The sequence below is a fragment of the Streptomyces sichuanensis genome, from assembly GCF_020328095.1.
Taxonomy (GTDB): Bacteria; Actinomycetota; Actinomycetes; order Streptomycetales; family Streptomycetaceae; genus Streptomyces; species Streptomyces cinnamoneus.
The window spans coordinates 1-56,004 of record NZ_JAIXMK010000026.1 but is presented as its reverse complement, the minus strand read 5'-3'; the positions used below and the strand labels follow the sequence as shown (position 1 = coordinate 56,004).

Sequence of the window (56,004 nt, the reverse complement as noted above, 5' to 3'; positions counted from 1 at the left end):
GTCCAGCGACCGCCCGCGCGCCGCCTCCCGCGCCGCGTCGATCTCCGCCTGCCACACGGCGAACGCGCCCTCCCACGAGTCCCCCTCGGAGACGCGGAAATCCCCGTCGAGGTCGTCGTCGCTGTAGTGGATCGGCCCGGCATCCGTCTCACCGGCGAGCATCCGCCGGAACCAGTGCCGTTCCACGTCGGCCATGTGCCGCACGAGACCCAGCAGCGTCAACGACGAAGGCGGCGCGGACGCCTCCCGCAGCCGGACGTCGTCGAGCCCCGCGCACTTCAGCGCAAGGGTGGCACGGTGATAGTCGAGAAAGCCCTCCAGCGCGGTGCGCTCGTCGGCGACGGTGGGCGGATCGATGCGTTCGGGAGAGATCATGGCCGCCATCCTGACGGCCGTCCCGGCCTCCGCCAAGGGATTATCCGCCGAGCATGCCGCGCAGCAACTCGGTGAAGCCGGCGCGGAACTGCGCCCGGTCCGGCACCTCGGCGTGGAACGACCCCGCCGTGCAGGAGAACATCAGCCCCTCGCTCCAGGCGAGGAGGGTCAGCGCGTGCCGCTCCGGCTCGGTGGAGCCCGCCGCGGCCATGAGCGCGACCAGGGGTTCGCGGAAGGCGCGGCCCTCGGCGTCGTAGATCTTCCGCAGCTCCGGCCGCCGCGTCGCTTCCAGGGCCAGCTCGTAGCGGGCGAGGAGCAGTTCGCGGTGGTCGGTGAGGATGCGGTGCAGGGCCAGGGCGACCGCATCGGCGAGGGCGTCCGCGCCGTCCGTGAGGGCGGGCATCTCCTCCAGCGTCAGTACCCGGGCCTCGCGGGCCGCATGCCGCCGCATGGCCAGTTCCAGCAGCGCCGCCCGCGTACGGGCGTGGTTGGAGGTCGAGCCGGGCGGCAGCCCTGCCGCCTCGTCCACCGCGCGGTGCGTCAGGCCGCGCATACCGCGCTCCGCGAGCAGCGTGATGGCGGTGTCGGCGATCAGTTCGGCGCGGGAGGCGGGGGCCGGGCGGGTGCTGCGTTCGGTGCTCATGGTGCCCAACCTAGCGATGCGGTGCCCGTCCCGGCCCGTACCGCCCTGGCACTTCCACTACGGGCGTAGTAGCCTCGGACTACAGATGTAGTGAGCGTAGGGCAGTGGTGGATGCAACGACGAGGAGAAGTCATGGAAGAGCCCCGTGCCGTCGTCATCGGTGCCGGAATCGGCGGCCTCACCGCAGCAGTCGCGCTGCGGCGCACCGGCTGGCGGGTCACCGTGCTCGAACGGGCCGCCTCCCTCGAACCCGTCGGCGCCGGAATCTCCCTCGCACCCAACGCCCAGCGCGCCCTCGACGTCATCGGCCTCGGCGACGACGTCCGGGCACTCGCCGCCTGGCAGGGCGACGGCGGACTGCGCACCCCGAGCGGCCGCTGGCTCTCCCGCACCGACAGCGCGACGGCAGTCCGGCGCTTCGGCGGCCCCCTCGTCCTCCTGCACCGCGCCACCCTCGCCGAACTGCTCGCCGCGCGGCTTCCCGACGACGCCGTGCGCACCGGAGCCGCCGGCACCCTCGCCGACCCGGGCGCCGCCACCCGGCCGGCCACGGTCACCACCCCCGACGGGGACATCGAGGCCGACCTCGTCGTGGGCGCCGACGGCATCAACTCCGCCGTGCGCCGCACGCTCTTCCCCACCCACCCCGGGCCCGTCTACACCGGCTTCACCACCTGGCGCTTGGTGGTACCGGGCCCGTCCCGGCCCTTCGCCCCCCACGAGACCTGGGGCACCGCACGCCTGTGGGGCACCCACCCGCTCAAGGACGGGCGGGTCTACGCCTACGCCTCGGCCGCCGCACCCGCCGGCAGCCGCGCCCCCGACGACGAGAAGGCCGAACTGCTGCGCCGGTTCGGCGACTGGCACCACCCCGTCCCCGCCGTGCTCGCCGCCGCCGAACCCACGGCGATCCTCCGCCACGACGTGCGCCACATGGCCCAGCCGCTGCCCGCCTACCACCGCGGCCGCACCGCGCTCCTGGGCGACGCCGCCCACGCGATGTCCCCCAACCTCGGCCAGGGCGGCAACCAGGCCATCGAGGACGCCATCGTCCTCGCCCACCACCTGGCCGCCCCCGGCGCGACCGCCGACCTCACGCCGGCCCTGGCCGCCTACACCCGCGAGCGGCTGCCCCGCACCACGGACGTCGTCCGCCGCTCCGCCCGGACGGCGAGGATGGCCCTGATCGCCGGCACACCCGCCGCCGCCCTCCGCGACGGCGCCCTCGCCGCCGTCAGCCGCCTGGCCCCCGGCCTCCTGCTGCGCAGCTGGGAGGGCATCGCCGACTGGCAGCCACCGCACCGCACGTATGCTGCCTAGGCGGAAAGCTGCAGAGTGCATCAGGGGAGATGGCGGAATGAAGATCGGCTGCATCGGTCTGGGGGACATCGCGCAGAAGGCGTACCTGCCCGTACTCACCACCGAGCCCGGGACCGAACTCCACCTGCAGACCCGCACCCCGGACACCCTGCACCGCGTCGCCGACGTCCACCGCATCCCGGACGACCGGCGCCACACCACCCTCGACTCCCTGCTCGCGGCCGGCATCGAAGCGGCGTTCGTGCACGCGTCCACCGCCGCGCACCCCGGCATCGTCACCCGGCTGCTGGAGGCCGGCGTCCCGGTCTACGTCGACAAGCCGCTCGCCTACGACCTGGCCGAGAGCGAGCGGCTCGTCCGCCTGGCACGCGAGCGGGGCGTCTCCCTCATGGTCGGTTTCAACCGCCGCCACGCCCCCGGGTACGCCCAGTGCGCGGACCATCCGCGCGACCTGATCCTGCTGCAGAAGAACCGCGTGGGCCTGCCCGAGGACGCCCGCACGCTCGTTCTCGACGACTTCATACACGTCGTCGACACCCTGCGCTTCCTGGTGCCCGGCACGGTCGGTCACGTCGACGTCCGGGCCCGGGTCCGTGACGGCCTGGTGCACCACGTCGTACTGCAGCTCTCCGGTGACGGCTTCACCGCCATCGGCACCATGAACCGGATGAGCGGCTCCGCCGAGGAGATCCTGGAGGTCTCCGGCCAGGACACCAAGCGCCAGGTCCTCAACCTCGCCGAGGTGACCGACCACAAGGGTCAGCCGACCGTCCGGCGCCGCGGCGACTGGGTGTCCGTTGCCCGGCAGCGCGGCATCGAGCAGATCGTCCACGCCTTCCTCGACGCCGTGCGCGCGGGCCGGACGCTGGACGCGCAGGACGCCCTGCTCACCCATGAGCTGTGCGAGCGCATCGTCATCGCGATCGGGCAGCAGACCTCCTGACGGCTCGTACGGCCGGTCGGATCGCCTCGACGGCGCACAAGAGGACCACGATCGCCACGGACCCGTACAGGGCCCAGTCGCCGGTCCGGACGTAGGGGCTGGTGCCGCGCGCCAGCGGGACGTCGTAGACGGCCGCGGCGCTGCGGTCCCTGCCGAGCGGTTCGCCGACCGTGCGGCCGCGCGGGTCGGCCACCGTACTCACGCCGGTCAGCGTCGCGTGCACCATCGGCCGCCAGGTCTCGGCCGCCCGCAGCGCGGCCAGCGAGGCGTGCTGCTGCGGCGCCCAGCTGTGCTGGAAGGTCGAGGTCGCCGACTGGGCCACGAGCAGCTGGGCGCCGTCCCGTGTCAGCCGTCGGCTCATGTCGGGGAACGCCGACTCGAAGCAGACCAACGGCCCGACCCGCAGGCCGCGGCCGCGGGCGTCCGGCAGCCGCATGACCACCGGCTCGTCGCCACGGCGCCGGTCCTCGACGGCCGCCTTCCCCACGGACGTGGCCCAGCCGAGCACCGAACGGAACGGGACGTACTCGCCGAACGGCACCAGCCGCATCTTGTCGTAACGGTCCCCGGTCGGCCCGTCCGGGCCGATGAGCACGGAGCTCTTGAAGATCCCCGGCCGGTCCGAGCGCCGCGCGTCCACGTTGACCAGCAGATCCGCGCCGACGGCCCGGGAGAGCGCGACGAGCCGGTCGCGCAGGTCGGGGCGGCTCCCCAGATCCTGGCCGATGCTGCTCTCGCCCCACACCACGAGATCCACCCGCTGCCCGGCCAGCTGCCGGGTGAGCTCGGCCTGCCGGTCGAAGCGCCGCTGCACACTGCCCGCGCCGTCGACGACCCCCGGCTGTACGACGGCGACCCGCACCGTACCGGCGTACTCCGGCACGGGCGCCCACCCCCACACGCCGCCGATCACCGCTGCACAGACCAGCACACCGACGAGCGCGGCCGCCCGGGCCGCCCGGGGCACCGAAACCAAGGCGGCAAGCCCGGTGTTGACGGCAACGATCAGAAACCCGACCAGCCACACGCCACCGACCGAGGCGACCCGCAGCGCGGGGGAGACCTGCCACTGACTGGCCCCGAGCAGCCCCCAGGGCCCGCCCAAGTACTCCCAGGACCGCACGAGTTCGACGACCAGCCACCCGGCCGGCACGACGAACAACGCGACCACCACCCGCCCGGCCCCGGGCGCTCCCCCCAGCAGCCGGTGCACCAACAGCCCCCAGGGCGCCCACAACAGCCCGAGCAGGGCAGCCAGCACGAGGATGAAGACGTGCAGACTAGGCAGCAGCCAGTGATGCACAACGAGCAAGAACCCCGTCCCACCCAGCCACCCCTCAACCGCCGCCCGCCGCCCCGTACGCGCCGACCGGACAAGCACCAGCCACGGCACGAGGGCCACCCAGGCGAGCCACCAGAGCGAGGGCGCGGGAAACGCGAGAGCAGGCACGGCCCCGGCGACCAGGGCCGCACAGGCCCGCGGCCAAGGTGAGGCGAGGAGCGCCCCCCGGGCTTGCTGCGGGATGAGCGTCATGAGGTGTCCTCCCAAGGCTCCGGGGCGCAGGTTCTCTATCTGGCGAAGGTAGACGCAAAACGACCGCTCATGACTGGCATTTGCCTTGCTCCTATCTCAGGGCGTCCTCTTATACCTCCTCTTGCGACCATGTGGCCAGGTTGAAGACAATAGGCTTCGCCTGCGCCTTTCATCCTTCACTGCTACGAATGGGGAGTCGTGGCTTGGGGTGAGCTGGGATCGGTCGAGAGTTCGTGCACAGGGTCAAGGTAAATTTTCGACAGTCACCGCCGAGTGCAGGCGCTGGGGAGAAGGGGGAGCAGCACGTCCTCTGACGACGAACGGGAAGTCGCGGCAAGTGGCCGTGGGGGCCGTACCGGTGGACAGATGATACGAGGATGGTGGACGGGCATGGCTTCGACGCAGATGCTCCACCCCTTCGCGGCTGGGGTGAGCCCGGACGTGGAGCGGGCGCGGATCCACGGTCTGCAGTGGGCCAGGGATACCGGGATGACCGGAAGTGACAGGGCGGTGGAGTACTACCGGTCCGTGCGACTCGCAGAGTTCGGAGCGATGTTCTACCCGTATGCGGAAGGCGAGGACATCGAGCTGGCCAGCGATGCGATGACCTTTTACTTCTTGTTCGATGACCAATTCGATGGCGAGGTCGGTAAGAGTCCTCGCAACGTCGCACGAGTCATCGATGATCTGGCTGGCATCATCGCGGGCCGGCACAGGAGGCAGGAGGGAGCCGCCACCTCCTACCCGGTTTATCGTGCTTTCCTTGATCTGTGGCGCCGCATGTGCGAGGGCATGGACGCGGACTGGTGTGCCCGCTCGGCGCAGAACTGGCTCGACTACCTCTACGGGCACGTGGCCGAGGCGGTGGACCGGGAGAACGGCAACACTCTTACCTTCGACGAGTACCTGGTGCGACGCCGGGCGACGATCGGCGCCTACTCGTCGATGGACCTGATCGAGAGGCTGGGGCACTTCACCGTTCCCCGATGCGCGTTCGAGTCCACCCACGTGAGGACGATGCGCTTGCTGTGTTGCGAGTTCATGCTGGGCTGCAACGACATTCACTCCTTCGAGAAGGAGAAGGCACACGGTGAACGGAACAATCTCGTCATCGACTTGGCACGCCAGTACGCCTTGACCGATGCTCAGGCACTGGAGAGGGCCCGCTCGTGGGTACGCTATCGGGCCGATGCGTTCGTGCGGTGTGAAGCGCGAATCCCCGAGCTGTGCCGGGCCCTGGGTTTCTCCGGCGAGGAAACGCAGGCGGTGGATCAGTATGTGTTGGCCCTGGAGTACGCCATGAGCGGGTACAACGACTGGGGCAATACCACTCCCCGCTACACGGGTGATCCTTCGCCCGGCGCTGCTCTGGCTTACCTGGAGGATCTGGCACCTGTTCCCGCACACAGCTGAGTTCGCCTGGTAGTGCCGTCGGCCCGGACGGTAGCTCTGGCCGCCGAGCCGACGATGCAGCTGCCTATGAGCGCCGGAACCAGTTCCTGAACGACGTCCACCAAGGGCGGCGGAGAGCTGTGACCTGCCCGGAGGGTGCCGAGGGCGTCGTGCGCGGCACAGCGCTGTGCGGGCTGTCATCCTGGCCTTCTTCGGCCGTCGGCTCGGAGTGTGAGGGTTGGTGCGGGGTGAATGCCACGGGAAGCGAGGTGAGATGACGGCACATCAGCGTCGACCGGTAATCCAACTCTGACTCCTCGATGGCAAGCTTGATATCGGGAAGCCGCAACAGCAGGGCGTCGATACCTGTGCCTGCGATGGCACGGCCCACGTCCTGGCCCGGGCACTCGTGTGCACCGCCACTGAAGGCGAGATGCGCGCGATTTCCGTGGATCGGGGCGTCCAGATCAGGCCGGACAGCAGTGTCGACGTTCGCCGCGGCGAGACCCATCACCAGTGCATCGCCGGCCTTGATCTGCCGTCCCGCAAGCTCCGTGTCCTGGGTGGCCCAGCGGCCGAGGATGTTCATGAAAGGCGGCTCGTCCCACAAGACCTGTTCCACGGCGTCCGGCAGCGTCATGTGGCCACCGGCCAGGGATGCCCGGAAGCGGACGTCGGTCAATACCATTTTGAGGGTGTTCGCCATGAGGTTGGCCGTCGTCTCGAACGCGGCAATCAGGACGAGTCGCAGGTGCTGCTGCACCTCATCGTCCGAGAGGCCGGAGGGGTGCTCAAGCAGCCAGCTGGTGAAGTCGGCACCGGGACGCGCGTGTTTCCGGGCCACGAGTTTACGCAGTGTCTCCTGGACGAACTCGTTGCTCTGGACCGCGGTTGCCGACCCCTTGATCATGTCACGGCCGGCGCTGACGAGCTCGGGGCTGAATTCCTCGGGCATTCCGAGCAACTCGGTCATAGCCATCATCGGGAGGGGCTCGGCGAACTGGCTCACCAGATCTGCCTTGCCGGATGCACAGAACCGGTCCACCAGCTGGTTTGCGCACTGTGTCACATGGCGGCGGATCCCCCGCCGGTCGAAGCGCGCGATGGCATCGTTGACGGCCCCACGCCAGCGCTCGTGCTGTTCACCATCCGTGAACACGCAGATCGGCTGCCAGGTGACAATCGGGCAGAGCGGGTGGTCTGGTGGCACCCGCCCCTCACGCATCTCGGTCCAGAGCCGGGAGTCGCGCGAGAACCGTGACGGCGTGCGCGCGACGTCCAGGTTCTCTCGATATCCGAGTACTAGCCAGGCGGGGAGGTCGTCGTGGAGCAGGACGGGGGCCACTGGACCGTGCTCGGCGCGCAGCCGTTCGTAGAGCCCATAGAGGTCCGACTCCGCCTCCGGGCCGTACAGCCGGGTCCTGCCGCCCGGGCCCGGGCCCAGTTTGCTCGCCGGGCACTGGGGCGGCGGCGTGGGGAGGGCTTCGGGGCGGGAGTGTTCAGACGTGTCGGTCACTGGGGCTCCGTGGGGACGGTGGTGAGGGTGTACAGATAGCGCATCAGCGCCATCAGGGTGTCGCGGCAGGACGAGCGGTCGCGGGCGTCGCAGTCGACCATGGGGACGGAGTCGTCCAGGTCCATTGCGGTCCGCAGTTCCGACATGGGGTACTTCGGGGCGCCGGGGAACGCGTTGACGCCCACGACGAACGGCACGCCGCGCTCCTCCAGGCGGCCGATCACGTCGTAGCTGACCTCCATCCGGCGGGTGTCGAGGAGGACGACGGCGCCCAGGGCGCCCTCGAAGAGGCCGTTCCACAGGAACCAGAAGCGCTGCTGGCCGGGCGTTCCGAACAGGTACAGCACCAGTTGGTCGTTGATGCTGATCCGGCCGAAGTCCATGGCGACCGTGGTCTCGGTCTTCTGCTCGATGCCGGCCAGGTCGTCCACGCCGACGCCGGCCTGGGTCATCGTCTCCTCGGTCGTCAGTGGACGGATCTCGCTCACCGAGCCGACCAGGGTCGTCTTGCCGACCCCGAATCCTCCGACGATCACAACCTTGACGGCCGCGGTGGCGGAAGCGGGGAGGGTGTCCTCGCTGCGCGGCCCGGCGTAGCCGTCAGAGCTTTTGTAGTCCATGCATCACCGCCTCAAGCAGTCGAACGTCGGGCAGTGCGGCCGTCGGCACCGGCGGGCGGGCCTCGACCTGGCCGCCGGTGAGGAGCTCGGTCAGAAGCGGGGTGAGGGTGCTGACCGGAAGCTCCAGGTATGCGGATACCTCGGCCACCGACAGCGGGTAGTCGCACATCCTGACGACGGCCGCGTGCTCCGGTTGCAGTCCGGGGTCGGGCTCGGTCCGGGACACGATCAGTGTCACCAGGTCGAGCCCCCTCTTCGCCTCCGCGTGGCCTTCGCCGCCGTTGAGGATGTACAGCCGGTCCGGATTGCCCGCGGGCTCCGGACCGGACGCGGGACCGGGTGCGGCTTCGTTCATGTCACCGCCCCGCCGACCCGTGGCGGGCTGGTGAGGTGGGAGCCGATGCGGGCCACGAGGTCCCGCATCTTCATGCCCATCAGCCCGGCGTCCACGTCGTCGTCGGCCAGCACCGCCAGATACGCTCCGTCGCCGGCGGCCATCAGGTAGAAGAATCCGCCGTCGACCTCGATCACGACCAGGCGCATCTGTCCGTCCCCGTGCGGGAACTCGGACGCGATGGCCGTGGACAGGCTCTGCAGTCCGGCACAGGCGGCGGCGAGGCGGTCGGCGACCTCCGTGTCGGTGCCGTGCTGGGCCATGCGCAGGCCGTCCGAGGACAGCACGATCACGTGGCGGGTCTGAGGGACGCTGGTTGCCAGGTCCTTGAGCATCCAGTCCATGTTGAACCGCGGCTGCTGCGTCACTTGGCTACTCTTCCTTGTCTGACGGGATATCAGTGGTGGGCCGCCGGGTCCCGTCCTGCTGCGGCAGCTCCCCGTTGATGCCGCTGGTGAAGGCGGCCAGCCACAGGCCGGGCTGAACGGGTTGCTCCTCGGGAGCCGACGGGGCCGGGGCACTGCGGTCGGTGATGGTCCGGCTGTGATCCGCCGGACCGCGGCGGTCCGCCGCACCCCGGCGTTCGGCACCGCCCCGGCCGCGCTCGGCGGCCGCGCCCCGCCCGAACGGAAGGGGCGCGGGGCCGCGCCGGCGGCGGCGCTGGGGGAGCCCGCTGTCGCCCAGCGGCGGGGGCACGGGGCTGTCCATGATGGGCGCCGCGGAGGGCTGGACCGGGATCGAGCCGGGGCGCCGCTTCTTCTTGAACGGGGGAAGCTTGGGGGCTCGGGCGATGTCGCCGCCGGGGAACCTGCTCGCGGTGATCAGGTTCGGCGGGATGACCAGCACCGCACGGACGCCGCCGTACGCGGAGGGCCGCAGCGAGACGATGAAGTCGTGGGCGTTCGCGAGGCGGCTGACCACGGCCAGACCCAGCCGGGGCGACTCGCCCAGGTCGTCCAGGTCGAGGCCGCCCTCCTTGGACAGCACCCGGTCGGTGCGGCGGCGGGCTTCGTCGGTCAGGCCGACGCCGGCGTCCTCGATCTCGACCGCGATGCCGGACTGGATGTCCACCGCGGTCAGGTGCACCCGCGTCTGGGGCGGCGAGTAACGGGTGGCGTTGTCCAGTAGCTCGGCCAGGGCGTGGATCACCGGCTCGACGGCGGGACCGACCACGGCGACGTCCGCCACCGAGTGCAGGTCCACGCGACGGTATTCGAGGATGCGCGACATCGCGCCGCGCAGCACGTTGTAGAGCGGGATCTCGGAGCGCCACTGGCGGCCCGGGCGCGAGCCGCCCAGCACCGCGATGCTGTCGGCGAGCCGGCCGGTCAGGGCGTTGCCGTGGTCCAGGTGGAGCAGGTCGCCGAAGACGTCCGGGTTGTTGCCGTGCTTGTGCTCCATCTCCCGGATGTCGTACGCCTGTTGGTGAACGATGGCCTGCATGCGCCGGGCGATGTTGACGAACGCGCGGTGGGCCGCGTCACGCAGCGCCTCTTCCGCCTGAACGGCCTCGATGACGGACCGCACGATCGAGCGGTGGGCGGCGGCGAAGCCGGGCTCCAGCTCGTGGATCGGGATCGTCACGCGCAGGACCTGATCGGTGGGGGCACCGTGGCGCATCAGCTTGAGCGCTTCGGGCATCACGTCGCGGGCGAAGCGCCAGGTCTCCGCGTCGTGCTGGTCGAGCCGGTGCTGCAGGAGGGCCTCCCGCTCGGCGTGCCGCCGTCGCAGCCCGGCGATCACCCGTCCCCGGCGGGCCGCCTCGGCGGAGGCCAGCGCCACCGCCACCGTGGCCGCCGCGCCGCACCAGGCCACGGGCGCACGGGCCTCGGGGGTCACGGCGAGGGAGGCGGTGACCGTGCACACGGCCAGTACCAGAGGGGAGACCACCCATATGAGGGCGGAGGCGGGCCGCCCCGGAGCCGACGAGCCAGTACCAACCATCGAGATCCTCGGAACTCTTGAAGACAAAAAGGAGTGGGGGCCGGCGCGCGGCGTTTTCCGTTCTCCCGGAAAAGCGGCGGCAGCACAGCACTTGCCCGCAGCGGGTCGAAGCCGTGACGGCCCGCTGCGCGAGATGGAGCGTAGCTTGTCGCGGAGTGCTCCGGCGCGAAGTTGTCATATTCGCATGATGGGCTGACGAGCGAATTCGAATGGCCTCATAATGACCTGCACCATGCACGCGAATGCATTTCCGAATGGCGAGAAAGAGCGTTCGGCGGCGGGTGGAGGTCACGCTCACGGGTGGTCCGTCCGGCGAACCTTGCCCGGACGGCCGTGGACGCGGCTAGGCTCGCCCCACTACTTCTCCGGGGAGACATCGCCATGTCGGGGCATCAGCGTGAACGCGACCCATCTGCAGCCCTGTTCGAGCGCGAGCGCGAGCTCGCTGTGGCCGAACGGGCGGTGCGCGGCCTCTGCGGCCGCCAAGGGCCGGACGGGCCAGAGGACGGTGATCAAGCGAGGGAGGGCGGCCTCCTCCTCTTCAGTGGTGAAGCGGGCCTGGGCAAAACGGCGTTGCTCACCGAGTTGCGCCGGATGGCCGCCGAGACCGACGCGTGCACGGTGCTCTTCGCGCGCGGCAGCAGGTCGGCCGAGCAGGTCCCGTTCCACGTCGTCCGGCAGCTGCTCCAGCCGGCCCTCGCGCCGATGCCCACGGAGGCGCGGCAGGAGCTGCTCGGCGGCTGGTACGACATCGCCGGGCCCGCACTGGGCATCGCGCCGCCCGTCGGCCCGCAGGCCGACCCGCAGGGCGTGCGCGACGGACTCGACTGGGTGGTCACCCAACTCGCCCTGACCCGCAAGCCCTTGCTCGTCGTCGTGGACGACGCCCACTGGGCCGACCCCGAGTCCCTCTCCTGGCTCACCTCCTTCAGCGTGCGCCTGGGGGAGCTGCCGCTGCTGCTCGTCCTGGCCTACCGGCCCAAGGAACTGCCCGAGCACACCCCGGCCTTCCGGGATCTGGTCGAGGGACGGTCGGTCCGGCCGACCGAGCTGCGCACCCTGACGCCCGAGGCCGTGGCCGGCCTGGTGCGCGACGCCCTCGGGCCCGGGGCCGACGGCCCCTTCTGCCGCGAGGTGTGGGCGGTCACCGACGGAAACCCGTACGAGGTCGTCGAGCTGATAGCCAAGGCGAAGGACCGTGATCTCGAACCGGTCGAGGAGTCCGCGCCCCTGCTGCGCGATCTGGGTGCGGCCGCCCGCGGCAAGGGCCTGGTGTCACGGCTGGAGCAGCTCGGATCGTCGGTGACCCGCTTCGCCTGGGCCGCCGCGATCCTGGGCACGGAGATCGAGGTGCACCTGGCCGCCAGCCTGGCGGGCATGGGCCCCGCCGAGGCCGCCGACAACGCGGACCAGCTGCGCGAGGCCCGTATCCTCACGGGCGGTTCGCGGCTGGAGTTCGTCCACCCGCTGATCGCCACCGCCGTCTACCGCGCCATCCCGGGTGCCACCCGCACCGCCATGCACGGACAGGAGGCCTGGCTGTCGGCCGACGCGGGCAAGGGCGTGGCCGTCTCCGCCCGGCACCTGCTGGAGGTCCACCCCGAGGGCGACGCCGACGTGGTCAACCAGCTGCGCGCCGCCGCCCGCGAACACCTCGCGGTGGGCGCGCCGGACGCGGCCCGCCGCTGTCTGGAGCGGGCGCTGAAGGAGCCGCCGGCCGAGGAGGAGCGGGCCACGCTGCTGTACGAGCTGGGCTGCGCGGCGCTGCTCACCTCGCCGCAGACCACGGTCAACCACCTGCGGGCCGCGCTGGACCTGCCGGACCTCAGCGAGGAGCTGCGCGTCGACGCCGCGTACCGGCTCTCCCAGGCGTACGCGCACAACAGCCAGCTCCGCGAAGCCGTCGCGGTGGTGGCCGACCAGGCGTCCCGCACCCCGCCGGGCCCCGGCCTGATGCGGCTGCAGGCCGCCCACTACCTGTGGAAGGGCATCCAGGTCGAGGAAGAGGACGCCCTCAGTCGCTCGCACCGCATCGCCGAGCTCGCCCGGCCCCTCAAGGGCCGGAACAACGCCGAGCGGGCCCTGCTCGCGCTGCGCGCCTTCGACGGCATGATCCGCGGCGAGAACGCCCTGGAGGTCAACGAGATCGTCGAACGGACGATGCCGGACGGCCGCCTTGCGGACGGCATGGGCTGGACGAACACCGAGTGGGGCTTCGAACTCCCCAGCATCATCGGCATCACGTTCGCCTACACCGACCGGCTCGACCTGGCCGAAGAGCTCTTCACCGACGCCGTGCGCGCCTTCGAGATCTCCGGCTGGAGCGGTGCCCACCTGGCGCTGGCCCATGACTTCCTGGGTCTGGTCCAGCGGCGCCGCGGTCAGCTCGCGAAGGCCGAGCAGACCCTGCGCAAGGGGCTGGAGCTCGCCTACCGTCTCGGTCCGGGGCTGCCCACCCAGTGGGACGGCACCTGCCTGCTGATCGACACCCTGATCGCCCGGGGCAAGGTCGACGAGGCTCAGGCCGTGGCGGAGCAGAACCAGTTCTACCCGCCCTATTCGCCGGTCATCGTCCTGCCCGACGCCGCCTGTCTGGCGGGCCGGTTGCTGCTGCAGCGGGGCAGGGTCAAGGAGGCCGTCGCCGAGCTGGAGGCCGCCGGGAAGCGGCTCGACGAGCGCGGCCGGCACAACACCCTGTGGGCGCCCTGGGCGCTCGACCTCGCGACCGCCGTCGCCGACGAGGAGCCGGAGCGCGCCCGGGAGCTGGCCGACACGGCCGTCGCGCACGCCCACCGGTTCGGTACGGAGACCGCGATCGGCGAGGCGCTGCGCCGCTCGGCCCCGCTGTACGGGCGGGAGGAGCGGCTGGCCAGGCTCGCCAAGTCCGTCGGTCAGCTGAGCGAGTCGCCGTGCCGCTACGAGTACGCGGCGGCGCTGGTCGATCACGGCTCGGCGTTGCAGGAGGCGGGTCGCACGGCCGAGGCGGTCGAGCGGTTCCGGGAGGGGCTGGCCGTGGCCGAGGTCTGCGGCGCGGACGGGCTGATCGAGCGGGCCCGCTCCGGGGTGGCGGAGTGCGCCCCGGGAGAGGACGGCCCCAAGGACTGACGGAGGGATACGCCGGGTCGCCGGCCGCGGGAGCGAGGGCTCACGAGGCGCGGCGGCCCGCTTTCTTCGCGGGGGCCTTCTGGGTGCTCTTGGCGGAAGCGCTCTTCGCCGTGGTGCTTTTCGCCGAGGCGCTTCTCGACGCCGTGCTCTTCGCGGCGGTTTTCTTGGACGTGGCGGTCTTCGCGGTGCTTTTGGCCGCGGTCTTCTTGGCCGGTGCCTTTTTGCTCGCGCTCTTTTTCGATTCCGTTTTCTTGGTGCCGCCCTGCGCGGCGGTCCGCGGCCCGGCCTTTTCCGGTGCCGCCTTCCTGCCCGCCGAGTCGATGGACGCCTGCAGGGCGGCCATCAGGTCGATGACGTTGTCGGGAGCGGGCGTGGTCTCCTTGCGGGGCGCGGGACGGTGGTCGAGATGGGCGCTGATGAGCTCGCCGAGGGCGATCTCGTACTCGTCCTCCAGCGAGTCGAGGTCGAAGTCCTCCGAGAGGGTGTCCATCAGGCTGGTCGCCATCTTCAGCTCCTGCGGCCGCACGGTGACGGAGGCGGGGGGCGCCAGGTCGCCGGCGTCGCGGATCTCGTCCGGCCAGTACATGGTGTGCAGGGTCAGCAGGTCCTCGTGGACGCGCAGCAGGGCCAGCGACTCCCGGGTGCGCAGTGCGATCTTGGTGACGGCGACCCGTTCGGTCTGCTTCAGGGTCTCCCGCAGCAGGACGTAGGGCTTGTTCGCGGCCGCGTTCTCGGGGGCCAGGTAATAGGCGCCGGAGAGCTGGAGGGGGTCGATGCGGTCGGCGTCGACGAAGGCCAGGACGTCGATGAGCTTCTTGCTCGGCAGGGGAAGGCCCGCGAGGTCGTTCTTGGTGACGACGGCGGTGTGCCCCTCGTCGTCCTCGAAGCCCTTGGCCACGTGCTCGAAGTCGATCTCCTTGCTGCAGACGTCGCACACGCGCTTGAGGTGGATCCGGCCGCCGTCCTCGTCGTGGACCTGGTGCAGCTTGATGCCGTGCTCCTGGACGGCGCCGTAGAGCCGTACGGGCACGGAGACGAGCCCGAATCCGATCGCGCCCTTCCACATCGACCGCATAGTTTTATCCCTCCACGGGGAATTCCTACCTTATGTCCGCTTCTCCGGAGCGGCAGGTGGTGGAGTTCGAGGGCCATCGGCTGTCGCTGTCCCACCTCGACCGGCTGCTCTTCCCCGCCTCGGGACACACCAAGGCGCAGGTGTTGCAGTACTACGCGGGGATCGCCCCCGCTCTGCTGCCGTACGCCGTGGGCCGCGCCGCATCGTTCGTCCGCGCGCCCGAGGGCCCCGGCGGCGAGAGCTGGATCGCCAAGACCCCGCCGAACGGTTCACCCGCCTGGGTGCCACGGGTGCCGGTCCGGCACAAGGACGGGGTCACCGAACAGGTGATGATCGACTCCACCGCCGCGCTGATCGCCATGGTGAACCTCGGCGCGTACGAGCTGCACGTGCCGCAGTGGACGGCAGCGGCCGGCCCCGACGCCCACGACCGCCTCGTCCTGGACCTGGACCCGGGCGCCGGCGTCGACCTCGTCGTCTGCTGCCGGGTGGCCGAGCGGCTGCGCCAGCTGCTCGCGGACGACGGACTCACCGCGTTCCCCGTCGTCTCCGGCGCCAAGGGGCTCCACCTGTACGCGCCCATCGCCGCTGTGTCCGGCCGGACCGCCGGGCACTACGCCAAACGCCTGGCCGGCCGCATGATGAGCGAACACCCGGGCCTGGTGGTCGTCTCCATGGTCCGCGCCGAGCGCACGGGCAAGGTGCTCATCGACTGGTCGCAGAACGCGAGCGCGAAGACGACGGCCGCGCCGTACACGGTGCGACTGCTGCCGGGGCGGCCGGGGGTGGCGGCACCGGTCACGTGGGAGGAGGTGGCGGGGTGCCGGAAGCCGGGTGATCTGGCGTTCGGCCCGGAGGAGGTCCTGGAGCGCTTCGCCGCGGACGGCGACCTGCTGGCCGGGCTGGCGGACGAGGCGGTCCGGGCGCCGCTGCCGTAGCGGTGGGGGTGCCCCGGCCCCTCCCCCCCCAGCTACCGCTGGGAGGTGCCCCCGGACGGGCTGAAATCAGCCAGTCCGGCGCTTGAGGACCGGGGCTCATCCCAGGTCCGTCAGGTCCGGCCGTAGGCGGTGCCACGTCGGCTGGCGCAGGCGTCCGCCCGGGGTCCAGCCCGTGAAGGTCACCTCCGCGACCAGCCGTGGCTCGACCCAGTGCGCGCCCGTCACGTCGACCGGCTCCCGGAAGGGCGAGTCCGCGCGGGCGAGCACCGCCAGGTAGCGGGCGAGGTCGCGGCGTTCGGACTCGGACAGGCCGGAGCCGACGGAGCCGGTGTAGCGCAGGCCCTCCGCGTCCCGCAGGCCCGTGAGCAGCCCGCCGGGCAGCCCGGTGAGCGCGCCGCGCCCCTCCGTCCAGCCGCCGATGGTCACGTCGAGCGTGATGACGTGCTTGGTCTTGCGCCAGTGGGGTGACCGCACCCCCGGGGTGTAGCGGGACGACAACCGCTTGGCGACCACGCCCTCGAAGCCGCTGCCCAGCGTGGCCTCCCACGCCTGCCGGCCGTGTCCCTCCAGATGGGCGGGCGCCGACCAGCCGGGGCCGCCGAGGCCCAGCCCGGCGAGGACGGCCCGGCGGTCGCGGTAGGCGGCGTCGAGCAGGGAGTCGCCGTCGAGGTGCATGACGTCGAAGAGCATCAGGCGGACGGGGTACTGCAGTGCCAGTTGCGCCGCGCGGCGCGGGTCGAGCACCCCCATGCGGCGCTGGAGCAGACCGAAGTCGGGGCGCCCCGCCTCGTCCAGGACGACGACCTCGCCGTCGAGCACCGCGGGGCGTCCGGCCAGCTGCTCGCCGAGCGCCTGCAGCTCCGGGTAGGCGGCGGTGGTGTCGTTGCCGGCCCGGGTGACCAGGCGGACCGTCCCGTCGCCGGGCGCGCCGACGACGCAGCGCACCCCGTCCCACTTGACCTCGAAGCCCCATGCGGCGTCCTCGCCCTCGGCGGGCAGCGGCGCCGGGGTGGCCAGCATCGGCCGGATCCGGGGGAGCGCCGGGGCGGGCGGGCTCACTTCGACCCGGCCCAGTCCAGCAGACGGTCCGCCGTCCAGGTGGTGATGACCCGTTCGGGCGGCACGCCGCACTCCTCGGCGCGGGCGCAGCCGTGGATCTGCCAGTCGAGCTGGCCGGGGGCGTGGGCGTCGCTGTCCACCGAGAACAGCACCCCGGCGTCGAGTGCCTCGCGCAGCAGCCGGCGCGGCGGGTCGAGCCGCTCGGGCCGGCTGTTGATCTCCACGGCGGTGCCGAAGCGGGCGCACGCGGCGAAGACCATCGCCGCGTCGAACTGCGACTCCGGCCGGTGCCCCAGGATCCGCCCGGTGCAGTGCCCGAGCACGTCCACCAGCGGGCTGGCGACCGCCGAGACCATGCGCCGGGTCATCTCCTGCGCGTCCATCCGCAGCTTGGAGTGGACCGAGGCGACCACCACGTCCAGCTGTTCCAGCAGCTCCTCCTCCTGGTCCAGCGAGCCGTCGGCCAGGATGTCGCACTCGATGCCCGTCAGCAGCCGGAAGCCGTCCCCGAGCCGCTCGTTGATCCCGGCGACCACGCGGAGCTGCTCGCGCAGCCGCTCCGGGGAGAGCCCCCGGGCGATCGTCAGCCGCGGGGAGTGGTCGGTGAGGACGGCCCACTCGTGGCCCAGATCCCGGGCCGCGCGCGCCATCTCGTCGATCGGGCTGCCGCCGTCCGACCAGTCCGAGTGCAGGTGGCAGTCGCCGCGCAGGGCCGCCCGCAGTGCCAGGCCGCCCTCGGCCAGTGGCTCGCCGGCCTCCTCCTCCAGCCGGGCCAGATAGGCGGGCACCTCGCCGCGCACCGCCTCGGCCACCACGGCCGCGGTCTTGGGGCCGATGCCCTTGAGGTCCGTCAGGGACCCCCCGGCCGCCCGGCGCCGCACCTCCTCCTCCGGCATTCCCGCGACCACCGCCGCGGCCGTGCGGAACGCCTTGACCCGGTACGTCGGGGCCTGGGCGCGCTCCAGCAGGAACGCGATCCGCTCCAGTGCCTCCACGGCCTCCATGGCACCCACCTCCACACCACCACCGTGCGCCACGGCCCCGGGGCCCGCACGCCTTCAGGACGGGCGTTCGGCCAGGCGCGTCGGCGGCAGGAACTCGCCCGCGAGCGTCCGGTGCCACCAGGCGCCCGTCTCGCGCAGCTCGCGCCAGGTGGTGAAGCGGTAGAGGTACAGCCGCGCCCGGACGTGGGTGGGCGGGGCGGTGGGGAAGGGGTTGTGGCGCAGCAGCCGCAGGGTCGCCCGGTCGCCCGTCAGCAGTCGCTCGACGAAGGGCCCGAACCACTCGCGCGCGTAGCCCGGCGAGATGCCGGCGAACCACATCAGCCAGTCGAGCCGCAGGTGGTACGGGGCGAACTGGCGGGGCAGCCGGCGGGGGTCGCCGGGCTTGCCCCGGAAGCCGTACTCCCGCCAGACCGTCCCGCCGCTGAGGGTCTCCTCGTCGGTGCCCTCGACGACCACTTCGAAGCGGCTGCGGTTGATGCTGCCGAAGGCGCCGTAGGTGTTGACCAGGTGCAGGGCGTTGAAGGACATGTTCATGCGCTGGTGGGAGGAGAGCAGGTTGCGCACCGGCCACCAGCTGAGCACCGCCACCAGCGCCGTGACGGCGAGCACCAGGACCTCGTACCAGAGCGGGGCGCCCGCCAGGGGCGTGTGGGCGGGCAGGGAGAACAGTGCGGCCATGGCCGATCCGTCGACGGCGGCGAAGGCGAGCACGATCGTCAGCCAGTTGAGCCACGCGAAGTTGCCGGAGGCCACCAGCCACAGCTGGGTGACGATGATCAGGCCCGCGGCGACGCTCGCGAAGGGCTGGGGCGTGAAGAGGCCGAAGGGCACGATCAGCTGGGCGACGTGGTTGGCGCCGGTCTCCACCCGGTGCAGCGGCCGGGGCAGCCGGTGGAAGAACCAGCTCAGCGGGCCCGGCATGGGCTGCGTCTCGTGGTGGTAGTACAGGCACGTCAGGTCGCGCCAGCAGGCGTCCCCGCGCATCTTGATCAGGCCCGCGCCGAACTCGACGCGGAAGAGCAGCCAGCGCATCAGCCACAGGACGAGCACGGGCGGGTCCGTCCGGGCGTTGCCCAGGAAGACGGCCAGGAAGCCGGCCTCCAGCAGCAGCGACTCCCAGCCGAAGCTGTACCAGGTCTGGCCCACGTTGACGATCGACAGGTAGAGCACCCACAGCAGCGCCCACATCGCCATCGCCGCCCCCAGCGGCACCGCGTCCGCGGCGCCCGCCACCACCGCGGCCGCGAGCAGCGCACCGCCCCACGCCCAGGCGGCGAAGAAGCGGTCCGAGTAGTGGAAGTGGAAGACGCTGGGCGCCCGGCGCAGCGGCGCGTACGCCACGAACCGGGACACCGGCAGCATGCCCCGTTCGCCGATCAGGGCGCGGAACTGCAGGGCGGCCGAGACGAAGGCGATCAGGTAGACGCCGGCGAGCGCCCGCTGGAGGACCAGCCGGCTCAGCCAGTACCCCGATGCCGTGAACCACTCCATGGCGGTATCCGTACCACTTGCGCCCCTCCAGATCGTGCAGTCACATCGAAGAAACGGACAAAAGGTGGCAGAGTGGCTCTATGGTTGATCGGGGAGCGACGCCTGCCGCCGTACCGGCACCGGGCGACTGGCCCGCTCGCCCGGAGCTGATCCTCGCCCTCAACCGCACCGGAAGCTTCGACTGGGACCTCGACAACGACCGGCTCCACCTGGACCCGGTGGCCCTGGAGATCCTGCACGTGCCTCCGGGCACGTACCACGGCAGCATCTCCGACCTCGGTGGCCGGCTGCCGCGCACCGACGCGAGCCGGCTCGACGCCCTCGTCTCCCGCGCCCTGAAGGACGGCAGCGAGTTCTACGGCGCCTACTACCGCGTCCGCACCGACGACGGCAGCCTGCGCTGGACCTACACCCAGGGCCGCATCCAGCGCGACGAGGAGGGGCGCCCCCGGCGCATCGTCGGCGTCGTCCGGGACGCCACCGAGGAACTCGACCGTGCCGGCCCGCCGCTGCAGGACGTCGAGCACCGCCACCAGACCACCGTCGTGGAGAAGATCACCGCCGCCCTCGGCCACGCCCGGACCGTCCAGGACGTCATCGACTTCTTCAAGGACGCCCAGGCCGTCGAGCACCTCGGCTCCGACCTGCTCGTCCTCGGTCTCCTCGACTCCGGACGCATTCACCTGGTGGCCGAGGGCCCCTCCGAGCACTTCATCCCCGGCACCCGCTACACCCGCGTCGACGACAACTTCCCCATGAGCGAGGTCATCCGCACCCTCACCCCGCGCTTCATCGAATCCCGCGAGGAGTTCGCCACCTGCTACCCCTGGCTGTGGGAGCGGATCAAGGACATCGGCATCGCCTCCGCCGCCTACCTCCCGCTGATCGCCCAGGCCCGCCCGATCGGTGCCCTCGGGCTCCTCTACCGCGACGCCCGCGGCTTCACCCAGCACGAACGCAACCTCTTCATCGCCCTGAGCAGCAGCCTCGCCCAGAGCATCGCCCGCGCCATGCTCTTCGACCAGGAGCACGACCTCGCCAAGGGCCTGCAGCAGTCCATGCTGCCCCGCCGCATCCCCGACATCCCCGGCGCGAACATCGCGGTGCGCTACCGCTCCGCCCGCATGGGCCGCGACATCGGCGGCGACTGGTACGACGCCATCCCCCTGCCCGGCGGCCGCGTCGGCGCCGTCATCGGCGACGTCCAGGGCCACGACACCCACGCCGCCGCCGTCATGGGCCAGCTGCGCATCGTCCTGCGGGCCTACGCCACCGAGGGCCACGCCCCGGCCACCGTCATGGCCCGCGCCTCCGCCTTCCTCCACGAACTCGACACCGACCGCTTCGCCACCTGCACCTACGCCGAGGCCGACCTCGCCACCGGCATCGTCCACCTGGTGCGCGCCGGCCACATAGACCCGCTGCTCCGGCACGCCGACGGCACCTGCCGCCGTCTGCCCGTCTCCGGCGGGCTGCCGCTGGGCCTCTCCGCGGAGTTCGGCCGCCCCGACTACCCCGTCACCACCGTGGAGATCGACCCGGGGGAGACCCTGCTGCTGTTCACCGACGGTCTCGTCGAAGTCCCCGGCTCCGACCTCGACGAGGGCATGCACCAGCTCACCGGCATCGTCCGCGACGGCCCCTACGAACTGCAGAGCCTCGCCGACCTGCTGTGCGAGGTGGTGGGCGAGCGCGTCGGCGAGGACGACATGGCCGTCCTGCTGCTGCGCCGCCAGGGCGCGGCCACCCCCGGCGGCGGCAAGCTCCAGCAGCACATCGCCCCCGCCGACCCCGACGCCCTGTCCGCCGGCCGGCACATGATCCGCGCCGCGGTACGGGCCTGGGGCGCCCGCGAACGCTCCGACGAGATCGAGCTGGCCGCCGACGAACTGGTCACCAACGCCCTGCTGCACACCGACGGCGCCGCCGTGGTGACCATCCGCATGCTCCCCGGCCCCGAACGCCGCGTACGCGTGGAGGTCGAGGACCAGTCCAGCGCCCTGCCGCGCCGCCGGGAGCCGGGGGAGTCGCAGGTCTCGGGCCGCGGACTGCTGCTGATCGACCAGCTCGCGGACGTCTGGGGCGTGGAGCCGCGCGGCGGCGGCAAGTCCGTATGGTGTGAATTCGTCGTACCGGACCGACACCATCCGGACTGACCGCAATCGGCCCCGATTTGCGCGATGTGCCGTTCTCCGGTTCCACTGTCGCTTCCATCGCTGACGAACCGTCGGAAAGGCCGGAAGAACCCCGTGGGGAACCCCAGACGTCACACCATGCGCCGTGCCACGCTGCTGATGGGCGCCGCCGCCCTGACCCCGGCCGTGCTGCTCACCGCCCAGGCGCCCGCCGCCCGGGCATTCGGCACGGTCAACGCCCTCGGCCAGCACGCCGAGCACGAGCGCATCACCCGCGCCGCCCTCGCCTGCGCACCGGGCCGGGCCTCTGACGGCACCTGCTTCGAGCCCCGCTCCCTGGACCAGATAGCGGGCCACAAGGGAACCTTCGGCGCCGTCGGCGCCCCCGACACCGACGAGGTCGCCACCCCCGAGGCGCACTGCGACAACGCGGACTTCCTCACCGCCGCCGGCTACCCGCGCAGCCGCGAAGAGGCCACCAAGCAGCTCCAGCGTTGCGTCACCAAGCTGCAGAGCCGCTTCCGCGAGGGCGTCGACGCCGCCGGCGGCACCCTCAAGGCCGACGGCACCGTCGCCCCCCGCGAGAGCGACCTCGCCAAGGACTGCACCTTCACCCTCGGCGTGCCCGGCCGCAACAAGTGCGAGGCCATCGAGGGCCTCGGCCGCGCCCTGCACGGCGTGCAGGACTTCTACTCGCACAGCAACTGGGCCGACCGGGCGGCCGCCGGCCGCCCCCTGGGCAAGGACAACCCGCCCGGCCTCGGCCTGCCCGCCCCCTCCCCGCTGCTCGCCCTGTCCACCGGCCGCCCGCCGGCGGCCGCGGACGTCCCCCGCGAGCTCACCACCGGCTGCTTCTCGCTGCTGCCCCTGGGCTGCTCCAAGCGCGTCCAGCACTCCGGCCTCAACAAGGACAACGGCCTCATCGACCCGGCCACCGGCGCCACGAGCAAGCCCACCACCGACCGCGGCAGGACGGCCGACAACTTCGACCGCGCCGTCCGCGCCGCCATCACCGACACCCGCCGCCAGTGGGCCGACTTCCGGGACGCGCTGACCGCCCGTTACGGCAAGGACCGTGCAGAGACCATCGGTTGCGTGCTCACCCACGACGATCCCGCGCGGGCGTGCGCGCCGCAGGGCTGAGCCGACCGCCCCCGCAGCAGCCCCGCAGCGGCCGCTGAGGAAGAGGCCAAGGTCACAGCGGTTTCCCCTGCTGCCGGGCGCACCCGCTCCCCTAGCCTTCCCCCATGACGGTCCTGCCTGATGACGGCTTCTCCCTGGCCGCCGAATTCCCGGACGCGACCCGCACCCAATGGCAGCGCCTCGTCGCAGGCGTACTGAGCAAAGCGGGCACCGTGGCCGAGGGACCGGCGGCCGAGGACGCGCTGGCCACCGCACTCCAGGACGGGCTCGCCACCCGCCCGCTCTACACGGCCGACGACGGCGCCCCCGCGGCCGGCCACCCCGGCTTCCCGCCGTTCGTGCGTGGCGGCACCGTGGCCGGGACCGCACTGACCGGCTGGGACGTCCGCCAGCACCACGGCCGGCCCGACCCGCGCCGCACCAACGAGGCCGTCCTCGCCGACCTGGAGAACGGCGTCACCTCCCTCTGGCTGACCGTCGGCACCGCCGGACTGCCCGTCGCCGCCCTGCCCGCCGCGCTGGACGGCGTCTACCTCGACCTGGCGCCCCTCGTTCTCGACGCCGGTGCCGAGTTCGAGACCGCGGCCGCGTGCCTGCTCGGCCTCCACGACGACCGCGAAGTGCCGCGCGAGGCGTCCCACGGCAACCTCGGCGCCGACCCGCTGGGCACCCTCGCCCGCACCGGCGGCGACACCGACCCCGCCGGCCCCCTCGCGGCCGCCGCCGCCCTCGCCGCCCGCTGCCTGAGCGAGCGCCCCGGCATCCGCGCCCTGACCGTCGACGCACTGCCGTACCACGACGCCGGCGCCTCGGCCGCCCAGGAACTGGGCTGCTCCCTCGCCACGGGCGTCGCCTACCTCCGCGCGCTCACCGCCACCGGGCTGAGCACCGACGCGGCCTGCGCCCAGCTGGAGTTCCGCTACGCCGCCACCGCCGACCAGTTCCTCACCATCGCCAAGCTGCGCGCCGCACGACGGCTGTGGGCCCGCGTCGCCGAGGTCAGCGGCGCGGCACCCGCCGCTCGCGCCCAGCGCCAGCACGCGGTCACCTCCGCGGTGATGATGACCCGCCGGGACCCGTGGGTGAACATGCTGCGCACCACCATCGCCTGCCTGGGCGCCGGGGTGGGCGGCGCGGACGCCGTCACCGTCCTCCCCTTCGACGAGGCCCTCGGTCTGCCCGACGCCTTCGCCCGCCGTATCGCCCGCAACACCTCCTCCATCCTGCTGGAGGAGTCCCACCTGGCGCGCGTCGTCGACCCCGCGGGCGGTTCCTGGTACGTCGAGCGGCTCACCGACGAGCTCGCGCACGCCGCCTGGGCCTGGTTCCAGGAGCTCGAACGGGCCGGCGGCCAGGCCGCCGCCCTGCGCTCCGGCCTCGTCGCCGAACGGCTCGCCGACACCTGGCGCCACCGGTCCGCTGACCTCGCCACCCGCCGCGAACCCATCACCGGCGTCAGCGAGTTCCCCCATCTGGGCGAACAGCCCGTCCACCGCGAGGCCGCCCCGGCCGCCCCCGCGGGCGGCCTGCCGCGCGTGCGCCGCGACGAGGCGTACGAGGCGCTGCGCGCCCGCTCCGACGCCCACCTGGCCGCCACCGGCGCCCGGCCGCGGGTCTTCCTCGCCGCGCTCGGGCCCGCCGCCGCCCACACCGGCCGGGCCACCTTCGCCGCCAACCTCTTCCAGGCCGGCGGCATCGAGCCCGTCCACGAACCGGCCACCGTCGACGCGGACTCCGCCGCCGGCGCCTTCGCCCGCAGCGGCGCCACGGTCGTCTGCCTGTGCTCCAGCGACAAGCTCTACGCCGAACAGGCCGAGGCCGTCGCCGCCGCCCTCAAGGCCGCCGGCGCCGGACACGTCCTCCTGGCGGGGAAGCCTGTCGGCGAGCAGCGCGAGGCGTACCTGCGTGCCGGAGTCGACGGGTTCGTCTTCGCCGGCGGCGACGCCGTCGCCGTCCTCACCTCCGTTCTCGACCGCATGGGAGTGGCGTGATGTCGATCCCCGACTTCTCCGGCATCGACCTCGGACCGGCCGACGCCGGCACCACCGACGCCGCCGCCTGGCGCGCAGCCCTGAAGGAGAGCACGGGCAAGAGCGTCGAGGACCTGCTCTGGCAGACGCCCGAGGGCATCGGCGTCAAGCCGCTCTACACCGCCGAGGACCTCGACGGGCTGGACTTCCTGGGCACCTACCCGGGCATCGCGCCCTACCTGCGCGGCCCCTATCCCACGATGTACGTCAACCAGCCCTGGACCATCCGGCAGTACGCCGGCTTCTCCACGGCCGAGGAGTCCAACGCCTTCTACCGCCGCAACCTGGCGGCCGGCCAGAAGGGACTGTCCGTCGCCTTCGATCTGCCCACCCACCGCGGCTACGACAGCGACCACCCGCGCGTGACCGGCGACGTCGGCATGGCGGGCGTCGCCATCGACTCGATCTACGACATGCGGCAGCTCTTCGACGGCATCCCGCTGGACCGCATGAGCGTGTCGATGACGATGAACGGCGCGGTGCTCCCCGTACTGGCGCTCTACATCGTGGCCGCCGAGGAGCAGGGCGTACCGCCCGAGCAGCTGGCCGGGACCATCCAGAACGACATCCTCAAGGAGTTCATGGTCCGCAACACCTACATCTATCCGCCCCGGCCCTCGATGCGGATCATCTCCGACATCTTCGCGTACACCTCGCAGAGGATGCCGCGCTACAACTCCATCTCCATCTCCGGCTACCACATCCAGGAGGCCGGGGCCACCGCCGACCTGGAGCTGGCCTACACCCTCGCCGACGGCGTGGAGTACCTGCGCGCCGGGCTCGGCGCCGGACTGGACGTCGACGCCTTCGCGCCCCGGCTGTCGTTCTTCTGGGCCATCGGCATGAACTTCTTCATGGAGATCGCCAAGTTGCGGGCCGCCCGGCTGCTGTGGGCCCGCCTCGTCAAGCAGTTCGAGCCGAAGAACGTCAAGTCGCTCTCGCTGCGCACCCATTCGCAGACCTCCGGCTGGTCGCTGACCGCCCAGGACGTCTTCAACAACGTGGCGCGCACCTGCGTCGAGGCCATGGCCGCCACCCAGGGGCACACCCAGTCGCTGCACACCAACGCCCTCGACGAGGCGCTGGCCCTGCCCACCGACTTCTCCGCCCGCATCGCCCGCAACACCCAGCTGCTGCTGCAGCAGGAGTCCGGGACCTGCCGGGTCATCGACCCCTGGGGCGGCAGCGCCTACGTCGAGCGGCTCACCCACGACCTCGCCCGCCGCGCCTGGCAGCACATCCAGGAGGTCGAGGCGGCCGGCGGCATGGCCCAGGCCATCGACGCGGGCATCCCGAAGCTGCGCGTCGAGGAGGCCGCCGCCCGCACCCAGGCCCGCATCGACTCCGGCCGGCAGCCGGTGATCGGCGTCAACAAGTACCGGGTGGACAGCGACGAGCAGATCGAGGTGCTCAAGGTCGACAACTCCTCCGTGCGCGCCCAGCAGATCGAGAAGCTGCGGCGGCTGCGGGCCGAGCGCGACGAGGCCGCCTGCCAGGACGCGCTGCACGCCCTCACCCGGGCCGCCGAGGCCGGCCCCGGCCGGGGGCTCGACGGCAACCTCCTGGCCCTCGCGGTGGACGCGGCCCGCGCCAAGGCCACCGTCGGCGAGATCTCCGACGCCCTGGAGAAGGTCTACGGGCGGCACGCCGGGCAGATCCGTACGATCGCCGGTGTGTACCGCGAGGAGGCCGGACCGTCGTCCGGAGTGGAGCGCACCCGTGCGCTGGTCGAGGCGTTCGAGCGGGAGGACGGCCGGCGGCCGCGCATCCTGGTCGCCAAGATGGGCCAGGACGGCCACGACCGCGGCCAGAAGGTGATTGCCACCGCCTTCGCCGACCTCGGCTTCGACGTGGACGTCGGCCCGCTCTTCCAGACCCCGGCCGAGGTCGCCCGGCAGGCGGTCGAGGCGGACGTGCACATCGTGGGCGTCTCCTCGCTGGCGGCCGGCCACCTCACGCTCGTCCCCGCCCTGCGGGAGCAGCTGCAGGAACAGGGCCGCGAGGACATCATGATCGTCGTCGGCGGGGTCATCCCGCCGCAGGACGTCGAGCCTCTGCGGGAGATGGGCGCCGCCGCCGTGTTCCCACCCGGAACGGTCATCCCGGACGCCGCCCACGACCTGCTGGAGACCCTCGCCGGGGTCCTCGGCCACGAGCTGTGAGGCCGCTCCCCTGATGGCCCGCGCGATCGACATCGACGCCTACGTGAAGGGCGTGCTCGACGGGAAGCGGGCGGCCGTCGCCCGCGCCATCACCCTCGTCGAGTCCACCCGCTCCGACCACCGGGCGCTCGCCCAGCGCATGCTGACCGCCCTGCTGCCGCACGCCGGTGCGGCACGCCGGATCGGCATCACGGGCGTGCCCGGCGTCGGCAAGTCCACCTTCGTCGACGCCCTCGGCACGATGCTCACCGGGCTCGGCCACAAGGTCGCCGTGCTCGCCGTCGACCCCTCCTCCAGCCGCACCGGCGGCAGCATCCTCGGCGACAAGACCCGCATGGAACGCCTCGCCGTCGACCCCGCGGCCTTCGTCCGCCCCTCGCCCACCGCCGGAACGCTCGGCGGGGTCGCCAAGGCCACCCGCGAGACCATCGTGGTGATGGAGGCCGCCGGATACGACGTCGTGCTGGTGGAGACCGTCGGCGTCGGCCAGTCCGAGACGGCCGTCGCCGGCATGGTCGACACCTTCCTGCTGCTCACCCTCGCCCGCACCGGCGACCAGCTCCAGGGCATCAAGAAGGGCGTCCTGGAACTGGCCGACCTCGTCGCCGTGAACAAAGCGGACGGACCGCACGAACGGGACGCCAGGGCCGCCGCCCGCGAACTGGCCGGCGCCCTGCGCCTCATGCAGTCCCCGGACGCCGCCTGGAACCCCCCGGTGCTCACCTGCAGCGCCCGCGAGAACACCGGCCTGGACGTCCTGTGGGAGCGGGTGGAGCAGCACCGCCGCGTACTTCAGGCCACCGGCGCGCTGGAGGAACGGCGCCGCGGGCAGCAGGTCGACTGGGTGTGGACCATGGTCCGCGAGCAGCTCCTGACGGAGCTCCGCGACCACCCCGACGTGCGCCGCCTGGGCCCCGGCCTCGAACAACAGGTGCGCGAGGGCACCCTGACGGCGGGCCTGGCCGCCGAGCGACTCCTGGAAGCGTTCCGTCCGCCCGGCCCGCGGGCACCGGCCGCCGGGTACGGAGCCGACCCGGCGCCATGACATCCTGAGCCGTCACAGTTCGCCGGGCGCATCGGCGGATGTCCGGGATATCGAGGATGATGCAGCACATGAGACTCTGCTTCCTGGTGGAGGAGCAGTACCGGTACGACGGCATGCCGGTGGACGTCATCCGCCAACTGACCGCCTGGGGTCACCGGGTGGACGTGCTGCGGCCGGGCAGCTCGCTGATGCGCCTCTCGGAGGTGGTCCGCGCCGGGGACCACGACGCGTGGGTGCTCAAGACCGTGTCCGGCGGCCCGGGGCTGACGCTCCTGGAGGCCGCCGCGACCGTCGGCCTGACCACGGTCAACGACGCCCGTTCCATCAGGGGCGTACGGGACAAGGCCCTCGCCGCCGTGATAGCCGAGGGCCGTGGCCTGCCGGTGCCGCCGACCTACGCGGCCGCCCGTGCGGAGGAGTTCGCCGGGCTGCCGGCGAGCGCCTACCCGCTCGTCGTCAAGCCCGCCGACGGCAGCTCGGGGCGCGCGGTCCGGCTCGTACCGGACGCCGAGCGGCTGACGGCCCCCGCACCGGCCGACGGGCACCCGGACGGCATGCTCATCGCCCAGCCCTACGTGCCCAACACGGGCGTCGACCTGAAGGTCTACTGCGTCGACGGGGAGCTGTACGCGACCGAGCGCCGCAGCCCCCTGCACCCCGACCACCCCGCCCGGGAACGCAACGTACCGCTGGACCCCGGGATCGCGGCCATCGCCGCCGAGGTCGGCGCCGCCTTCGGCCTCGACCTGTACGGGGTGGACATCGTCCTCGGCCCCGACGGCCCGGTCGTCGTCGACGTCAACGACTTCCCCAGCTTCCGTCAGGTGCCCGACGCCGTGGCCAAGGTGTCGCGCGCCATCCTGCGGCTGGCGGGCGGGGGAGGAACCGGACCGGCACCCGGCCCGCACCCCCTGCTCACGGCGCAGGCCCGGGCCGCCGGCGGCAGCGCATGAGGATCTGCCTGCTCACCCCCGACCCCGGCCACCCGCTGCTCGCCGAGACCACGGCCCTGCTGACGCCACGCCACACCGTCGAATGGACCGACCCGGGGGCGACGGAGGGCTTCCCCGACCCCACGGCGCTCGCCGACGTCTACCTGCTCAAGACGCGCACCCCGCGAGCCCTGGCCTACGCCCGCTTCCTGGAGGAGCACGGGGCTCCGGTGCTGAACTCCTCCGCGGCCACCGAGCTGTGCCAGGACCGCACCGCCATGGCCGAGGTCGCCCGGCGCGCCGGGCTGCCGTTCGTGGACACCCGCACCGAGGCGTCCCTGTCGCGCTTCGCGGCGGCGGAGAAGGAGCTGCCGGGCCCCGTGGTGGTCAAGAGCCGGCGCAGCCGGCGTGACGACCTGGTCGCCCGCGTCGACGACGTCGTCCGCCTGCGCTCGCTGGCCGCACAGTGGCCGGAGGAGCCGGTGGTGATCCAGCCCTTCACGCCCAACGACGGCTGGGACCACAAGCTCTGGGCCGTCGCCGACGACATCTTCGCCGGACTGCGCCGCTCCGAGCTGGCCACGGCCGTCCCCGACAAGACCACCCGCTCGCTGGGGACCGGTGAGCTGCCCGACGGGTGGCTGGACGTCGTCCGGCGCGTGGGCGAGGTGTTCGCCCTGGACGTCTACGGCGTCGACCTCCTCGACGCCGGGGGAGAGCCCGTGATCGTCGACATCAACGCCTTCCCGGGCATCCGGGGCCAGGCCGGGGCACCCGAGGCCCTGGCCGCACTGGCCCTGCGCACGGCCGGGGGCGGCCGGCGCCCGCACCTCCCGGCGCCCCGCCGGCCGGGCCCGCTGGCCGAGCCGCAGAAGATCTGAGGCCGCGCCCCTCGCAGCCTCGCCCGTTCCCCTCGATACTGCGGACGCCTGTCGTGCGCAGTTTCGAAGGAGGCCGGCATGCTCCACGGCATAGACGTCAGCAGCCACAACAGCGAGAACTACCCCCTCCAGGGACTGGACTTCGTTTTTGTCAAGGTGACCGAGGGAACGTCGTACACCAACCCCAAGTGGGTCGTCCAGCGCGACCGCGCCCGGCGGGCGGGGCTCGTCGTCGGCTACTACCACTACGTCACACCGGGCTCGATGTCGGCACAGGGCAACTACTTCCTCGGGAAGATCGCGTTACGCGCCGGCGACGTCCTGGCACTCGACTGGGAGCACCCCGACGTGTGGTGCCCGGACAAGGACCGCTGGCTCGCCCACGTGCGCGCCAAGGCGCGCGGGCACCGGGTGGTGCTGTACTGCAACCGGGACTACTGGTTCAACCGCGACACGACGAGCAACGCGGGCGACGGCCTGTGGATAGCCGACCCCGGCCACGCCGCCGGCCACCCGGCCGTACAGCATCCGTGGACCTTCCACCAGTACAGCTGGGCCGGGGGCCTGGACCGCAATGTGGCCCGGTTCGCCGACCGCGCCGCACTGCGGTCCTGGGCGGGAGCGGCACGGGAGGGCGAAGCCCCGTAGGTCGTCCGGGAGCGGGACCCAGCCGGGCCGGCCCGGCGACGGAACGGCCGGCGAGGGACGCCGCAAGCCCCGGCGGGCGGGTCAGCGCACCCGCCCGCGCGGCTTCAGTGGCACCGGCGGCAGGGCGGGGGCGGGCAGGCGGGCGCCCTCGTAGCCGTGGACCGCGCCGAAGCGCTCCCCGGCCGTCCACGCCTCGCGTGCCGCGGCGATCTCCTCGCCGGTGCGTCCCACGAAATTCCACCACATGACGATCCGCTCCTCGAAGGGCTCGCCGCCCAGCAGCATGAACGCGCTGTCCACGTCGGCCCGCAGTGGGAGTTCGGACCGTCCGCAGCCGAGGTAGAGCATCGATCCCGGTGCCAGCCGCACCCCGTCGACCTCGGCCTCGCCGGACATGGTCAGCGCCGCGTACTCGAAGTCCGGCTGCACGGGGAGCCGCCCCTCGCAGCCCGCGGGCAGGGTGACGTCCGCGCCGACGATCGGCGTGAACGCGGTCGCGGGGGAGGGCGCACCGTCCAGCTCGCCCATCAGGACGGTGGCACGGATGCCGCCACCGCCCGTCACCTGCGGCAGTCCGGCGTGGTGCTCCCACGTCGGGGCGGTGTGCCGGTGCGCGTCCGGCAGCGCCACCCACAGCTGCGCACCGTGCAGGAGAGGGGCGTGCTCGCGCGGGGACTCCTCCGAGTGGCTGATGGCCCGACCGGCCGTCATCAGTCCCAGCTCACCCGGCCGCACCGTCTGCAGGCTGCCGAGACTGTCGCGGTGCAGCACCTCTCCCGCGTGCAGCCAGCTGACGGTCTGCAGCCCCATGTGCGGGTGCGGGGGCACCTGCATGCCGGGCTCGTCGGCGATGTCGTCGGGGCCGTAGTGGTCGATGAAGGCCCAGGCACCCACCATGCGGCGGCCGAGGTTCGGCAGCAGCCGGCGCACCATCGTGGACTCGCCGAGCCGGACGTCCTTGGCGGGCAGCAGCTCGCGCACGGGGCGGGCGGTGACGTCGTGCCGGCCGCCGCACAGGGCCGGTGCGGGGTGAAGATCGAGGTTGCTCATGGCAGCACTCTGCCGTCTCCGGAGGCCGGTGACCACGCCCGGCACCGCCACCGGCGCGGCCGGTCAGCCGCCGAGGGCCCGCAGTCCCGGGACGAAGGTCACCAGCAGCGGTACGAACGGCACCAGCGCCGCCGTGGCCGTCAGGCGCAGGCGGCGGGCCGCCGTGAGGCGGGGGGCGGGGGTCAGCAGCCGGTGGACGCGGTCCGGGACCCGGGACAGCGGGGAGGGGCACGGGCCGAACACCCCCCGGTCCTCGTTCAGTTCGACGAGGGCGAGGGCGGTCGTCATCCGGCCGAAGCGGCGGGAGGCGCAGTCGTCGGCCGCCAGCTCGACCAGGTGGTGGACCTGGTCGCGGAAGGCCGCGAACACCGGCACCTGCGGGAAGCCGTTGGCCAGCGCCGCCGAGCAGTGCAGCAGCCAGTCGTGTCGGGCCCGGGCGTGGCCCTGCTCGTGCGCCAGCACCGCGTCCAGCTGAAAGCCCTTCAGGCGGCGCAACGCCGCCGTGGTGATGACCAGTTGAGGCGCGCCGCCGCCCCGCAGCACCCAGGCGTCCGGCTGCTCGCCCTCCAGGACCACCAGCCGCTCCGCGCCGCGCTCCTCGCCGGGCAGGCGCGGCGAGCGGACGAGCAGGTCGGCGCGACGGCGGCGGCGCCGGGCCCGGGCGTCGCGGACCTCACGGGTGAGCATCGCCGCGGTCCAGAGGGCACCCGCCGCGAGAGCGACGGCCAGGGGGGCCGCCCACGAGCCGTAGGCGGTCAGCGCGTACGCCTCGACCACGCCGTGCGGCGCGGGCGCGAAGACGTTGCCGCGCACGGCCTCCCAGGCGGCCGCGCCGCTCAGCGCCATCGCGAGCCCGCAGCACAGCAGGACGGCGCCCACGGCGCACTGCCACACCCACAGGGCCAGCACGGGTTCACGATCGGGCCAGTCGGCGCGGGTCAGCATGCGCGGTGCCATGGCCGCGACCAGGACAGCGAGGGCCAGCAGCGCGAGCGGGACCATCATGGTCAGCAGCCTATGAGCGCGGCGGCGCGGCCGGTACGTTCCCGTCGGCGAAGTGACGCATCGCACGCGAGCCGGGATTCGCTCACATGGTGAGCAGCATCGTCAGCATCCCGATGCCCATGGACAGCCGGCACGCGTGCGTCAGCTCGGGCCGGGCCCGGCGCCCGCGTCCCTCCCATGCCGTCTCGCCGCCGGGGACCGCCGCCGCGGGGACCATGCCGGCCGCCCCCCGCACGACGTACACCGCGAAGTACGCCAGCAACACACCCGTCAGCAGCGGGACTCCGGCCGGCTCCCGGGCCGCCGCCGCGTGCCCCGCGTGCACGGCCGCGGGGGAGCCCACCATCGCCAGGGCCATGTAGACCATGGCGAACGCACCCACCGCGTGATGCACGTGATGGGCCTCCGGCTGCCGCCGGGCCGCCATCAGCGTGCGCACCCCGGCCCCGGCGAACACCAGGGCGAGCAGGCCCTGTCCCCAGGGCCGGGTGTCCAGGGCCGCGGCCGGAACGGCCATCGCGGCCATGCCGAGCCCCATCAACGCATCGCCCGCCGCGGCCCGGCGCTCCCCCGCTGCGCCGGCCCGCGTGCTGACGAGGCAGTACGCGCCGGTCGCCGTGCAGAGCCCGACCAGCAGCCAGCCGATCAGCGGCGGTCCGTGCACGGCACACCTCCCCGGAGCGCATCCACCCCCGGAGGATGCCCGCGGCAGCCGCATCGCACGGGAGCGCACGGGCGCACGGGGGGAGCACGCACCCCGCTGCCGGTGCTCCGGCGCAGCGCGGGAGCACGGCCGCGCATGCCCGGGGGGCCCGCGCCTCCGGACGCGCGGGGCCGCTGCGTCAGATGCCCGGCCGGTACCGCATCGGATGCCCCTCGGGCACCTCCACCACCGCGATGCGCACCCCGTCGGGATCGGCGATCCACATCTCGATCAGCCCCCAGGGCTTCTTCTCCGGCGGCTCCAGCACCTCCACGCCGTGGCGCAGGAACTCCGCGTGCGCCGCGGCGGCGTCCGCGACCTGGAACCACAGCTCCAGCCCCGGCCCCGGCGGCGAAGCGGACCGGCCGGAGACCTCCAGGAAGCCGCCGCCCAGGAAGTAGACGACCCCGCGCTCGGGGCCCGTGCCGAACTCGCGGTAGACCGCGAGCCCCAGCTTCCCGCCGTAGAACTCCCGCGACCGCTCCGGGTCCGTCGGCCTCAGTAACACCCTGCTGCTCAGTACGTGCACCATGCCCGCGACTGTACGCACACCTCCTCCGTTAGGGTCGTACATGCGCACGGAACCGCACGGAGAGAGGACCCCGGAGCACATGGAGACCACCACCGGCCGCCGGACGGAGCCGACCTTCCGGCAGGCTTCCCCGGCCGATGTGCCGGCCCTGGTCGAGCTGGTCGAGTCGGCCTACCGCGGCGACGCCAGCCGCGCCGGCTGGACGACCGAGGCCGATCTCCTGGAGGGCCAGCGCACCGACGCCGAGGGCGTCTCGGCCCTGGTCGCCGACGTCAACAGCCGGCTGCTGGTGGCCGAGCACGACGGCGAGCCGGTCGCCTGCTGCCACCTCGAACACCGCGGTGACCACGTCTACTTCGGCATGTTCGCGGTCCGCCCCGAGGCCCAGGGCGGCGGTCTGGGCAAGCGCGTCATGGCGGAGGCCGAGCGGACGGCCCGCGCCGAGTGGGGCGCCGCCGCGATGCACATGACCGTGATCAGGCAGCGCGCCGAGCTCATCGCCTGGTACGAGCGGCGCGGCTACCGGCGCACCGGGCAGATGAGCCCGTTCCCCTACGGCGACGAGCGGTTCGGCATCCCGCAGCGCGACGACCTGGAGTTCGAGCTCCTCGTCAAGGAACTGGCCGGCTAGCGCCGCAGCCCCGGCCGGTGGAGCCGGGCGGACCCTAGAGTCTGCCCGCCTCCACCAGCCGCCGCAGGAAGTGCCGTGTGCGCTCCTGCTGCGGATCGCCGAAGACCTCGGCCGGCGTGCCGCGCTCCAGCACTACGCCGCCGTCCAGGAAGCACACCTGGTCGGCGACGTCGCGGGCGAAGCCCATCTCGTGCGTGGCCAGGACCATGGTCATGCCCTCGTCCTTCAGGTCGCGCACGACGTTCAGGACCTCCCCGACCAGCTCCGGGTCGAGAGCCGCGGTGATCTCGTCGAGCAGCAGCAGCCGGGGGCGTGCCGCCAGCGCGCGGACGATCGCCACGCGCTGCTGCTGGCCGCCGCTGAGCCGGTCCGGGTACTCGCCGGCCCTGCCCCCCAGACCCAGCCGTCCCAGCAGCTCGTGCGCCCGCTCCTCGGCCTCCGCGCGCGGCACCCCGTGCACGCGCCGGGGGGCGAGGGTGATGTTGTCCAGCACGGTCATGTGCGGGAAGAGGTTGTACGCCTGGAAGACGACGCCGATGCGGCGGCGCACGGCGTCCGGGTCGGTGCGCGGGTCGGTGATCTCCTCGCCGTCCAGGAAGATCGCGCCGTCGTCGATCTCCTCCAGCAGGTTCGAACACCGCAGCAGCGTCGACTTGCCGGACCCGGACGCGCCGATCAGCGCGGTGACGGTGTGCGGGGCGACCTCCAGGTCGACGTCGCGCAGGACGACCGTGCCCCCGAAGGTCTTGCGCACCGCTTCCAGGCGCAGCACCGGCTGCTCGCTCATACGATCCCTCCCTGGGCCCGGCGGCGGTCCATCCGCGCGGTGACCGAGTCGGTGAACCGCGTCATGGGGACGGTGAGCGCCACGAAGATCAGTCCGGCGACGACGTACGGGGTGTAGTTGAAGCTCTTGCTCGCGGTGATCTGTGCCGCGTAGACGGCGTCGACCGCGCCCGCGATGGAGACCAGCCCGGTGTCCTTCTGGAGGGAGACCAGGTCGTTGAGGAGCGGCGGCACGACCCGCCGCACGGCCTGCGGCAGCACCACGAAGCGCAGGGTCTGCCCGCTGCCGAGCCCCAGCGACCGGGCGGCGGCGCGCTGGCTGGGGTGGACCGACTCGATGCCGGCCCGGAACACCTCGGCGACGTAGGCGGAGTAGGTGAGCACCAGTGCCGTGCCGCCCAGCAGCACCGGGTCGGTCGTCACGCCCTGCAGCCGCAGGGCGGGGACGCCGAAGACCACCATCAGCAGGCAGATGATGAGGGGCAGCCCGCGGAAGAAGTCGGTGTAGGCGGTGGCGAGCGCCCGCAGGGGAAAGAACACCGGGCCGCGCAGGGTGCGGGCGACCGCGATCAGCATGCCGAGGACGAGCACGGCCGCACCGCACACGACCAGCAGCCGGAAGTTGAGCCAGAGCCCGTCGAGGATCTCCGGCAGGGCCTCGCGGGCGTAGTGCGGGCTGAAGAACGTCTCGCGGGTGCGCGGCCAGCCGGGCGAGTTGACCACGACGAGGAAGAGCACGACGCCGGTGACCAGGGTGCTCACGGCCGCGACCGCCGTGGCCCGGCGGGCCCGGGCGCGTTTGAACGCCTCGCGCTCGACGCGCCGCGCGGACGGGGTGTAGCCGTCGTCCGCCGGGGCGTCCGCGGACGGCTTGCGCGCGTTCCCCGACGGTTTCCGTGCGTCCGGCACGCGCGGCGGCGTGTCCTGCGGCTGCGGTGCAGCGGCCGGCTTCGGCGTCGCGTCCCCGGCCGTCATGACAGCACCGGTGCGCCGACGGTGTCGGACAGCCACTGCTTCTCCAGCCGGCCGAGCGTGCCGTCCTTGCGCAGCGAGTCGACGGCGTCGCTGACGCAGCCGGTGAGGCGGCTGCCCTTGTCGAGGACGAGCCCGAACTGCTCGGCTCTGCCCCCGCCGGCTCCCTTCACGTCCTTCGGGTCGAACTGGCCGACGATCTTCGCCTCGGGCACCTCGGCGGAGGTGATGTAGAAGGCCGTCGGGAGGTCGACCACGATCGCGTCGACCTGGCCGTTCTTCAGGGCCGTCTTGGCGTAGTCGTTCTTCTGGAAGACCGCCGGCCGCCGGTCGGGCTTGATCAGGTCGTTGACGACGTCGAGGCTGGTGGTGCCCACCTGGGCGCCGAGACGGGCCTGCCGGAGCCCGGCGACCGAGGTCGCCTTGGCGGCGTCGGAGTCCTTGAGCGCGATGACGGCCTGCCGCACGTCGTAGTAGCCGGAGGAGAAGTCGACGGCCCGGCGGCGCTCGTCGCTGACGGAGACCTGGTTGATGTCGAAGTCGAACTTCTTCGCGCCGGGGGCGACGGAGGTGTTGAAGGGCACCGTCTGCCACACCACGTCGGTGCGGGCGTAGCCGAGCCGGTCGGCGACGGCGTACGCCACGGCCGACTCGAAGCCCTTGCCGTTCGCGGGGTCGTCGTCCTGGAACCAGGGGGCGTAGGCGGGCTTGTCGGTCCCCACCGTGAGCTTTCCGGCGGTCCGGGTGGCGAGCCGCCCCTTCGCGCACGCGGCGGCCTTGGCGCCGGGCGTGCGGGGCGGCTGGGCGGAGTCGGTGTCGTCCTGCGGGGCGCAGCCGGCGACGGCGGCGAGGAGGACCGCGAGGGTCGCGGCCAGGCGTCTGGGCTGGTTGGCGACGGGCATGGCGGGAGACTGGCAGCGCGCGCGATGATCTGTCCAGGTCATGACCGCCAACCGTCCGAATGGTGGAAGGTTGTTGCCGTTCCATGAACACCCGGAGCGCCCCGTGCCGCCGGAACTGGCCGGAAAACGCCCCCTCCCGGCGGGGGCGGGAGTGCCGGGTGTGGCGATCGGCCGGGCCGGCTCCCCCGTACGGCGCAGAACGACAGGAAAAACGTCTGTACGGCAGGGCCTCGGCAGGATAATTTATCGCTCAACCCCTTGAGGTGAAGAACCCCGCATGGATACGGTGTCTTAACGCCAGGTTCTCCCGAGGAGGGGCAGTCGTGACGGAAATTCTTACGTCGACAGCAGCAAAAACCGACATTTTGTCTGTCGATCGTGTGGTGGAGCACCCGGCCTGGGCCGAGCTCAAGGGCGCCGTGGAGGCGATCCGGCCGTGGCAGTCCGCCGACGGCTCCATCGACCTCACGGCCGAGGGCGCGCCACCGGGCGACGCCGTCCGCGCCCGGGTGGAGACGGTCATAGCCGCCGTCGAGCAGCTCTCGCCCCTCCTGCCGCACGACGCCGCGTACCACGCGGCCCTCGTCTCCGACCTGCGCCGCTGGGCCGACTCGGGCTTCGGGGTGCCGGACTTCCTGGACTCCCTGCTGGCCTTCCGCCCCGCCGCCGAGCGCACCGACGGCCGCCAGCACCTCGTGCTCTTCCCCATGTACACCCAGAACGGCAACCCCGACCGCAACTTCGAGGCCGTCGTCCTGCGCATGGTGTGGCCGGAGTGGCTCGCGGAGCTGGAGCGCACCCGCTACGACAACCCGCTCTTCCTCGGCATCACCTTCGAGGACTTCACGGCGGGCTACGACACCAACTCCGCGGTGCTCTTCCCCGAGACCATCGCCGTCCGCGAGGCCCCCGAGCGCTTCACCTGGGGCGGCATCTTCTGCGACCGCGAGGCCGCCCGCTTCCGCCGCATCACCGAGGCCGCCGTGGAGACCCTCCGCCTGGACCTCCCCGCCGACATCGCCGACATGATCGGCGACCAGGAGCGCTGCCAGCAGGCGTTCGTTCTGTGGGACATGGTCCACGACCGCACCCACAGCCACGGTGACCTGCCGTTCGACCCCTTCATGATCAAGCAGCGGCAGCCGTTCTGGATGTACGGCCTGGAGGAGCTGCGCTGCGACCTCACCGCCTTCAAGGAGGCCGTGAAGCTGGAGGCCGACGGCTACGCCCAGGCCCGTGACGTGCAGTTCGCCGTTCTGTTCGACCGGATGTTCCGCTTCCCGATCACCGGCGAGCGCGTCCGCAACTACGACGGCCTCGGCGGCCAGCTGCTCTTCGCCTACCTGCACAAGCACGACGTCGTACGCTGGACGGACAACACTCTGCACATCGACTGGGAGCGTGCCCCGCAGGTCACCAACCAGCTGTGCGGCGAGATCGAGAAGCTCTACCGCGACGGCATCGACCGCCCCAAGCTCGTCCACTGGTTCGCCGCCTACGACCTCGTCTCGACCTACCTCGCCCCGCACCCCGGATCCGTGTGGGCCAAGGGCCCCGACGCCCTCGACCTCGCACTCCCGCCGCGCAAGCTGGTGGACGACGTGCTTCCGGACGAGTTCCCGCTCAGCATGTTCTACGAGGCCCTCGCCAAGAAGCTGCGCGGTGTGGTCGCATCGACCAAGGGAATCACCGCGGCGGACATGGAGCGGGTGGCGGCGTGAGCGAGCAGCAGGAGAGGGAGGCGACGACCATGAGCACTCCGACGAACGGCAACGGCCCGCTGGAGGGCGCCGTCGTGGCGGTGGCCGGAGCGGCCGGCCCGGCGGGCCGGGCGGCCCTGCTGCGGCTGGCGGAGGCCGGGGCGACGGTCGTCGCCGCGGACGCCGACGCGGCCCGCCTCGCCGAGGCCGTGGACGCGGCCCGCTACGCCCACGGCGGCGCGACCGTCACCGGTGACACCGTGGACCTGCTCGACCTGGACGCCACCCGCGCCTGGGCCGACCGCACGGAGAAGGAATACGGCCGCATCGACGGCCTGGTCCACCTGGTGGGCGGCTGGCGCGGCTCGGCGACCTTCGCCGAGACGGACATGGCCGACTGGGAGCTGCTGGAGAAGCTGCTCATCCGCACCGTCCAGCACACCTCGCTCGCCTTCGAGGGCCCGCTGGCCCGTAGCGGCAACGGCCGCTACGTGCTGATCAGCGCGGCCGGCGCGAGCAAGCCCACCGCGGGCAACGCCGCCTACTCCGCCTCCAAGGCCGCCGCCGAGGCGTGGACGCTGGCCCTCGCGGACTCCTTCCGCAAGGCGGGGGGCGACGAGGCCCCGCCGGCCGCCGCCACCATAGTGGTGATCAAGGCGCTGGTGCACGACGCGATGCGCGCCGAACGACCCAACGCGAAGTTCGCGGGATTCACGGACGCCAAGGACCTGGCCCAGGCCATCGTCGGCGTCTGGGAGAAGCCCGCCCAGGAAGTGAACGGAACCCGTCTGTGGCTCACCCCGCAAACCTGATCGAGACGCCTTCCGCAGCGACCGACGTGCAGCGTCGCCACGACCCCGCCGTGCGCGGGTTCGCCAGCGACAACTACGCGGGCGCCCACCCCGAGATCCTGGCCGCGCTCGCGGTCGCCAACGGCGGGCACCAGGTGGCGTACGGCGAGGACGTTTATACCGCCCACCTCCAGGACGTGATGCGCGCCCACTTCGGGCCGACAGCCGAAGCCTTCCCGGTCTTCAACGGCACGGGCGCCAACGTCGTCGCCCTGCAGGCAGCCACGGAGCGGTGGGGCGCGGTCATCTGCGCCTCCTCCGCGCACATCCACGTCGACGAGTGCGGCGCGCCCGAGCGCGTCGGCGGGCTGAAGCTGCTGCACGTGCCCACCGAGCACGGCAAGCTCACCCCCGACCTCATCGACCGCGAGGCGTTCGGCTGGGACGACGAGCACCGCGCCCAGCCGCAGGTCGTCTCGATCACGCAGACCACCGAGCTGGGCACCTGCTACACGCCCGAGGAGATCCGCGAGATCTGCGACCACGCCCACGAGCGGGGCATGAAGGTCCACCTCGACGGCTCGCGCATCGCCAACGCCGCGGCCACCCTCGGCGTTCCGCTGCGGGCCTTCACCACCGACGCGGGCGTCGACCTGCTCTCGTTCGGCGGCACGAAGAACGGCATGGTCTTCGGCGAGTGCGTGGTCGTGCTGAACCCGGACGCGGTCCGGGCCATGAAGCACCTGCGCAAGATGTCGATGCAGCTCGCCTCCAAGATGCGCTTCGTCTCCGCGCAGTTCGAGGCGCTGCTCAGCGGCGACCTGTGGCTGCGCAGCGCGTCGCACGCCAACGCCATGGCGGCGCGGCTGGCCGAGGGCGTACGGGACGTCGAGGGCGTCGAGATCCTCCACCCCGTGCAGTCCAACGCCGTCTTCGCCCGGCTGCCGCACGACGTCTCCGAGCGCCTGCAGAAGCGCTACCGCTTCTACTTCTGGGACGAGGCGGCCGGCGACGTCCGCTGGATGTGCTCCTTCGACACCACCGAGGCCGACGTGGACGCCTTCACGGCGGCCGTCGCCGAGGAGATGGCGCACCACCGGGCCGGACACGGCCCGGCAGCCGCACCCACGGCGGCGTAGGGACGTACGGACGCAAAAGAGCCCCTGGCCACGCACTGCGCGGCCAGGGGCTCTCCTGCGTTCTGCGTACTAGCGCCGGTCAGCGGACCCGGCCTCGGCCGGCGTCGGGGCCGTGCCGCCCAGGTGCGCCGGGATCCACCAGCTGTCGCCCGGGCCCTCCGTGCGCACGGGGTAGGCGCGCTGAGCCGACTCCAGCAGGCCCTGCACCCGGGACCGCACCCGCTCGGTGACCTTCTCGGCGGACTCGCCCGCCTCCGGCGTCAGCGGCTCGCCCACGCGTATGGCCACCGGGATGTGCTCCCGGCTCAGGTTGCGCTTCTGTCCCTTGGTCCACAGCCGCTGGGTGCCCCACAGCGCCATCGGCACCAGCGGAACGCCGGCCTCCTGCGCGAGGCGCGCGGCGCCGGACTTGAAGTTCTTCAGCGTGAAGGACGTGGAGATCGTGGCCTCCGGGAACACGCCGATGACCTCGCCCGACCGCAGGGCGGACAGCGCGTGCCGGTATGCCTCCATGCCCGCCGCGCGGTCCACGGGGATGTGCTTCATCGCGCGCATCAGGGGCCCGGACACCTTGTGCCGGAACACCGACTCCTTCGCCATGAAGCGCACCAGCCGCTTGGCGGGGCGGGCCGCCAGGCCGCAGAAGACGAAGTCGAGGTACCCGATGTGGTTGCTCACCAGCACCGCCCCGCCCCGCTGGGGGATGTGCTCGGTGCCCTGGATGTCGAAGCGCAGGTCCAGCGCCTTGAACATGGTGCGGGCTACACCGATCACCGGTGGGTAGACGAGCTCTGCCATGTCGGGAAGGTCCTTCCGGCCTGGGGGAGGGTGCTCCCGGCTGAAGTGAGATGCGTGGGGTGGCGAAGTTACGCAGCCGTAGGGTGCCGGCTTCCGCCAGATCGTGCCTGAATGCCCGGCCCAGGGGCCAGCCGGGACGGCCCCGGGGCCGGGAGATCCTCGTCACGTCGGGAAATTTTCGCGGTTCCCCCGGTGCTTCGGGAAGAGACCGGACATGGACGAAAGGGGACGCGCGTGCCCGTGCGGGACGACGAGGGCGCCGGGCGGGACGGGCGCGGGACGCGGCTGGGCGCCGCCGAGATCGGCGGGGAGCTCGGCACCCGGGCCACGCTGGTCCACTTCTCCAGCGCCTTCTGCCGGCCCTGTGCGGCCACCCGCCGCGTGCTCGCGGACGTCGCCGCGATGGTCGAGGGCGTCACGCACGTCGAGATCGACGCGGAGGCGCGCCTGGAGCTCGTCCGCGCCCTGGACATCAGCGCCACCCCCACCACCCTCGTGCTGGACGCGGACGGGCGCGTCGTGCGCCGCGCCGCCGGGCAGCCGCGCCGGGCCGACGTCATCGCCGCGCTGGGCGCGGCACTCTGACGGGCCGTGCGGGCCGTGCGGGCCCTGGCGGCCGTGCGGGAGGGCCCGTGACGGCCGGGCGGGCCGTGATCCACCTCCCAGATCAGCGGTGTCCCTTGACGCTGCACACTCCGAATCGTCAGTGTGACGCTATGTGGCCCGACCTGCTTCTCCGTGGACGCGCGTACGTGGACTCCGTGCGGATCGCCGGCGCGCGCTGTCCGAGCACGTGAGCACCCGCACCGTTCCGCTCCCGGCTCGCCGCCCCGGCAGCTCGGCCCTCCGGCAGAAGGACCTTTCATGACGGCCTCGCCCGACCTCGCCGCCCACCGCCCCGCCACGCCCGACCTGCTGCGCTCCGTCTTCCGCCGGCACGCCGCCGGGGTCGCCGTGATCACGGCCCGGGGCGCCCGCCCGGCCGGCTTCACCGCGACCTCCCTGACCTCGGTGGCCGCGGAGCCCCCGCTCGTCTCGTTCGGCGTCGGCACCGGCTCCTCCAGCTGGCCCGTGCTGGCCGAGGCCGAACACGTGGGGGTGCACATACTCGGCGAGCACCAGCAGGAGCTGGCCGCCACCTTCGCGCGCAGCGGCGCCGACCGCTTCGCCCCGCCCACCCGCTGGAGCACCGGCCCCCACGGCGTGCCGGTGCTGGACGGCGTGCTGGCGTGGATGGTCTGCCGGGTGGTGGCCCGCGTGCCCGCCGGTGACCACCGCCTCGTCCTGGCCGAAGCGGTCGCCGGGGACCCCACCGGCGACGGCCGGCCGCTCCTGTACCACCAGGGCCGCTTCAACGGATTGCGCGACTGATACATCCCCTCGTGCCGCGTTGGGCAGATCACAGTCGACCGGCCTTGCGTTCCGTGAACACCCTCGATGTACTGACGAGTAACATTCTGGTCGGGGCGAAGCCCGGACCGACCGGGATCCGCCCCACCAGGCGCCTATGCTGCCTGCGAAGGCAGCTTTGATAGAGACGATGCAGTAGGAGAGCCGGCGTGAGCTTGAGGATCGTTGTCTGTGTGAAGTACGTGCCCGACGCCACCGGCGACCGGCACTTCGCCGAAGACCTGACCGTCGACCGCGACGACGTGGACGGCCTGCTCTCGGAGCTCGACGAGTACGCGGTCGAGCAGGCGCTGCAGATCGCCGAGGACGCCGACGACGCGGAGATCACCGTCCTGACGGTCGGTCCCGAGGACGCCAAGGACGCGCTGCGCAAGGCGCTGTCCATGGGCGCCGACAAGGCCGTCCACGTCGAGGACGACGACCTGCACGGCACCGACGCGCTGGGCACCTCGCTGGTGCTCGCCAAGGCCCTGGAGCACGTCGGCTACGACCTGGTCATCTCCGGCATGGCCTCCACCGACGGCGGCATGGGCGTCGTCCCGGCCATGCTCGCCGAGCGCCTGGGCGTCCCGCAGGTCACCCTGCTCTCCGAGGTCAAGGTCGAGGACGGCAAGGTGACCGGCCGCCGTGACGGCGACGCCGCCAGCGAGCAGCTGGAGGCCGCCCTCCCGGCCGTCGTGTCCGTCACCGACCAGTCCGGCGAGGCCCGCTACCCGTCCTTCAAGGGCATCATGGCCGCCAAGAAGAAGCCGGTGCAGTCCCTGGACCTCTCCGACCTCGGCATCGAGGCCGACGAGGTCGGTCTGGACGGCTCCTGGACCGCGGTCGACGAGGCCGCCGAGCGCCCGGCCCGCACGGCCGGCACGATCGTCAAGGACGAGGGCGAGGGCGGCAAGCAGCTCGCCGAGTTCCTCGCGGGCCAGAAGTTCATCTAGAGCTCCGCTCCGGATGAACCCCTGACGCCCGAACGCCTCTCAACCGCCCTCGCAATTCCCGCAGGAGTGCAGATCCATGGCTGAAGTCCTCGTCTACGTCGACCACGTGGACGGCGCCGTCCGCAAGCCCACCCTTGAGCTGCTGACCCTCGCCCGCCGCATCGGCGAGCCCGTCGCCGTGCACCTGGGTGCCGGCGCGGACACCGCCGCCGCCACGCTCGCCGAGTACGGCGCGGTCAAGGTCCTCGCCGCCGACGCGCCCGAGTTCGCCGACTACCTCGTCGTGCCGAAGGTGGACGCGCTGGAGGCCGCGTACAAGGCCGTCTCGCCCGCCGCCGTGCTCGTCCCCTCCTCCGCGGAGGGCAAGGAGATCGCGGCCCGCCTCGCGGTCCGCATCGGCTCCGGCATCATCACCGACGCCGTCGACCTGGAGGCCGGCGACGAGGGCCCGGTGGCCACGCAGTCCGTCTTCGCGGCCTCGTACTCCACCAAGTCCCGCGTCACCAAGGGCACGCCGGTCATCACCGTCAAGCCGAACTCCGCCGCCCCGGAGGCCGCCCCGGCCGCCGGCACGGTCGAGCAGCTGGCCGTCGCCTTCGGCGAGCAGGCCACCGGCACCAAGGTCGTCTCCCGCACCCCGCGCGAGTCCACCGGCCGCCCGGAGCTGACCGAGGCCGCGATCGTGGTCTCCGGCGGCCGCGGCGTCAACGGCGCCGAGAACTTCCCGCTCATCGAGTCCCTGGCCGACTCCCTCGGCGCGGCCGTCGGCGCCTCCCGCGCCGCCGTCGACGCCGGCTGGTACCCGCACACCAACCAGGTCGGCCAGACCGGCAAGTCCGTCTCGCCGCAGCTCTACATCGCGGCCGGCATCTCCGGTGCCATCCAGCACCGCGCTGGCATGCAGACCTCGAAGACCATCGTCGCCATCAACAAGGACGCCGAGGCTCCGATCTTCGAGCTCGTCGACTACGGCGTCGTCGGCGACCTCTTCCAGGTCGTCCCGCAGCTGACGGAGGAGATCACGTCCCGCAAGGGCTGATCCCCCCCACGCACACGGGCCCCGCGTCCCGGCCCCGAGGCCGGGACGCGGGGCCCGCGCGCGTCCGTCCGGGTGACCTTGACCGGGCCGCAGGTGTCCGTCCGAGCCGACCGCTGGAAGAGATGTCCCCATGGAGACTGATCAGACCGACACCGTGGCGCGGTTCCTCCACGCGCTGAGCCCGGCCAGCCGGGAGGACGTCCAGCAGCTGCCGCGCGAGCAGCAGGAGAAGATGGCCGGGGCCTGGGAGGGCCTCCTCCGGGACGACACCGACCTGCTGTCGCTCAGCGAGCTCGACCCGCCCACCGCCGAGCACCGGGCGGCCGAGCACGTGGTGCGGGACTACTTCTGACGGTGACGCCGGGGTGTTGACCCCTCCCGGGTGCCTGGCTAACTTCGCTGCACGGATGGTTGATTCCGGGAAGCGGAAGCGCGGAGGGGTGCCATGGGGAAGCAGCCGGCGATCGCGACGACCTTCACCCGGGCGGTGAGCCGGCGCATCGGCGCGTCCCTCGCGGACGTCGACGCCGAGCTGGCCCGCCGCTACCCGGGCGACCCGGGGACGCGGCAGCCCGTGCACACCGTCTACGTCCCCGCCGACGCCGCCTCGGCCGGCACCGTCCGCGCCTGGGGCGACCGGGCCCTCGCGGCCCTCGACGAACACGCCCCCGACGCCGCGTCGTTCGCCGCCGCGCTCGGTCTGCCGGACGCCCTCGCCGCGCCGGTGTACGAGCGCGTCCGGGCGAAGCTGGAGCGCGAGCCGGTGGAGGACCTCCGCATCGACTTCGAGGACGGCTACGGCGTGCGCCCGGACGCCGAGGAGGACGCGGCCGCGGTCCGCGCGGCCCGGCTGGTGGCCGGGGGGCCCGGTGGCGCCACGGCGGCCCCGTACCGCGGCATCCGCATCAAGTGCCTGGAGGCGGCCGTCCGCGAGCGGGGCATACGCACCCTCGACGTCTTCCTCACCGCCCTGATGGAGGCGGGCGACCCGCCGGACGGACTCGTCCTCACGCTGCCCAAGGTGACGTACCCCGCGCAGGTGACGGCCATGGTGCGGCTGGTCGAGGAGTTCGAGCAGGCGCACGGGCTGCCGGCCGGGCGCCTCGGCTTCGAGATACAGATCGAGACCACCCAGTCGGTCCTCGGCGCCGACGGCCGGGCCACCGTCGCCCGGCTCATCGACGCGGGGGAGGGGCGCGTCACCGCGCTCCACTACGGCACCTTCGACTACAGCGCCGCCTGCGGCGTGGCCGCCGCCCACCAGTCGCCCGACCATCCCGTGGCCGACCACGCCAAGGCCGTCATGCAGGCGGCGGCGGCCGGCACCGGCGTACGCCTCTCGGACGGCTCGACCAACGTGCTGCCCGTCGGCACCACGGAGGACGTCCACCGGGCCTGGCGCCTGCACCACGCACTCGTGCGCCGCTCCCTGGCCCGTGCCTACTACCAGGGCTGGGACATGCACCCGGGCCACCTGCCCAGCCGCTACGCCGCCGTCTACGCCTTCTACCGCGAGGGACTGGAACAGGCCGCCGCCCGCCTCGCCGCCTACACGACCCGCACCCCGGGCGCGGTCCTGGACGAGCCCGCCACCGCCCGGGCCCTGAGCGGCTATCTGCTGCGCGGACTGGACTGCGGCGCCGTGGACCTTCCGGAGGTCACCGGCCTCACGGGTGCGAGCCGGGCCGCACTCGAACGGCTGGCGGGACGTCCGGGCGCGGGGGCGGCGGGTGGTGGCCCGGTATGAGGGGGGCGCCCGTCGGTACCGGCCTGGACTCCCCCGGATGAGGAGACCGATGGCTGTGGGCCATGTCATGCGCAGAGCCGCCACCGTGGCAGCGGTGGCCGCCGGGGCCCTCATCGGGTCCGCCGAGGGGTGGTCCGCGGCCGTCAGTGTCCCCGTGGCCCTTGTTGCCGTGCTGGTGGGCCTCGGGTGGTGGCCGCGGGGGCAGCGGGGCATCGTCCGGGCGGCGGGCGGGGTGGCACTGGCGTCCGGGGGCTGCACGCTGGCGAGCTACGGCGGGTGGACGGTGCAGGAAGGGTCTGCCGCCGGTGCCCTCATGATGGTGGAGTACGTCGCCGTGGCCGGACTGACGTTCGTCGTGGCACGGCTTCTGCCGGCTCGCCGGGCGGCACCGCTGGGGGCACTGCTGAGCGTGACGGGGGCCACCGTCGTTCTGCGCGGGCACGCGTACCACGGCTTCCTGGAAGCCGTGGGGCAGTGCGCGTTCCTGGCACCGCTGCCCCTGGCCGCGGGTGCGGCCGGCCGGTATCTGTACGCGCTGCACGAGCGGCGCATCCGCAGCGTGCAGGAGGCCCGCCGTGCGCAGCGGCTCGAACTCGCCCGGGACCTGCACGACTTCGTCGCGCACGACGTGTCGGGGATCGTGGCGCTCGCGCAGGCGGCTCAGGTCGTCGTCGAGCGGCAGCCGGACCTGATCCTGCCGCTGCTGCGGCAGATCGAGGAGGCGGGGCAGCAGGCCCTGGGAGCGATGGACCGCACGGTCCACATGCTCGGTGATGCCGACGACAGGCCCGGTCCGCACGGGCTCGACGACATCCGCGGGACCGTGGACCGCTTCCGGGCCTCGGGGACGACGAAGGCCGAGCTGGAGGTACGGCTTTCGCAGAGCGAGTCGGTCCGGGTGCCGCGCGAGACGGCGGGCACCGCGCACCGCGTCGTCGTCGAGTCGCTCACCAACGTACGGCGGCACGCCCCGGCGACGGCGAGCGTGCGGGTCACGGTTCACGGCGCCGGGCCGGAGCTGGTGGTCACGGTGACCGATGCCGGGCGTGAGGGCCCCGATTCAGGGCAGGGCCGGTCATGGAGCGGTGGTGACCGGCGGGGCGGCCTGGGGCTGGTCGGGTTGGCCGAGCGGGTGGAGGCGCTGGGCGGCTCGTTCACCGCCGGGCCGCATGGGTGCGGATGGCGGGTGCGGGCGGCCTTCCCGCTCGGCCCGGCCGGGGACTGAGTCAGTGTCGCCCGCAGCGGGAGCACTGCCCGCGGCGACGTAGCCAGTACGCGAAGGTGGCCGCGCCCAGGGCCAGGCCCCAGACGGCCCAGAGGACGCCCGGTCCGTTGGTGGCCCACATCCGGGCGTCGATGTGGCGGGCGTTCATCAGACCGCCGGGAACGAGCACCAGCGCGACCAGCGTCGCGGGGACGATCGCCGTCGCCGGGTGGACCCGCTTGCCCGCCTTCCACCACACCCAGCGCGGCCAGATCTCCCCCCCAGCGACTGATCAGGCCATGGGTGAGCAGGCCGCCGGCCGTCGAGGCGAGGCCCAGGCCGAGTCCGATGTCCAGCATGTACGGGGTGTCCTGCATCTCCTGGAGGAAGTCCTCGGTGATGCCGAGCGGCCAGCCGAAGTACCAGGCCAGTCTGGTGACGTCGTACGGGACGGACGACACCGCGGCCGTGAGGACGGCCCAGCGGCCCCACCGCAGCGTCGCCTCCGGCTCGGTCCACGCTGCCGCACGGCCCCCGCGACCACAGGAGACGCACAGGCCCTTGGTGCGGCGTTGGTGGACGAGAGTGGCGGCCGCCCACAACAGACCGCCGGCGAACACGATGATCAGGTTTCCCCGGTGCCAGTAGAGGATGTCACCGAGGCCGTCCTGAGGCCCCGGCAGCCCGGTGAACGCGAACACCACGAGCAGCGGGGAGAAGGCCACGAGCCCGAGGAGTGAGTAGTCGGGTATCAAGAAGGTGAAGGTGCAGGCCGAGGCCCAGCCGAAGCCCAGCACCCAGGTGCGGGCCCGGCCCGTGCCCCGTCCACGTGCCATCAGCACCCCGGCGACGGCGCCGGCCGCGCCCACTGCGGCGATCACGGGCCCCACCACATCGGCCCGGCTCGGTTCGAGGAGGGAGGCCGTGGAGCGGTCGTCGCCCACGCGGGCGAAGGGGAATCCCCCGCCCCCCATGGCCCAGTACACCCCGGCGGCTCCGTAGAGCAGGGACCAGAGCGCGGCGAGGCAGCCCGCCCAGTCCGGCCAGCGGGACCACCACCGGCGCCTGGCCGGTGCGTCCCGGAACTTCCGCTCGGTGGTTGCCGGTGCGGTCATGAGCACGTCCTTTCTCGCAGTACGGCCCCAGCCTTCCGGCTACCACAGGCAGGCACATCTGCCGATCGGCAGAGATTCCTCCGCTACCGTGCCGATCATGACTACCCGCATACTGCTCGCCGACGACCAGCAGGCCGTCCGCATCGGGTTCCGGCTGATCCTGGACTCCCAACCGGACATGGAGGTCGTCGGCGAAGCCGCGGACGGCCGGGCGGCCGTCGAACTCGCGGGGCGGCTGAAGCCCGACGTCGTGCTCGCGGACATCCGCATGCCGACGATGGACGGCCTGGAGGTCACCCGGGTGCTGGCCGGACCGGACGCCGAGGTCCCCACACGGGTCGTGGTCGTGACGACGTTCGACCTCGACGAATACGTCCACACCGCACTCCGGTACGGGGCCTGCGGCTTCCTGCTCAAGAGGTCCGGCCCCGCGCTGCTGGTCGAGGCGGTCCGGGCGGCGATGGCGGGAGACGCGCTGATCAGTCCCTCGGTGACCGTGCGGCTCCTGCGGCAGCTCCGCGATCCGGGACGCGCGTCACGGACGGCGGCGCTGACGGAACGCGAAACGGAGATCGCCCACTTGGTCGCGAAAGGGCTGACCAACGGCGAGATCGGAGCCGAACTCTTCATCTCGCCGGGCACCGTGAAGACCCACATCGCCCACATCCAGCGCAAGCTGGAGGTCCGCAACCGGGTGGGTATCGCCACGTGGGCCTGGGACCGTCGCGCACCCCTGTGAACGGGAGCGGTGTCCTCGGCCGCGGACTAGGGCGTCACGGGCGGGAGTTCGCCCGAGCCGCGGGGGATGAGGCGCGTGGGCAGCTCCACGCGGCGCGGGGCTTCCTCCGCTCCCTCCAGGCGGCGGAACAGCAGCTCCGCGGCCGTGCGGCCGAGCCGGGCCGGGTCCTGGGCGATCACGGTGATGCCGGGGGAGAGCAGGTCGGCCAGTTCGAGGTCGTCGAAGCCCACGAGGGCGACCGGCCGGGGCAGGGCGGCGATGACGCGGACCGCCGTGACGGTCACGCGGTTGTTCCCCGTGAACAGGGCGGTCACCGGCTCCGGGCCGGTGAGCAGGCGCTCCGCCTCCGCCCGGACCCGCTCGGGGCCGGTGGGGCCGAGCGACACCCAGCGCTCGTCCACGGGCAGGCCGGCACCGGCCATCGCGGCACGGTAGCCGCGCAGCCGCTCGGCGGCGGTGTGGATGCGGGGGCGGTCGCCGAGGAAGCCGATGCGGCGGTGGCCGTGGGCGATCAGATGGGCCACGCCCTCGCGGGCGCCGCCGAAGCTGTCGGAGAGCACCGCGTCGGCGGATATCCGCCCGGCCGGGCGGTCGGCGAAGACGGTGGCGATGCCGGCCGCCATCTCGGGTTCGAGGTAGCGGTGGTCGTCGCCCGCGGGGATGACGATCAGGCCGTCGACGCGGCGTGCGCAGAGGGCCAGCGCCAGCTCCCGCTCCCGGTCGGCGTCCTCCGCGCTGGAGCCGTTGATGAGCAGGGCGCCGTGGGCGCGCGCCACCTCCTCCACGGCCCGGTTCAGGGGCGCGTAGAAGGGGTCGGCGAGGTCCTCCAGGACCAGGCCGACCGAGGCGGTGCGGCCCTTGCGCAGGATGCGGGCGCTGTCGTTGCGGCGGAAGCCCAGGGCCGCGATCGCGTCGCGCACGCGCCGTTCGGTGTCCTGGGTGACGCCCGGTTCGCCGTTGACGACCCGTGAGACGGTCTTCAGGCCCACCCCGGCGCGGGCCGCGACGTCCTTCATCGTCGGGCGGCTGCCATAGCGGGGCTGCGGGCCGCCGCGGGCGGTCCCGCCGGGGTCACCGGTGCCGGTCACGGGGGCTCGTCCTTCCTGCGCGGGAGCCTCCGGGTGACGGAGGTGAGGTCGAGCATAGAGCCTGGACAACGTTGTCAGCCCGGGTGGAGACTGAGCTCCCGACCACCCCCCTCGCACACCCCCGGACCAGGAGAGACCCCCACCGTGCACACCGGATCCGGCGACCTCGTCGCAGCCCTCGACATCGGCGGCACCAAGATCGCGGGGGCGCTGGTGGACGACGGCGGCCGGCTGCTCCTCCGCGCCCGGCGGCCGACCCCGGCCGGGGCGGACGGCGCGGGCGTGATGGCGGCGGTGGCGGCCGTCCTCGACGAGCTGCTCGGCAGCGCCCACTGGCCGCGCGTACGGGCCGTCGGCATCGGCAGCGCGGGACCGGTCGACGCCGCGCGGGGCACCGTCAGCCCGGTCAACATCCCCGGCTGGCGGGCGTTTCCGCTCGTCCACGAGGTGCAGCGGTGCTCGGACGGCCGGCCGGTGGTCCTGGTCGGGGACGGGGTGGCGATGACGGCCGCCGAACACTGGCAGGGCGCCGCGCGCGGGCGCACCGACGCGCTGTGCATGGTGGTCTCCACGGGCGTCGGCGGTGGGCTCGTCCTCAACGGCCGCCTGCACCCCGGCCCCACGGGCAACGCGGGCCACATCGGACACATCAGCGTCGACCTCGACGGCGATCCGTGCCCCTGCGGCGCCCAGGGCTGCGTGGAGCGCCTCGCCAGCGGGCCGAACATCGCCCGCCGGGCCCGGGAGGCGGGCTGGCGCCCCGGGCCGGACGGGGACGGCAGCGCGGCGGCCGTCGCCGCGGCCGCGCGCGCGGGCGACCCCGTCGCGCTCGCCTCCTTCGCCCGCGCGGCCCAGGCGCTGGCCGCGGGCATCGCCGCGACGGCGACGCTCGTCGAGATCGAGGTGGCCGTCATCGGCGGCGGAGTCGCGGGCGCCGGAGAGGTGCTCTTCGCCCCCCTGCGCAAGCGCCTTCGCGACTACGCGACGCTGTCCTTCGCCGCGGGCGTGGAGGTGCTGCCCGCCCGGCTGGGCTCCGACGCGGGCCTGGTCGGGGCGGCCGCCGCCGCGGCGCAGGAGCTCGGGCTGTGGGGGCACGCCCGGGGACGCTGACGCCGGAGCCGTGGCCGGAGGGCGCCCCATCCCGCTCGCACACGTTTGCGTGGCAAGGTGGTGCGGGCACTGTGTTCGGGGCACGTCACCGGGGGCTACGGAGAAGGGGGAACCGTGATCGTCTGGCTGAACGGTGCGTTCAGTGGGGGCAAGACCAGCACGGCGAAGGAACTGGCCGAGCTCATCCCGGGCAGCAACCTCTACGACCCCGAGGTGACCGGCGGGGCGCTGCGGCACCTGCTGCCGCCCAAGAGACTGAGCGAGGTCTCCGACTTCCAGGACCTGCCCGTCTGGCGGCGGATGGTCGCGGACACCGCGGCGGCGCTCCTCGCCGAGCTGGGCGGGGTCCTCATCGTGCCGATGACCCTGCTGCGCCAGGAGTACCGGGACGAGATCTTCGGGGCCCTGGCCTCCCGGCGGATCCCGGTGCGGCACGTGGTCCTCACCGCGGACGAAACGATCCTGCGTTCGCGCATCGAGGGCCGGGTGGAGGACCCGGCCGACCCGCAGCGCAACGAGGCCGTCCGCCAGTGGTCCCGCGACCACATCGCCCCCTACCGCGAGGCACTGACCTGGCTGCGCGGCGACGCGCTCGTCGTCGACAACGGCCGTCTGACGCCGCGTGAGACGGCCGAACGGGTCGCCGAGGCCGTGCGCAACGGCACCGCCGGCTTCTGCCCGATCGTCCAGACGCCCGAGCCCACGGCCGAGACCGTCGCCTCGGGGGTGCTGCTCTTCGACGAGCACGACCGGGTGCTGCTGGTGGACCCCACGTACAAGCCCGGCTGGGAGTTCCCCGGCGGCGTCGTCGAGCCGGGCGAACCGCCCGCGCGGGCGGGCGTGCGCGAGGTCGCCGAGGAGATCGGCATCCACCTGACCGCGGTGCCCCGGCTGCTGGTCGTCGACTGGGAGCCGCCCAAGCCGCCCGGCTTCGGCGGCCTGCGCTTCCTCTTCGACGGCGGCCGGCTCACCTCGGGCGACGCCGAACGGCTGCTGCTGCCGGGCGCGGAGCTGCGGGGGTGGCGCTTCGTGACGGAGGACGAGGCCGCCACGATGCTGCCGCCGGTGCGGCTCAGCCGCCTGCGCTGGGCGCTGCGCGCCCGGGAGCAGGGGCGGCCGCTCACCCTTGAGGCGGGGGTTCCCGTGGGATGACCCGGCGGGCCCCCGCCTCCTCGGACGACTTCCGCGCCCGCTCAGCGCCGGCTCGGCCCCGGCTGGTTCAGCGCTTGCTCTGGGCGTAGGTGGCGAGGAAGAGCGCCTCGGCCAGGGAGAGGCGCTCCAGCTCCTCGGGCGAGACGCTCTCGTTCACCGCGTGGATCTGGGCCTCCGGCTCGCTCAGGCCGATCAGCAGGATCTCCGTGGCGGGGTAGAGCGCGGCCAGGGTGTTGCACAGCGGGATCGAGCCGCCCATGCCCGCCGTCTGCATCTCCTCGCCCGGGTACGCGATGCGCATCGCCTCGGCCATCGACGCGTACGCCGGGCTGGAGGTGTCGGCCTGGAACGGCTGGCCCTGACCGACCTGTTCCGTCGTCACACGGGCGTTCCAGGGCGTCGCCGACTCCAGGTGCGCGGTCAGCAGCTTCGTCGCCTCGGCGGCGTCCGTGCCCGGCGGGACGCGCAGGCTGATCAGCGCCCGGGCGCTCGCGTGCACCGAGGGGGTGGCGCCCACGACCGGCGGGCAGTCGATGCCCAGCACGGTGACGGCCGGGCGGGCCCACAGACGGTCGGCCACCGTGCCGGAACCGATCAGCGAGACGCCGTCCAGGACCTTCGCGTCCGAGCGGAAGTCCTCCTCGGGGTACTGCAGTCCCTCCCAGGTGCCGTCCGCCTCCAGACCGTCCACCGTGGTCGAGCCGTCCTCGGCGCGCAGCGAGTCGAGGACGCGGATCAGCGCCGCGAGCGCGTCGGGTGCGGCACCGCCGAACATGCCCGAGTGGAGGTTGCCCTCCAGGGTGTCCACCTGGACCCGGACCAGGGTCATGCCGCGCAGCGTCGCCGTCACGGTGGGCAGGCCGAGCCGGAAGTTGCCGGCGTCGCCGATGATGATCGCGTCGGCCGCGAGCAGCTCCGGGTGCGCCTCGGCGTAGTCCTGGAGGCCGCCGGTGCCCTGCTCCTCCGAGCCCTCGACGATCACCTTGACGTTGACGGGCACCCCGCCGTGCTCCTTGAGCGCCCGCAGGGCGGTGAGGTGCATGACGAAGCCGCCCTTGCAGTCGGCGGCGCCCCGCCCGTACCAGCGGCCGTCGCGCTCGGTCAGCTCGAACGGCGGCGAGACCCAGGCGGCCTCGTCCAGCGGCGGCTGCACGTCGTAGTGCGCGTACAGCAGCACGGTCGGGGCGCCCTCCGGACCGGGGAGGTAGCCGTAGACGGACTGCGTGCCGTCGGGGGTGTCGAGCAGGGCCACGTCAACGAAACCCTCGGCGCGCAGCGCGCCGGCCACCCAGGCGGCGGCCGCCTCGCACTCGGCCTTGGGGAACTGCGCCTCGTCCGCGACCGATTTGAAGGCCACCAGCTCGGCCAGCTCGGTCCGGGCGCGGGACTGCAGCGAGGCGACGGTCGTCGCGAGCGCGGCAGGTTCCGGCAGGCGGATCGGGGACGTCTCCATGGAACGCTCCTTGAGGGCGCGGCGTTATGTCCGTACGTACGGGCGATTGCGTCACTGATCCTGCCATGCCTCGCTTCCGCGTCCGCCGGTGGTCCGTCCGGGACTTCCCACGGGCGAGCCGCAGCACGGCGGGCCTTAGGATGCGGGCGGTAGCGGTAGCCGGTGATCGAGCGGGAGTAGAAGCACAGGTGAGCAGCGACAACGCAGCCCGGGAAGCGGGCCGGGACGTACCGGGGGAGAGCGGGCCGGTGTGGGACGTCGTGGTGGTGGGCGCCGGGCCCGCCGGGGCCTCGGCAGCCCATGCGGCGGCCGTCGCCGGCCGCCGCGTGCTGCTCCTGGAGAAGGCCGAACTGCCCCGCTACAAGACCTGCGGAGGCGGCATCATCGGCCCCTCGCGCGACGCCCTGCCGCCGGGCTTCGAACTGCCGCTGCGCGACCGCGTGCACGCCGTCACCTTCTCCCTCAACGGGAAGCTGACGCGCACCCGCCGGTCCCGGGGGATGCTCTTCGGGCTCATCAACCGGCCGGAGTTCGACGCCGGCCTGGTCGAGGCCGCCAAGGCCGCCGGTGCCGAGGTGCGGACGGGCGTGACCGTCTCCCGGGTCGAGCAGCACGGCCCGGCCGTCCCCGACCGGCGCACGGTGGCCGTCGTCCTGGGCGACGACAGCACGGTCCTCGCACGGGCGGTCGTCGGTGCGGACGGCAGCGCCGGGCGCATAGGGGCACACGTGGGAGTGAAGCTGGAGCAGGTGGACCTCGGTCTGGAGGCCGAGATCCCGGTGCCTCCCACCGTCGCCGAGGACTGGGCCGGCCGGGTGCACCTCGACTGGGGCCCGATCCCCGGGAGTTACGGCTGGGTCTTCCCCAAGGGCGACACGCTGACGGTCGGCGTGATCTCGGCGCGCGGCGAGGGTGCCGCCACCAAGCGCTACCTGGAGGACTTCATCGCCCGCCTGGGCCTGGCGGGCTTCGAGCCGAGCATCTCCTCCGGCCACCTCACCCGCTGCCGGTCCGACGACTCCCCGCTGTCCCGCGGCCGCGTCATCGTGTGCGGCGACGCGGCCGGGCTCCTGGAGCCCTGGACGCGCGAGGGCATCTCCTTCGCCCTGCGCTCGGGGCGCCTGGCGGGGGAGTGGGCCGTCCGCATCGCCGAGGCCCAGGACGCGGTCGACGCCCGCCGCCAGGCCCTCAACTACGCCTTCGCCATCAAGGCGGGGCTGGGCGTGGAGATGGGCGTGGGACGCCGGATGCTGACCCTGTTCGAGCGCCGCCCCGGCCTCATACACGCCGCGGTCACCGGCTTCCGCCCCGCGTGGCGCGCCTTCGCGCGCATCACGCGCGGCTCCACGACGCTGGCCGAAATCGTCCGCACCCACCCGGTGGCCCGCCGCGTCCTGTCCTCCATGGACCGCCGCCCGTAGCACCGGCCCAGGGGCCCTGCCCGCGGGCAGGGCCCGCGCCCGGCCCTGACGTCCGGCTCGCAGGCGGCGCCTCGGTCTTGACGTCCGGCCCGCGGGCGGTGGCTCCCGGCCCTGACGCCTGGCTCGCGGGCGGTGGCCCCGGCCCTGACGTCCGGCCCGCGGGTGGCGCCTCGGTCCTGACGTCCGGCCCGCGGGTGGCGCCTCGGTCCTGACGTCCGGCCCGCGGGCGGTGGCCCCGGCCCTGACGTCCGCT

51 protein-coding genes (1 of these 51 only partly in view) are annotated in these 56,004 nt (G+C 73.0%); 28 read left to right on the top strand and 23 right to left on the bottom strand.

Annotated features, from left to right (window positions below; all coding sequences use genetic code 11):
* Together LE181_RS10970 and LE181_RS10965 are read right to left on the bottom strand one after the other, a co-directional pair.
* Positions 1–375, bottom strand: partial view of a DinB family protein gene (locus LE181_RS10970; protein ID WP_225661039.1) — the 5' portion only. It extends 141 nt beyond the left edge of the window; the window shows 375 of its 516 coding nt (coding positions 1–375); its start codon is at positions 373–375; its stop codon lies off the left edge, out of view.
* A 40-nt stretch (positions 376–415) separates the two neighbouring features.
* On the bottom strand, positions 416–1,018 hold the full coding sequence (locus LE181_RS10965; RefSeq protein ID WP_225661038.1) for a TetR/AcrR family transcriptional regulator: 603 nt from the start codon (positions 1,016–1,018) through the stop codon (positions 416–418).
* A 132-nt stretch (positions 1,019–1,150) separates the two neighbouring features.
* On the opposite strand from LE181_RS10965, the gene LE181_RS10960 reads away from it, so the two are divergent.
* Positions 1,151–2,338, top strand: a complete 1,188-nt coding sequence (locus LE181_RS10960) for an FAD-dependent monooxygenase (protein WP_225661037.1) — start codon at positions 1,151–1,153, stop codon at positions 2,336–2,338.
* Positions 2,339–2,375: 37 nt separating this feature from the next.
* Positions 2,376–3,281 (top strand): Gfo/Idh/MocA family protein, encoded by a 906-nt coding sequence (locus LE181_RS10955; RefSeq protein WP_225661036.1) that lies wholly within the window; start codon positions 2,376–2,378, stop codon positions 3,279–3,281.
* Here LE181_RS10955 and lnt read toward each other — a convergent pair.
* Positions 3,253–4,815 carry an apolipoprotein N-acyltransferase gene (gene lnt, locus LE181_RS10950; protein ID WP_225661035.1) on the bottom strand — a complete coding sequence of 521 codons (1,563 nt, stop codon included), beginning with the start codon at positions 4,813–4,815 and terminating at the stop codon, positions 3,253–3,255. The genes LE181_RS10955 and lnt overlap by 29 nt on opposite strands.
* 390 nt (positions 4,816–5,205) lie before the next feature.
* On the opposite strand from lnt, the gene LE181_RS10945 reads away from it, so the two are divergent.
* Positions 5,206–6,228, top strand: coding sequence for a terpene synthase family protein (locus LE181_RS10945; RefSeq protein WP_225661034.1), 1,023 nt, complete (start codon positions 5,206–5,208; stop codon positions 6,226–6,228).
* A 64-nt stretch (positions 6,229–6,292) separates the two neighbouring features.
* Here LE181_RS10945 and LE181_RS10940 read toward each other — a convergent pair whose 3' ends face one another.
* The 5 genes from LE181_RS10940 to LE181_RS10920 are packed head-to-tail and all read right to left on the bottom strand — an operon-like array spanning position 6,293 to position 10,681.
* Positions 6,293–7,723, bottom strand: a complete 1,431-nt coding sequence (locus LE181_RS10940) for a cytochrome P450 (protein WP_225661033.1) — start codon at positions 7,721–7,723, stop codon at positions 6,293–6,295.
* Positions 7,720–8,343 (bottom strand): GTP-binding protein, encoded by a 624-nt coding sequence (locus tag LE181_RS10935; RefSeq protein ID WP_225661032.1) that lies wholly within the window; start codon positions 8,341–8,343, stop codon positions 7,720–7,722. The genes LE181_RS10940 and LE181_RS10935 overlap by 4 nt, the downstream gene beginning before the upstream one ends.
* Positions 8,324–8,698, bottom strand: coding sequence for a DUF742 domain-containing protein (locus LE181_RS10930; RefSeq protein WP_225661031.1), 375 nt, complete (start codon positions 8,696–8,698; stop codon positions 8,324–8,326). The genes LE181_RS10935 and LE181_RS10930 overlap by 20 nt, the downstream gene beginning before the upstream one ends.
* Positions 8,695–9,081 (bottom strand): roadblock/LC7 domain-containing protein, encoded by a 387-nt coding sequence (locus LE181_RS10925; protein WP_225661074.1) that lies wholly within the window; start codon positions 9,079–9,081, stop codon positions 8,695–8,697. Before LE181_RS10925 ends, LE181_RS10930 begins: the two co-directional genes overlap by 4 nt.
* Before the next feature lie 28 nt (positions 9,082–9,109).
* A complete protein-coding gene (locus LE181_RS10920) occupies positions 9,110–10,681 on the bottom strand; it encodes an ATP-binding protein (RefSeq protein ID WP_225661030.1) in 1,572 nt (523 codons plus the stop codon).
* Between the two features lie 381 nt (positions 10,682–11,062).
* Between LE181_RS10920 and LE181_RS10915 the strand changes: the two genes are divergently transcribed.
* Positions 11,063–13,786 (top strand): ATP-binding protein, encoded by a 2,724-nt coding sequence (locus tag LE181_RS10915; protein ID WP_225661029.1) that lies wholly within the window; start codon positions 11,063–11,065, stop codon positions 13,784–13,786.
* Positions 13,787–13,826: 40 nt separating this feature from the next.
* On the opposite strand, the gene ku is transcribed toward LE181_RS10915, so the two are convergent.
* A complete protein-coding gene (ku, locus tag LE181_RS10910) occupies positions 13,827–14,861 on the bottom strand; it encodes a non-homologous end joining protein Ku (RefSeq protein ID WP_225661028.1) in 1,035 nt (344 codons plus the stop codon).
* A 32-nt stretch (positions 14,862–14,893) separates the two neighbouring features.
* Here ku and ligD (LE181_RS10905) point away from each other — a divergent pair, with 32 nt between their 5' ends.
* On the top strand, positions 14,894–15,799 hold the full coding sequence (gene ligD / locus LE181_RS10905; protein WP_225661027.1) for a non-homologous end-joining DNA ligase: 906 nt from the start codon (positions 14,894–14,896) through the stop codon (positions 15,797–15,799).
* Positions 15,800–15,895: 96 nt separating this feature from the next.
* On the opposite strand, the gene ligD (LE181_RS10900) is transcribed toward ligD (LE181_RS10905), so the two are convergent.
* From ligD (LE181_RS10900) to LE181_RS10890, 3 genes are read right to left on the bottom strand one after another with little or no spacing between them, the layout of a single operon-like run.
* The gene (gene ligD / locus LE181_RS10900) at positions 15,896–16,819 is read right to left on the bottom strand and encodes a non-homologous end-joining DNA ligase (RefSeq protein WP_225661026.1); all 924 of its coding nucleotides are present in this window, start codon (positions 16,817–16,819) and stop codon (positions 15,896–15,898) included.
* 35 nt (positions 16,820–16,854) lie between these two features.
* Complete coding sequence (locus tag LE181_RS10895) at positions 16,855–17,862, bottom strand: PHP domain-containing protein (protein WP_225661025.1); 1,008 nt, start codon at positions 17,860–17,862, stop codon at positions 16,855–16,857.
* A 54-nt stretch (positions 17,863–17,916) separates the two neighbouring features.
* On the bottom strand, positions 17,917–19,353 hold the full coding sequence (locus LE181_RS10890; RefSeq protein ID WP_225661024.1) for a lipase maturation factor family protein: 1,437 nt from the start codon (positions 19,351–19,353) through the stop codon (positions 17,917–17,919).
* A gap of 80 nt (positions 19,354–19,433) precedes the next feature.
* On the opposite strand from LE181_RS10890, the gene LE181_RS10885 reads away from it, so the two are divergent.
* From LE181_RS10885 to LE181_RS10850, 8 genes are all read left to right on the top strand, one after another.
* On the top strand, positions 19,434–21,509 hold the full coding sequence (locus LE181_RS10885; RefSeq protein ID WP_225661023.1) for a SpoIIE family protein phosphatase: 2,076 nt from the start codon (positions 19,434–19,436) through the stop codon (positions 21,507–21,509).
* 117 nt (positions 21,510–21,626) lie between these two features.
* Entirely contained in the window at positions 21,627–22,631 is a 1,005-nt protein-coding gene (locus LE181_RS10880; protein WP_225661022.1) for a CinY protein, read from the top strand.
* Positions 22,632–22,735: 104 nt separating this feature from the next.
* Positions 22,736–24,622 (top strand): methylmalonyl-CoA mutase family protein, encoded by a 1,887-nt coding sequence (locus tag LE181_RS10875; RefSeq protein ID WP_225661021.1) that lies wholly within the window; start codon positions 22,736–22,738, stop codon positions 24,620–24,622.
* Positions 24,622–26,823 (top strand): methylmalonyl-CoA mutase, encoded by a 2,202-nt coding sequence (scpA, locus tag LE181_RS10870; RefSeq protein ID WP_225661020.1) that lies wholly within the window; start codon positions 24,622–24,624, stop codon positions 26,821–26,823. The genes LE181_RS10875 and scpA overlap by 1 nt, the downstream gene beginning before the upstream one ends.
* Before the next feature lie 13 nt (positions 26,824–26,836).
* Positions 26,837–27,868, top strand: a complete 1,032-nt coding sequence (meaB, locus tag LE181_RS10865; protein WP_225661019.1) for a methylmalonyl Co-A mutase-associated GTPase MeaB — start codon at positions 26,837–26,839, stop codon at positions 27,866–27,868.
* Positions 27,869–27,936: 68 nt separating this feature from the next.
* Positions 27,937–28,821 (top strand): ATP-grasp domain-containing protein, encoded by an 885-nt coding sequence (locus tag LE181_RS10860; RefSeq protein ID WP_225661018.1) that lies wholly within the window; start codon positions 27,937–27,939, stop codon positions 28,819–28,821.
* On the top strand, positions 28,818–29,681 hold the full coding sequence (locus tag LE181_RS10855; RefSeq protein ID WP_225661017.1) for an ATP-grasp domain-containing protein: 864 nt from the start codon (positions 28,818–28,820) through the stop codon (positions 29,679–29,681). Before LE181_RS10860 ends, LE181_RS10855 begins: the two co-directional genes overlap by 4 nt.
* 78 nt (positions 29,682–29,759) lie before the next feature.
* The gene (locus LE181_RS10850; RefSeq protein WP_225661016.1) at positions 29,760–30,329 is read left to right on the top strand and encodes a glycoside hydrolase family 25 protein; all 570 of its coding nucleotides are present in this window, start codon (positions 29,760–29,762) and stop codon (positions 30,327–30,329) included.
* An 81-nt stretch (positions 30,330–30,410) separates the two neighbouring features.
* On the opposite strand, the gene LE181_RS10845 is transcribed toward LE181_RS10850, so the two are convergent.
* The 4 genes from LE181_RS10845 to LE181_RS10830 form a co-directional block, all read right to left on the bottom strand.
* Entirely contained in the window at positions 30,411–31,379 is a 969-nt protein-coding gene (locus LE181_RS10845; protein WP_225661015.1) for a pirin family protein, read from the bottom strand.
* A gap of 63 nt (positions 31,380–31,442) precedes the next feature.
* The gene (locus tag LE181_RS10840; protein WP_225661014.1) at positions 31,443–32,384 is read right to left on the bottom strand and encodes a M56 family metallopeptidase; all 942 of its coding nucleotides are present in this window, start codon (positions 32,382–32,384) and stop codon (positions 31,443–31,445) included.
* Between the two features lie 82 nt (positions 32,385–32,466).
* Positions 32,467–33,048 carry a DUF5134 domain-containing protein gene (locus LE181_RS10835; RefSeq protein ID WP_225661013.1) on the bottom strand — a complete coding sequence of 194 codons (582 nt, stop codon included), beginning with the start codon at positions 33,046–33,048 and terminating at the stop codon, positions 32,467–32,469.
* Positions 33,049–33,226: 178 nt separating this feature from the next.
* Positions 33,227–33,619 carry a VOC family protein gene (locus LE181_RS10830; RefSeq protein WP_225661012.1) on the bottom strand — a complete coding sequence of 131 codons (393 nt, stop codon included), beginning with the start codon at positions 33,617–33,619 and terminating at the stop codon, positions 33,227–33,229.
* Between the two features lie 79 nt (positions 33,620–33,698).
* Here LE181_RS10830 and LE181_RS10825 point away from each other — a divergent pair, with 79 nt between their 5' ends.
* Positions 33,699–34,250, top strand: coding sequence for a GNAT family N-acetyltransferase (locus LE181_RS10825; RefSeq protein WP_225661011.1), 552 nt, complete (start codon positions 33,699–33,701; stop codon positions 34,248–34,250).
* Between the two features lie 34 nt (positions 34,251–34,284).
* On the opposite strand, the gene LE181_RS10820 is transcribed toward LE181_RS10825, so the two are convergent.
* Genes LE181_RS10820 through LE181_RS10810 form a run of 3 tightly spaced genes read right to left on the bottom strand, consistent with a single transcriptional unit; the run spans position 34,285 to position 36,910 of the window.
* Positions 34,285–35,037 (bottom strand): amino acid ABC transporter ATP-binding protein, encoded by a 753-nt coding sequence (locus LE181_RS10820; protein WP_225661010.1) that lies wholly within the window; start codon positions 35,035–35,037, stop codon positions 34,285–34,287.
* Positions 35,034–36,011 (bottom strand): amino acid ABC transporter permease, encoded by a 978-nt coding sequence (locus LE181_RS10815; protein WP_225661009.1) that lies wholly within the window; start codon positions 36,009–36,011, stop codon positions 35,034–35,036. The genes LE181_RS10820 and LE181_RS10815 overlap by 4 nt, the downstream gene beginning before the upstream one ends.
* Positions 36,008–36,910: an ABC transporter substrate-binding protein gene (locus LE181_RS10810; RefSeq protein WP_225661008.1), complete on the bottom strand. Its 903-nt coding sequence runs from the start codon at positions 36,908–36,910 to the stop codon at positions 36,008–36,010. Before LE181_RS10810 ends, LE181_RS10815 begins: the two co-directional genes overlap by 4 nt.
* A 323-nt stretch (positions 36,911–37,233) precedes the next feature.
* On the opposite strand from LE181_RS10810, the gene LE181_RS10805 reads away from it, so the two are divergent.
* From LE181_RS10805 to LE181_RS10795, 3 genes are read left to right on the top strand one after another with little or no spacing between them, the layout of a single operon-like run.
* Positions 37,234–38,631, top strand: a complete 1,398-nt coding sequence (locus LE181_RS10805; RefSeq protein ID WP_225661007.1) for a DUF6421 family protein — start codon at positions 37,234–37,236, stop codon at positions 38,629–38,631.
* 29 nt (positions 38,632–38,660) lie between these two features.
* A complete protein-coding gene (locus tag LE181_RS10800) occupies positions 38,661–39,422 on the top strand; it encodes an SDR family NAD(P)-dependent oxidoreductase (protein WP_225661006.1) in 762 nt (253 codons plus the stop codon).
* Positions 39,401–40,540 (top strand): threonine aldolase family protein, encoded by a 1,140-nt coding sequence (locus LE181_RS10795; RefSeq protein WP_225661005.1) that lies wholly within the window; start codon positions 39,401–39,403, stop codon positions 40,538–40,540. The genes LE181_RS10800 and LE181_RS10795 overlap by 22 nt, the downstream gene beginning before the upstream one ends.
* Before the next feature lie 69 nt (positions 40,541–40,609).
* On the opposite strand, the gene LE181_RS10790 is transcribed toward LE181_RS10795, so the two are convergent.
* Positions 40,610–41,338, bottom strand: a complete 729-nt coding sequence (locus LE181_RS10790; protein WP_225661004.1) for a lysophospholipid acyltransferase family protein — start codon at positions 41,336–41,338, stop codon at positions 40,610–40,612.
* 234 nt (positions 41,339–41,572) lie between these two features.
* On the opposite strand from LE181_RS10790, the gene LE181_RS10785 reads away from it, so the two are divergent.
* The 7 genes from LE181_RS10785 (at position 41,573) to LE181_RS10755 (ending at position 47,694) form a co-directional block, all read left to right on the top strand.
* A complete protein-coding gene (locus LE181_RS10785; RefSeq protein ID WP_225661003.1) occupies positions 41,573–41,923 on the top strand; it encodes a TlpA family protein disulfide reductase in 351 nt (116 codons plus the stop codon).
* Positions 41,924–42,202: 279 nt separating this feature from the next.
* Positions 42,203–42,709 carry a flavin reductase family protein gene (locus tag LE181_RS10780; protein ID WP_225661002.1) on the top strand — a complete coding sequence of 169 codons (507 nt, stop codon included), beginning with the start codon at positions 42,203–42,205 and terminating at the stop codon, positions 42,707–42,709.
* 188 nt (positions 42,710–42,897) lie between these two features.
* Complete coding sequence (locus tag LE181_RS10775; RefSeq protein WP_225661001.1) at positions 42,898–43,683, top strand: electron transfer flavoprotein subunit beta/FixA family protein; 786 nt, start codon at positions 42,898–42,900, stop codon at positions 43,681–43,683.
* Between the two features lie 76 nt (positions 43,684–43,759).
* On the top strand, positions 43,760–44,722 hold the full coding sequence (locus tag LE181_RS10770; RefSeq protein WP_190109633.1) for an electron transfer flavoprotein subunit alpha/FixB family protein: 963 nt from the start codon (positions 43,760–43,762) through the stop codon (positions 44,720–44,722).
* A gap of 130 nt (positions 44,723–44,852) precedes the next feature.
* On the top strand, positions 44,853–45,074 hold the full coding sequence (locus LE181_RS10765) for a hypothetical protein (protein ID WP_225661000.1): 222 nt from the start codon (positions 44,853–44,855) through the stop codon (positions 45,072–45,074).
* Positions 45,075–45,167: 93 nt separating this feature from the next.
* A complete protein-coding gene (locus LE181_RS10760) occupies positions 45,168–46,469 on the top strand; it encodes a DUF6986 family protein (protein ID WP_225660999.1) in 1,302 nt (433 codons plus the stop codon).
* 49 nt (positions 46,470–46,518) lie between these two features.
* A complete protein-coding gene (locus tag LE181_RS10755) occupies positions 46,519–47,694 on the top strand; it encodes a sensor histidine kinase (RefSeq protein WP_225660998.1) in 1,176 nt (391 codons plus the stop codon).
* A gap of 1 nt (position 47,695) precedes the next feature.
* Here the strand turns inward: LE181_RS10755 and LE181_RS10750 are convergent, their stop codons facing one another.
* On the bottom strand, positions 47,696–47,932 hold the full coding sequence (locus LE181_RS10750; protein ID WP_225660997.1) for a hypothetical protein: 237 nt from the start codon (positions 47,930–47,932) through the stop codon (positions 47,696–47,698).
* A gap of 953 nt (positions 47,933–48,885) precedes the next feature.
* Between LE181_RS10750 and LE181_RS10745 the strand changes: the two genes are divergently transcribed.
* On the top strand, positions 48,886–49,527 hold the full coding sequence (locus LE181_RS10745; RefSeq protein ID WP_225660996.1) for a response regulator: 642 nt from the start codon (positions 48,886–48,888) through the stop codon (positions 49,525–49,527).
* Positions 49,528–49,553: 26 nt separating this feature from the next.
* Here the strand turns inward: LE181_RS10745 and LE181_RS10740 are convergent, their stop codons facing one another.
* On the bottom strand, positions 49,554–50,543 hold the full coding sequence (locus LE181_RS10740; protein ID WP_225661073.1) for a LacI family DNA-binding transcriptional regulator: 990 nt from the start codon (positions 50,541–50,543) through the stop codon (positions 49,554–49,556).
* A gap of 216 nt (positions 50,544–50,759) precedes the next feature.
* Between LE181_RS10740 and LE181_RS10735 the strand changes: the two genes are divergently transcribed.
* Positions 50,760–51,725 (top strand): ROK family protein, encoded by a 966-nt coding sequence (locus tag LE181_RS10735; protein ID WP_225660995.1) that lies wholly within the window; start codon positions 50,760–50,762, stop codon positions 51,723–51,725.
* Positions 51,726–51,839: 114 nt separating this feature from the next.
* Complete coding sequence (locus LE181_RS10730; RefSeq protein ID WP_225660994.1) at positions 51,840–52,877, top strand: NUDIX hydrolase; 1,038 nt, start codon at positions 51,840–51,842, stop codon at positions 52,875–52,877.
* Between the two features lie 67 nt (positions 52,878–52,944).
* Here LE181_RS10730 and LE181_RS10725 read toward each other — a convergent pair whose 3' ends face one another.
* Positions 52,945–54,330, bottom strand: a complete 1,386-nt coding sequence (locus tag LE181_RS10725; RefSeq protein ID WP_225660993.1) for a dipeptidase — start codon at positions 54,328–54,330, stop codon at positions 52,945–52,947.
* A gap of 188 nt (positions 54,331–54,518) precedes the next feature.
* Between LE181_RS10725 and LE181_RS10720 the strand changes: the two genes are divergently transcribed.
* Entirely contained in the window at positions 54,519–55,751 is a 1,233-nt protein-coding gene (locus LE181_RS10720) for a geranylgeranyl reductase family protein (protein ID WP_225660992.1), read from the top strand.
* Positions 55,752–56,004: the final 253 nt, after the last annotated feature.

Excerpts from the sequence above, each read along its gene's own strand:
- LE181_RS10850 (WP_225661016.1), top strand. The coding sequence starts at position 29,760 with ATGCTCCACGGCATAGACGTCAGCAGCCACAACAGCGAGAACTACCCC.
- LE181_RS10890 (WP_225661024.1), bottom strand. The coding sequence starts at position 19,353 with ATGGAGTGGTTCACGGCATCGGGGTACTGGCTGAGCCGGCTGGTCCTC.
- LE181_RS10935 (WP_225661032.1), bottom strand. The coding sequence starts at position 8,343 with ATGGACTACAAAAGCTCTGACGGCTACGCCGGGCCGCGCAGCGAGGAC.
- lnt (WP_225661035.1), bottom strand. The coding sequence starts at position 4,815 with ATGACGCTCATCCCGCAGCAAGCCCGGGGGGCGCTCCTCGCCTCACCT.
- LE181_RS10955 (WP_225661036.1), top strand. The coding sequence starts at position 2,376 with ATGAAGATCGGCTGCATCGGTCTGGGGGACATCGCGCAGAAGGCGTAC.
- LE181_RS10780 (WP_225661002.1), top strand. The coding sequence starts at position 42,203 with ATGACGGCCTCGCCCGACCTCGCCGCCCACCGCCCCGCCACGCCCGAC.
- LE181_RS10920 (WP_225661030.1), bottom strand. The coding sequence starts at position 10,681 with ATGGTTGGTACTGGCTCGTCGGCTCCGGGGCGGCCCGCCTCCGCCCTC.
- LE181_RS10825 (WP_225661011.1), top strand. The coding sequence starts at position 33,699 with ATGGAGACCACCACCGGCCGCCGGACGGAGCCGACCTTCCGGCAGGCT.
- LE181_RS10895 (WP_225661025.1), bottom strand. The coding sequence starts at position 17,862 with ATGGAGGCCGTGGAGGCACTGGAGCGGATCGCGTTCCTGCTGGAGCGC.
- LE181_RS10765 (WP_225661000.1), top strand. The coding sequence starts at position 44,853 with ATGGAGACTGATCAGACCGACACCGTGGCGCGGTTCCTCCACGCGCTG.
- LE181_RS10930 (WP_225661031.1), bottom strand. The coding sequence starts at position 8,698 with ATGAACGAAGCCGCACCCGGTCCCGCGTCCGGTCCGGAGCCCGCGGGC.
- meaB (WP_225661019.1), top strand. The coding sequence starts at position 26,837 with ATGGCCCGCGCGATCGACATCGACGCCTACGTGAAGGGCGTGCTCGAC.
- ligD (WP_225661027.1), top strand. The coding sequence starts at position 14,894 with ATGTCCGCTTCTCCGGAGCGGCAGGTGGTGGAGTTCGAGGGCCATCGG.
- LE181_RS10845 (WP_225661015.1), bottom strand. The coding sequence starts at position 31,379 with ATGAGCAACCTCGATCTTCACCCCGCACCGGCCCTGTGCGGCGGCCGG.
- LE181_RS10840 (WP_225661014.1), bottom strand. The coding sequence starts at position 32,384 with ATGATGGTCCCGCTCGCGCTGCTGGCCCTCGCTGTCCTGGTCGCGGCC.
- LE181_RS10725 (WP_225660993.1), bottom strand. The coding sequence starts at position 54,330 with ATGGAGACGTCCCCGATCCGCCTGCCGGAACCTGCCGCGCTCGCGACG.
- LE181_RS10770 (WP_190109633.1), top strand. The coding sequence starts at position 43,760 with ATGGCTGAAGTCCTCGTCTACGTCGACCACGTGGACGGCGCCGTCCGC.
- LE181_RS10790 (WP_225661004.1), bottom strand. The coding sequence starts at position 41,338 with ATGGCAGAGCTCGTCTACCCACCGGTGATCGGTGTAGCCCGCACCATG.
- scpA (WP_225661020.1), top strand. The coding sequence starts at position 24,622 with ATGTCGATCCCCGACTTCTCCGGCATCGACCTCGGACCGGCCGACGCC.
- LE181_RS10740 (WP_225661073.1), bottom strand. The coding sequence starts at position 50,543 with ATGAAGGACGTCGCGGCCCGCGCCGGGGTGGGCCTGAAGACCGTCTCA.
- LE181_RS10745 (WP_225660996.1), top strand. The coding sequence starts at position 48,886 with ATGACTACCCGCATACTGCTCGCCGACGACCAGCAGGCCGTCCGCATC.
- LE181_RS10925 (WP_225661074.1), bottom strand. The coding sequence starts at position 9,081 with ATGGACTGGATGCTCAAGGACCTGGCAACCAGCGTCCCTCAGACCCGC.
- LE181_RS10815 (WP_225661009.1), bottom strand. The coding sequence starts at position 36,011 with ATGACGGCCGGGGACGCGACGCCGAAGCCGGCCGCTGCACCGCAGCCG.
- LE181_RS10960 (WP_225661037.1), top strand. The coding sequence starts at position 1,151 with ATGGAAGAGCCCCGTGCCGTCGTCATCGGTGCCGGAATCGGCGGCCTC.
- LE181_RS10965 (WP_225661038.1), bottom strand. The coding sequence starts at position 1,018 with ATGAGCACCGAACGCAGCACCCGCCCGGCCCCCGCCTCCCGCGCCGAA.
- LE181_RS10860 (WP_225661018.1), top strand. The coding sequence starts at position 27,937 with ATGAGACTCTGCTTCCTGGTGGAGGAGCAGTACCGGTACGACGGCATG.
- LE181_RS10875 (WP_225661021.1), top strand. The coding sequence starts at position 22,736 with ATGACGGTCCTGCCTGATGACGGCTTCTCCCTGGCCGCCGAATTCCCG.
- ligD (WP_225661026.1), bottom strand. The coding sequence starts at position 16,819 with ATGCTGGCCACCCCGGCGCCGCTGCCCGCCGAGGGCGAGGACGCCGCA.
- LE181_RS10885 (WP_225661023.1), top strand. The coding sequence starts at position 19,434 with ATGGTTGATCGGGGAGCGACGCCTGCCGCCGTACCGGCACCGGGCGAC.
- LE181_RS10810 (WP_225661008.1), bottom strand. The coding sequence starts at position 36,910 with ATGCCCGTCGCCAACCAGCCCAGACGCCTGGCCGCGACCCTCGCGGTC.
- LE181_RS10945 (WP_225661034.1), top strand. The coding sequence starts at position 5,206 with ATGGCTTCGACGCAGATGCTCCACCCCTTCGCGGCTGGGGTGAGCCCG.
- LE181_RS10800 (WP_225661006.1), top strand. The coding sequence starts at position 38,661 with ATGAGCACTCCGACGAACGGCAACGGCCCGCTGGAGGGCGCCGTCGTG.
- LE181_RS10915 (WP_225661029.1), top strand. The coding sequence starts at position 11,063 with ATGTCGGGGCATCAGCGTGAACGCGACCCATCTGCAGCCCTGTTCGAG.
- LE181_RS10830 (WP_225661012.1), bottom strand. The coding sequence starts at position 33,619 with ATGGTGCACGTACTGAGCAGCAGGGTGTTACTGAGGCCGACGGACCCG.
- ku (WP_225661028.1), bottom strand. The coding sequence starts at position 14,861 with ATGCGGTCGATGTGGAAGGGCGCGATCGGATTCGGGCTCGTCTCCGTG.
- LE181_RS10880 (WP_225661022.1), top strand. The coding sequence starts at position 21,627 with ATGCGCCGTGCCACGCTGCTGATGGGCGCCGCCGCCCTGACCCCGGCC.
- LE181_RS10760 (WP_225660999.1), top strand. The coding sequence starts at position 45,168 with ATGGGGAAGCAGCCGGCGATCGCGACGACCTTCACCCGGGCGGTGAGC.
- LE181_RS10820 (WP_225661010.1), bottom strand. The coding sequence starts at position 35,037 with ATGAGCGAGCAGCCGGTGCTGCGCCTGGAAGCGGTGCGCAAGACCTTC.
- LE181_RS10855 (WP_225661017.1), top strand. The coding sequence starts at position 28,818 with ATGAGGATCTGCCTGCTCACCCCCGACCCCGGCCACCCGCTGCTCGCC.
- LE181_RS10755 (WP_225660998.1), top strand. The coding sequence starts at position 46,519 with ATGGCTGTGGGCCATGTCATGCGCAGAGCCGCCACCGTGGCAGCGGTG.